At 52.0% G+C, this 55,000-nt stretch carries 51 protein-coding genes, 1 tRNA gene, 2 rRNA genes, 1 other RNA gene and 2 riboswitches (2 of these 57 running past the window's edge); of the genes, 15 read left to right on the top strand and 40 right to left on the bottom strand.

All coding sequences use genetic code 11. The annotated features are described in order from the left end of the window. From ACL02P_RS18730 to ffs, 6 genes are all read right to left on the bottom strand, one after another. On the bottom strand, positions 1-97 hold the start of the coding sequence (locus ACL02P_RS18730; protein WP_016314602.1) for a pro-sigmaK processing inhibitor BofA family protein. It extends 167 nt beyond the left edge of the window; only the first 97 of its 264 coding nucleotides appear in the window; the start codon lies at positions 95-97; its stop codon lies beyond the left edge, outside the window. A gap of 33 nt (positions 98-130) precedes the next feature. Continuing rightward, entirely contained in the window at positions 131-349 is a 219-nt protein-coding gene (locus ACL02P_RS18725; RefSeq protein ID WP_051135041.1) for a hypothetical protein, read from the bottom strand. A 212-nt stretch (positions 350-561) separates the two neighbouring features. Then, positions 562-1,161, bottom strand: a complete 600-nt coding sequence (gene recR, locus ACL02P_RS18720; RefSeq protein ID WP_016314604.1) for a recombination mediator RecR — start codon at positions 1,159-1,161, stop codon at positions 562-564. Positions 1,162-1,188: 27 nt separating this feature from the next. Further along, positions 1,189-1,500, bottom strand: coding sequence for a YbaB/EbfC family nucleoid-associated protein (locus ACL02P_RS18715; RefSeq protein ID WP_009226830.1), 312 nt, complete (start codon positions 1,498-1,500; stop codon positions 1,189-1,191). Positions 1,501-1,597: 97 nt separating this feature from the next. After that, the gene (gene dnaX / locus ACL02P_RS18710; protein ID WP_028539106.1) at positions 1,598-3,367 is read right to left on the bottom strand and encodes a DNA polymerase III subunit gamma/tau; all 1,770 of its coding nucleotides are present in this window, start codon (positions 3,365-3,367) and stop codon (positions 1,598-1,600) included. A 126-nt stretch (positions 3,368-3,493) separates the two neighbouring features. Further along, positions 3,494-3,760, bottom strand: an RNA gene (gene ffs, locus ACL02P_RS18705) — signal recognition particle sRNA large type. Positions 3,761-3,946: 186 nt separating this feature from the next. Between ffs and ACL02P_RS18700 the strand changes: the two genes are divergently transcribed. Further along, a complete protein-coding gene (locus tag ACL02P_RS18700) occupies positions 3,947-5,203 on the top strand; it encodes a stalk domain-containing protein (RefSeq protein WP_412837848.1) in 1,257 nt (418 codons plus the stop codon). Between the two features lie 370 nt (positions 5,204-5,573). On the opposite strand, the gene ACL02P_RS18695 is transcribed toward ACL02P_RS18700, so the two are convergent. The 12 genes from ACL02P_RS18695 to rpoE form a co-directional block, all read right to left on the bottom strand. Next, on the bottom strand, positions 5,574-6,494 hold the full coding sequence (locus ACL02P_RS18695; RefSeq protein WP_412838264.1) for an IS3 family transposase: 921 nt from the start codon (positions 6,492-6,494) through the stop codon (positions 5,574-5,576). A gap of 11 nt (positions 6,495-6,505) precedes the next feature. Then, complete coding sequence (locus ACL02P_RS18690; RefSeq protein ID WP_016310860.1) at positions 6,506-6,823, bottom strand: transposase; 318 nt, start codon at positions 6,821-6,823, stop codon at positions 6,506-6,508. Between the two features lie 248 nt (positions 6,824-7,071). Continuing rightward, positions 7,072-7,713: a hypothetical protein gene (locus tag ACL02P_RS18685; RefSeq protein WP_412837847.1), complete on the bottom strand. Its 642-nt coding sequence runs from the start codon at positions 7,711-7,713 to the stop codon at positions 7,072-7,074. A gap of 120 nt (positions 7,714-7,833) precedes the next feature. Then, positions 7,834-8,031, bottom strand: coding sequence for a 50S ribosomal protein L31 (rpmE, locus tag ACL02P_RS18680; RefSeq protein ID WP_009226826.1), 198 nt, complete (start codon positions 8,029-8,031; stop codon positions 7,834-7,836). A 102-nt stretch (positions 8,032-8,133) separates the two neighbouring features. Beyond that, positions 8,134-9,402, bottom strand: a complete 1,269-nt coding sequence (locus ACL02P_RS18675; RefSeq protein WP_036646527.1) for a radical SAM protein — start codon at positions 9,400-9,402, stop codon at positions 8,134-8,136. Positions 9,403-9,459: 57 nt separating this feature from the next. Then, entirely contained in the window at positions 9,460-10,824 is a 1,365-nt protein-coding gene (gene rho, locus ACL02P_RS18670) for a transcription termination factor Rho (protein ID WP_412837846.1), read from the bottom strand. 112 nt (positions 10,825-10,936) lie between these two features. Beyond that, a complete protein-coding gene (locus ACL02P_RS18665; protein ID WP_009226823.1) occupies positions 10,937-12,193 on the bottom strand; it encodes a UDP-N-acetylglucosamine 1-carboxyvinyltransferase in 1,257 nt (418 codons plus the stop codon). A 199-nt stretch (positions 12,194-12,392) separates the two neighbouring features. Further along, positions 12,393-13,247 (bottom strand): class II fructose-1,6-bisphosphate aldolase, encoded by an 855-nt coding sequence (gene fba, locus ACL02P_RS18660; RefSeq protein ID WP_009226822.1) that lies wholly within the window; start codon positions 13,245-13,247, stop codon positions 12,393-12,395. Positions 13,248-13,424: 177 nt separating this feature from the next. Then, entirely contained in the window at positions 13,425-14,087 is a 663-nt protein-coding gene (locus tag ACL02P_RS18655) for a hypothetical protein (protein ID WP_412837845.1), read from the bottom strand. A 164-nt stretch (positions 14,088-14,251) separates the two neighbouring features. Further along, positions 14,252-14,656: a response regulator gene (locus ACL02P_RS18650; protein ID WP_036626312.1), complete on the bottom strand. Its 405-nt coding sequence runs from the start codon at positions 14,654-14,656 to the stop codon at positions 14,252-14,254. Positions 14,657-14,786: 130 nt separating this feature from the next. After that, positions 14,787-16,388 carry a CTP synthase gene (locus ACL02P_RS18645; protein ID WP_009226819.1) on the bottom strand — a complete coding sequence of 534 codons (1,602 nt, stop codon included), beginning with the start codon at positions 16,386-16,388 and terminating at the stop codon, positions 14,787-14,789. A 332-nt stretch (positions 16,389-16,720) separates the two neighbouring features. Continuing rightward, entirely contained in the window at positions 16,721-17,290 is a 570-nt protein-coding gene (gene rpoE / locus ACL02P_RS18640; RefSeq protein ID WP_260071150.1) for a DNA-directed RNA polymerase subunit delta, read from the bottom strand. A 425-nt stretch (positions 17,291-17,715) separates the two neighbouring features. Here rpoE and ACL02P_RS18635 point away from each other — a divergent pair, with 425 nt between their 5' ends. Beyond that, positions 17,716-18,867 (top strand): S8 family peptidase, encoded by a 1,152-nt coding sequence (locus ACL02P_RS18635; RefSeq protein ID WP_412837844.1) that lies wholly within the window; start codon positions 17,716-17,718, stop codon positions 18,865-18,867. Positions 18,868-19,175: 308 nt separating this feature from the next. Here the strand turns inward: ACL02P_RS18635 and argS are convergent, their stop codons facing one another. From argS to speE, 4 genes are all read right to left on the bottom strand, one after another. Then, positions 19,176-20,855 (bottom strand): arginine--tRNA ligase, encoded by a 1,680-nt coding sequence (argS, locus tag ACL02P_RS18630; RefSeq protein ID WP_323078472.1) that lies wholly within the window; start codon positions 20,853-20,855, stop codon positions 19,176-19,178. Beyond that, entirely contained in the window at positions 20,856-21,275 is a 420-nt protein-coding gene (locus tag ACL02P_RS18625) for a DUF1934 domain-containing protein (RefSeq protein WP_009226815.1), read from the bottom strand. It abuts the gene before it with no gap. 154 nt (positions 21,276-21,429) lie between these two features. Further along, positions 21,430-22,371, bottom strand: coding sequence for a hypothetical protein (locus tag ACL02P_RS18620; RefSeq protein ID WP_412837843.1), 942 nt, complete (start codon positions 22,369-22,371; stop codon positions 21,430-21,432). 134 nt (positions 22,372-22,505) lie between these two features. Next, on the bottom strand, positions 22,506-23,333 hold the full coding sequence (speE, locus tag ACL02P_RS18615) for a polyamine aminopropyltransferase (RefSeq protein WP_412837842.1): 828 nt from the start codon (positions 23,331-23,333) through the stop codon (positions 22,506-22,508). 214 nt (positions 23,334-23,547) lie between these two features. Here speE and ACL02P_RS18610 point away from each other — a divergent pair, with 214 nt between their 5' ends. The 4 genes from ACL02P_RS18610 (at position 23,548) to ACL02P_RS18595 (ending at position 29,584) form a co-directional block, all read left to right on the top strand. Continuing rightward, entirely contained in the window at positions 23,548-25,623 is a 2,076-nt protein-coding gene (locus ACL02P_RS18610; protein ID WP_412837841.1) for a transglycosylase domain-containing protein, read from the top strand. A gap of 91 nt (positions 25,624-25,714) precedes the next feature. Continuing rightward, positions 25,715-26,413: a DNA-3-methyladenine glycosylase gene (locus ACL02P_RS18605; protein ID WP_009226811.1), complete on the top strand. Its 699-nt coding sequence runs from the start codon at positions 25,715-25,717 to the stop codon at positions 26,411-26,413. A 457-nt stretch (positions 26,414-26,870) separates the two neighbouring features. Next, entirely contained in the window at positions 26,871-27,245 is a 375-nt protein-coding gene (locus tag ACL02P_RS18600) for an ArsR/SmtB family transcription factor (RefSeq protein ID WP_260071157.1), read from the top strand. Further along, positions 27,242-29,584: a heavy metal translocating P-type ATPase gene (locus ACL02P_RS18595; protein WP_412838263.1), complete on the top strand. Its 2,343-nt coding sequence runs from the start codon at positions 27,242-27,244 to the stop codon at positions 29,582-29,584. The genes ACL02P_RS18600 and ACL02P_RS18595 overlap by 4 nt, the downstream gene beginning before the upstream one ends. 77 nt (positions 29,585-29,661) lie before the next feature. Here ACL02P_RS18595 and ACL02P_RS18590 read toward each other — a convergent pair whose 3' ends face one another. Further along, the gene (locus tag ACL02P_RS18590) at positions 29,662-30,174 is read right to left on the bottom strand and encodes a YwhD family protein (RefSeq protein ID WP_009226807.1); all 513 of its coding nucleotides are present in this window, start codon (positions 30,172-30,174) and stop codon (positions 29,662-29,664) included. Positions 30,175-30,365: 191 nt separating this feature from the next. Between ACL02P_RS18590 and ACL02P_RS18585 the strand changes: the two genes are divergently transcribed. From ACL02P_RS18585 to ACL02P_RS18560, 6 genes are all read left to right on the top strand, one after another. Then, a complete protein-coding gene (locus ACL02P_RS18585; RefSeq protein WP_260071159.1) occupies positions 30,366-32,366 on the top strand; it encodes a M1 family metallopeptidase in 2,001 nt (666 codons plus the stop codon). Positions 32,367-32,400: 34 nt separating this feature from the next. Beyond that, positions 32,401-33,231: a hypothetical protein gene (locus ACL02P_RS18580; protein WP_009226805.1), complete on the top strand. Its 831-nt coding sequence runs from the start codon at positions 32,401-32,403 to the stop codon at positions 33,229-33,231. A 221-nt stretch (positions 33,232-33,452) separates the two neighbouring features. After that, positions 33,453-33,589: riboswitch (cyclic di-AMP (ydaO/yuaA leader) on the top strand. Between the two features lie 4 nt (positions 33,590-33,593). Next, entirely contained in the window at positions 33,594-34,085 is a 492-nt protein-coding gene (locus ACL02P_RS18575) for a C40 family peptidase (RefSeq protein WP_009226804.1), read from the top strand. Positions 34,086-34,345: 260 nt separating this feature from the next. Next, positions 34,346-34,542, top strand: a riboswitch (cyclic di-AMP (ydaO/yuaA leader). Between the two features lie 4 nt (positions 34,543-34,546). Continuing rightward, positions 34,547-35,038: a C40 family peptidase gene (locus ACL02P_RS18570; RefSeq protein WP_009226803.1), complete on the top strand. Its 492-nt coding sequence runs from the start codon at positions 34,547-34,549 to the stop codon at positions 35,036-35,038. Between the two features lie 273 nt (positions 35,039-35,311). After that, positions 35,312-35,809, top strand: a complete 498-nt coding sequence (locus ACL02P_RS18565; RefSeq protein ID WP_412837840.1) for a GNAT family N-acetyltransferase — start codon at positions 35,312-35,314, stop codon at positions 35,807-35,809. 164 nt (positions 35,810-35,973) lie between these two features. Then, entirely contained in the window at positions 35,974-36,333 is a 360-nt protein-coding gene (locus tag ACL02P_RS18560) for a c-type cytochrome (RefSeq protein WP_412837839.1), read from the top strand. An 86-nt stretch (positions 36,334-36,419) separates the two neighbouring features. Here the strand turns inward: ACL02P_RS18560 and ACL02P_RS18555 are convergent, their stop codons facing one another. Both ACL02P_RS18555 and ACL02P_RS18550 read right to left on the bottom strand, forming a co-directional pair. Further along, entirely contained in the window at positions 36,420-36,719 is a 300-nt protein-coding gene (locus ACL02P_RS18555; RefSeq protein WP_009226800.1) for a 4a-hydroxytetrahydrobiopterin dehydratase, read from the bottom strand. Between the two features lie 170 nt (positions 36,720-36,889). Continuing rightward, complete coding sequence (locus ACL02P_RS18550; RefSeq protein WP_009226799.1) at positions 36,890-37,183, bottom strand: hypothetical protein; 294 nt, start codon at positions 37,181-37,183, stop codon at positions 36,890-36,892. A 191-nt stretch (positions 37,184-37,374) separates the two neighbouring features. Here ACL02P_RS18550 and motA point away from each other — a divergent pair, with 191 nt between their 5' ends. Beyond that, positions 37,375-38,178 (top strand): flagellar motor stator protein MotA, encoded by an 804-nt coding sequence (motA, locus tag ACL02P_RS18545; protein ID WP_009226798.1) that lies wholly within the window; start codon positions 37,375-37,377, stop codon positions 38,176-38,178. Next, entirely contained in the window at positions 38,159-38,971 is an 813-nt protein-coding gene (gene motB / locus ACL02P_RS18540) for a flagellar motor protein MotB (RefSeq protein WP_412837838.1), read from the top strand. Before motA ends, motB begins: the two co-directional genes overlap by 20 nt. 63 nt (positions 38,972-39,034) lie before the next feature. Here the strand turns inward: motB and rluF are convergent, their stop codons facing one another. Both rluF and ACL02P_RS18530 read right to left on the bottom strand, forming a co-directional pair. Beyond that, positions 39,035-39,739, bottom strand: coding sequence for a 23S rRNA pseudouridine(2604) synthase RluF (gene rluF / locus ACL02P_RS18535; RefSeq protein WP_009226796.1), 705 nt, complete (start codon positions 39,737-39,739; stop codon positions 39,035-39,037). A 41-nt stretch (positions 39,740-39,780) separates the two neighbouring features. Further along, a complete protein-coding gene (locus ACL02P_RS18530) occupies positions 39,781-41,679 on the bottom strand; it encodes an ATP-binding protein (protein ID WP_412837837.1) in 1,899 nt (632 codons plus the stop codon). A gap of 352 nt (positions 41,680-42,031) precedes the next feature. Here ACL02P_RS18530 and tadA point away from each other — a divergent pair, with 352 nt between their 5' ends. After that, the gene (gene tadA / locus ACL02P_RS18525; RefSeq protein ID WP_009226794.1) at positions 42,032-42,529 is read left to right on the top strand and encodes a tRNA adenosine(34) deaminase TadA; all 498 of its coding nucleotides are present in this window, start codon (positions 42,032-42,034) and stop codon (positions 42,527-42,529) included. 97 nt (positions 42,530-42,626) lie between these two features. On the opposite strand, the gene ACL02P_RS18520 is transcribed toward tadA, so the two are convergent. The 13 genes from ACL02P_RS18520 to ACL02P_RS18460 all read right to left on the bottom strand — a co-directional run. Continuing rightward, the gene (locus ACL02P_RS18520) at positions 42,627-43,706 is read right to left on the bottom strand and encodes a hypothetical protein (protein ID WP_412837836.1); all 1,080 of its coding nucleotides are present in this window, start codon (positions 43,704-43,706) and stop codon (positions 42,627-42,629) included. A gap of 106 nt (positions 43,707-43,812) precedes the next feature. Further along, positions 43,813-44,628, bottom strand: a complete 816-nt coding sequence (locus tag ACL02P_RS18515; protein ID WP_412838262.1) for a YitT family protein — start codon at positions 44,626-44,628, stop codon at positions 43,813-43,815. Between the two features lie 315 nt (positions 44,629-44,943). Further along, positions 44,944-45,099: a hypothetical protein gene (locus tag ACL02P_RS18510; RefSeq protein ID WP_009226791.1), complete on the bottom strand. Its 156-nt coding sequence runs from the start codon at positions 45,097-45,099 to the stop codon at positions 44,944-44,946. 109 nt (positions 45,100-45,208) lie between these two features. Next, positions 45,209-45,297, bottom strand: a tRNA-Ser gene (locus tag ACL02P_RS18505). 61 nt (positions 45,298-45,358) lie between these two features. Beyond that, complete coding sequence (gene serS / locus ACL02P_RS18500; protein ID WP_009226790.1) at positions 45,359-46,645, bottom strand: serine--tRNA ligase; 1,287 nt, start codon at positions 46,643-46,645, stop codon at positions 45,359-45,361. 142 nt (positions 46,646-46,787) lie between these two features. Then, the gene (gene pdxT / locus ACL02P_RS18495) at positions 46,788-47,366 is read right to left on the bottom strand and encodes a pyridoxal 5'-phosphate synthase glutaminase subunit PdxT (protein ID WP_009226789.1); all 579 of its coding nucleotides are present in this window, start codon (positions 47,364-47,366) and stop codon (positions 46,788-46,790) included. Between the two features lie 161 nt (positions 47,367-47,527). Beyond that, complete coding sequence (gene pdxS, locus ACL02P_RS18490; protein ID WP_009226788.1) at positions 47,528-48,409, bottom strand: pyridoxal 5'-phosphate synthase lyase subunit PdxS; 882 nt, start codon at positions 48,407-48,409, stop codon at positions 47,528-47,530. An 88-nt stretch (positions 48,410-48,497) separates the two neighbouring features. After that, entirely contained in the window at positions 48,498-49,928 is a 1,431-nt protein-coding gene (locus tag ACL02P_RS18485) for a D-alanyl-D-alanine carboxypeptidase family protein (protein ID WP_036646508.1), read from the bottom strand. 125 nt (positions 49,929-50,053) lie between these two features. Further along, on the bottom strand, positions 50,054-51,514 hold the full coding sequence (gene guaB, locus ACL02P_RS18480) for an IMP dehydrogenase (RefSeq protein ID WP_260071162.1): 1,461 nt from the start codon (positions 51,512-51,514) through the stop codon (positions 50,054-50,056). A 382-nt stretch (positions 51,515-51,896) separates the two neighbouring features. Then, entirely contained in the window at positions 51,897-52,487 is a 591-nt protein-coding gene (clpP, locus tag ACL02P_RS18475; RefSeq protein ID WP_009227142.1) for an ATP-dependent Clp endopeptidase proteolytic subunit ClpP, read from the bottom strand. An 18-nt stretch (positions 52,488-52,505) separates the two neighbouring features. Then, the gene (locus tag ACL02P_RS18470; protein WP_412837835.1) at positions 52,506-53,333 is read right to left on the bottom strand and encodes an RNA polymerase sigma factor; all 828 of its coding nucleotides are present in this window, start codon (positions 53,331-53,333) and stop codon (positions 52,506-52,508) included. A 617-nt stretch (positions 53,334-53,950) separates the two neighbouring features. Continuing rightward, positions 53,951-54,067: ribosomal RNA gene (rrf, locus tag ACL02P_RS18465) — 5S ribosomal RNA — on the bottom strand. A 139-nt stretch (positions 54,068-54,206) separates the two neighbouring features. Continuing rightward, positions 54,207-55,000: ribosomal RNA gene (locus ACL02P_RS18460) — 23S ribosomal RNA — on the bottom strand (it continues 2,266 nt past the right edge of the window).

The following is a 55,000-nucleotide window of genomic DNA, read 5'->3' as shown; positions in this document are numbered from 1 at the left end:
AACGGGAAAGCCATGCTAAACCGATCTTACGCGAAAATAAAATGTACAGTAACAATGCCGATGACACAACTAACGTACCGATCAGTACCAGCTTCATTTTCACTCACCTCATAATCAAATGGTCTTGAGCTTAGCCAAAATATGAACCATTCCGAAAGGCATCCCAATCGACCTTTGCCTGCTTCGCCGCCTTCAGTTGAATTTGATACCTGCGTTCAGCCGCCTCCAGGGTGTAGATCGCCACGTCCACTTCATCATGCCCTACCGCCTCCTGAAAAGCGATGCTGGCCCGCTCCCACTCTTTTAATGCGTTGATCACTTCTTCATACAGTTCTCGCTTATATGCCATCGCATCTTTCCTGTGAGCCAGGTTCGAGCGCCCTACTCCCCAGCGCTTCAAGATCTTCAAGCCAATCGCCTCCCCATCCGTTTTTTACTTCATGTGTATCGGGGAAAGGACAAACTTAGAACCTTCGCATCGTCGAAAAAAGCAAAAAGAACCTTAAGCCCCAACGGAATTCAGGGCTTAAAGTTCTTTCGTTTCAAGCGATAGAAAAAAGACTAATTAATTTCTCGGCGTCCTTCTAACGCCTTGGATAATGTCACTTCATCCGCATACTCCAAGTCGCCGCCGACCGGCAACCCGTGGGCAATCCGGGTGACGCGGATGTCAAAGGGCTTCACAAGACGGGAGATATACATCGCCGTCGCTTCCCCTTCAATGTTCGGGTTAGTTGCCAAGATAAGCTCCTTCACTCGTTCATCACTTAAGCGATTCAGCAGCTCCTTCAGCCGGATATCATCCGGACCCAGGCCTTCCATCGGCGAGATTGCCCCTTGCAGCACATGATAGTAGCCATCAAACTCCTTCGTCCGCTCCATGGCGACCAGGTCCTTAGATTCCTGCACAACGCAAATCACGGAAGCGTCCCGCGTCTTATCCTGACAAATCCGGCACGGATCCGTATCCGTGATGTTACAGCAGATAGAGCAGTAATGAAGGTTCCGCTTCACGCTGACCAGCGCTTTAGCGAAATCAATGACATCATCTTCCTTCATGTTCAGCACATGAAAGGCCAATCTGGCTGCCGTCTTCGGCCCAATACCAGGCAAATGAGTAAAAGCATCGATCAGCTTCGCGATCGGTTCGGGATAATACAATGGGGCCTTCTCCTTCAGTTCCTAGAATTAGAACAGGCCTGGAATTTTGATTCCGCCTGTAAATTTGCCCATATCTTGGTTTGCCAATTCTTCCGCCTTCGTCAAAGCGTCATTCACCGCAGTCAACACCAAGTCTTGCAGCATTTCCACGTCGTCCGGATCTACTGCTTCCGGTTTGATCGTCAGGTTCAGTACTTTTTTGTGACCGTTCACCTGCACGGTAACGACTCCGCCGCCCGCACTGCCTTCTACGGTTTTGTTGGCCAGTTCTTCCTGTGCTTTGAGCATTTGCTCCTGCATTTTTTTCACTTGTTTCATCATTTGATTCATATTGTTCATCTGCTTCACATCTCCTTAATTTGGTCTACATGCACATCATGCAATAATTGGAAAAATATAACCACAATCTGGTGCCTATCCCAAGCCATTCGTTGGGTTATTCCTTGATGACGACCAGATCATCCCCAAACATATTTAGCGCTTCGTCCACCCAAGGTTCCTTCCCGGATCCAGACGCGCCTTCCTCCAGCGGATGCTCCAGCTCGAACGGTTCACCGTCTGACCGTTCGCCCGCCCCTTGCAGCGCATCGTTCCAATCCTTCAGCATCATGGTGACCAAGTGATACGGTCTGCCCAGTTGACGCTCCAGGACCGCTTCAATGACTTGTTTATTGGCCGGCTTCTCGGTGGTCTCCCGGTGAATATCATTCTTAAACGCCACCAGCACATTATCCTCCAGAATGGATACAGGCTCTCCGTTCACGAACCACGCATGGACTGTAATTTTAGCATCCTTGACAGCCTGGAGTACTTGATTCCATTTTTGCTGGATGTCAAAGAACTCCGGACTATTGCGGTTGGCTAGATAATGATCCATCCCTGCGGGGATTTTGGCTTTCGAGGCGACGCGCGGCGCAGGGCTTCGCGATGGACGATGGCCTCCAGCCCCCGCTCCCGAGGCGGAACCACCGGCGGCAAGCCCGCCTTGCAACGCTCGCTCCAGCTTCGCCTCCAAGTCTGCAAGCTGGCGCCGCAGTTGTTGGACCTCAGCAGCATCAGCGGATGCTCCGCCTCCCGTTCCAGCACTGCGAGCCCCTGCTGGGTGCTCTTCGGCGCCGTCTTTGCCAAACGTACAGATCTTCAACAGAGCAACCTCAAACAAGGTTTGGGGCTGCACGGCATATTTCATTTCGGTCTGATAGTGGTTCAGCGTATCGATGATTCGGAACAACTGCGATTTGGAGAAGCCCTCGGCAATCTCCGCAAAATCCTGTGGATCCAGCACACGTTCCGTCAACTTGTCCGCTTGCGGCACCATTTTGACCATCAGCAAGTCACGGAAATAGTAAAGCAGGTTCTCCATGCACTTGTCTGCGCTTTTGCCTTCCTGCATGAAGCCGTCAATCATCTGCAGCATCCCGCCGATATCGCCGTCAAGCAGCGTTTTGGCCAGCTCTGCAAACTGCCGGGAGGCGATGCCGCCGGTCATGTCCAGCACCTGCTGATAAGAGACCTTACGCCCTGAGAAGGAAGCAATTTGATCCAAAATGCTTAACGCATCCCGCATCCCGCCGTCAGACAATCGGGCGATATACTCGATGGCTTCCTTCTCCGCTTCGATGCCTTCTTGCTCGCAGATCATCTGCAGCCGTTCGCTTTGCTCTTCCAACGATACCCGGCGGAAGTCAAAACGCTGACAACGCGATATCACCGTAGCCGGCAAACGATGCGGTTCAGTGGTTGCCAGAATAAACATGACGTGTGGAGGCGGCTCCTCTAAAGTCTTCAGCAACGCATTAAACGCTTCCGTCGTTAACATATGGACTTCATCGATAATATAAACTTTCTGCCGCACTTCCGTAGGGGCATATTTCACTTTCTCGCGCAAATCGCGGATTTCTTCAACCCCCCGGTTGGAAGCGGCGTCAATCTCAAGTACATCCATGACAGCACCGGCCGTGATTCTCCGGCATGCATCACACTCGTTGCAGGGTTCTGCTGCGGGTCCTTTTTCACAGTTGACCGCCTTAGCCAAAATTTTGGCCGCACTGGTCTTCCCAGTTCCACGCGGACCGCTGAACAAATAAGCGTGCGACAGCCGCTGTTCACGGATCGCATTCTGCAATGTGCGAATGATATGCTGCTGCCCCACCATGTCTTGAAACGACTGCGGCCGCCAAGCCCGGTACAGCGCAATATGCTCCATTCTGCGGCACCTCTTTCTTTCCTTAAACGACGGTTGTCGTCCCCTTATTATACTATAGCCTTTTGGTCTATGTACAAAAAAAACACCCCTGTCCGCAGACAAAGATGTATTCTGATCCAATATGTACCGTGCACCTGTTATCGATCATTGCGATCCGAGCGGCACCTTTACGGCAAGACTCGGGACAGGCTGCCCTCCGGCACAGGAGTAGGACTGCTTATGGCTGCTTCCTTCCGGACCTGACCAGGTTCACAGGTACTCCTTGCGGAGGACCCGTCCGTCAACGTCTGCCGTAAAGACCGGCCTCACATCGGCAAGACCTCTAACAGGACTTCAACCTCGCTATAGCGGATTGCGAGTTACAGGGCACCGCTACCTCCCCATCTAGCACGGTGAAACTAAGTATAGCTCATGCCTGTCTAAAATGCAACCGGAGGGAAGAAGTTGGCGGATTTGCCTTGCTTATGCCTCGACTATCACTGGGTTGTGCGCGCGCGCTCATGCAACTCTAGTTATATTTTGCTATATTAATAGAATAAGGAAATGGGAAAATTGAAGTGAGTGAGAGAGGGGAAACAAATGAAAATAATCGGGAAGCTCTTGCTGAGCATCGCCCTGCTAGCTGGCGGCTTGGTCGGCTTGCAATCATACCGGGTTGAAGCGGCGTCTCCGGTTCGAATTTTGCTAGACGGATACCCGCTGGATTTTGCAGGTGAACCCATGATTGTAAACGGCACGACACTGGTTCCGTTCCGCTCCATATCCGAAGCGCTCGGCATCAACGTCACTTGGAACCAAGCTTCCAAAACGATCACCGCGATCAAAGGCACAGGTGCTGAAGCCATTCATGTGCAGTTAACGCTGAACAGCAAAACGGCGAAAGTGAACAACACCTCCGTTCCATTGGCGGTTGCGCCCCGGTCCGTTGGAGGCAATACGCTGATTCCGCTCAGCTTCTTCAGTCAGCAGTTCGGAGCCCAGGTCGGGTGGGACCAAGCTTCGCGGACCGTATCCATCGCCTCCCCGCAGGAACGGATGTACACGCTGGGGTTCTACGCCATCTCCTCCTTCTCGGAAGTCGGGGTGATTCCGAGTCTGGACGCTGTCGCTTTCGGCTGGAGCCGGATCAACGAGAAAGGGGAGTTTACGCAAACGGGCGACGTGTTTAGGCTCCCGCAACCCGCAGGGAACGTGACTGCGGACAGCCTTGTGAGTGACGCTGCCTCCGCACGAACCTTGCCGTATCTGATGGTCTTCGCCAGCGATGGGAAAGGCGAACTGACCCGGATCTTGGAGGATCCAGCCCTGCAGCAGCAGGCGATTACCGATATGGTGAACGCTGCGACAGCGAAGGCGTTTCAAGGAATTATGCTTGATTTCGAAGGACTGGGCTTAACAACAGAAAAGACGGCGACACGCCAGGCTTTCAACAGCTTCGTGAAGGAATTGTCTAAGCAAACCCGAACAGCTGGGTTGAAGCTGTCCCTGGCTCTGCACCCGTTGAACTCGTCCTATAAAGGCTATGATTATAAGACACTGGGGGCTCTGGCAGACGAGATTGTCATCATGGCTTACGATTATCTCCAAGGAAACAATAGCGGCCGGCCGCAACCCGCAGACAAAGTGGACGAAGCGATCCGCCTGGCTCTGAAAGAGACAAGCGCCAGCAAGCTGCTCCTGGGGTTAAATATGGACAGCGAGGATCAAACCAGCGTCAAAACGCTAACCGGGCTGGCCAAGCGCTATGATTTGAAGGGCATCGCTTTATGGCGGCTGGGCCTCATCAAGAGTGAAGAATGGAATAGTCTGAAGGAAACTGTGGAGTTTAAGAAGTAGATATCATCCTAGGCAGGTTGGAGATTTGAGGGCGGACCGCGGTCGGCTATCGTCTTCGACCTGTTTTTTAGTTTGTACACTGCCTCCCGTCCCCGATCGCGACAGCCAACCGGCTGATTTGTACACCGCCTCCCGTCCCCCGACCCCTGATCGCAACAGCGACCCTCTGAAATGCAAAAGTGCAGTTCATTTCGCCAATTTAGTATCATTTTGCCGTTTTAACTGCAAAAGTGCAGTCCATTTCCGCCTATTGTGGCTGAATTCCGCCTTTTCCGCCCTTTCGAACTGCGCTTTCGGCTAGGCCCCCTAAATCCGGAGTCCTGACCTACAAGTTTTGTGTTATCGCAGTCCAGCTCATTTTCTTGTGTGTTTACATCGATTTATGGAACTTTGAGGTATCCTCTAGCATTTTGACCCATAACGAAAACTTCATGGGAGCCATATGCTTCAGGCTACCATGCATTCTTCGATAATTATAAAAGTCCATATATTGATCAAGTGCGATAAACGCTTCTTCAAACGTCATAAATTCTCGTCTGCTAAACAAGTCGCGTTCCAATATGCTATGAAATGATTCGATATAGGCATTCATATTGGGAGTCCTTGGGGGAATTCGCTCATGAGTCATCCCCAAGCTCTCACAGGTATCTCCAAACAACTTGCTGACAAATTGAGGCCCATTGTCCGTCCGGATCACGGGGAACGTTTCACCCGGCTGAATGCGGCGCTCTAGGGCACTTATAAGCGTTTGAACGGCATGCTTGGCTTCACAGGTTCGCCCGCGATATTGCCCAACCACCACGCGGTCAAATACATCAATGATGCTAAGAACAAAGAAGAAGCGCTTCTGTCCTACAACGTATCCATACTTGATGTCCATTTGCCACAATTGATTAGAACCGGTAATGAATCGGTTCTTGGGGAGAGTACGCGGGTGCGATGTGACAGGCTTGCGAGCTTTTTGCAGAATGCCGAGTTCTTTGCAAAGACGATACGTTTTCTTTTTGTTAATTATGACTTGGTGAATATCCCGAATGCATTGTCCCAACAGTTTATATCCGTAGACATGTTCTTCGCCTTCAAGCAGCTCAAGGAGCCACTCTTTAATCTGTTCATCGCTAATGGGGATCCCTGTAACAGTTAGAGAGTACCCAGGTGTAGGGCGACCGCGTTTGTCCGTTGGTAACGGCTCCGTCTTTGGGGTAGCAGCTCGCTTTTTTCGATCGTAGTATGTCGATTCAGCAATTTCCAAAATCCGCAGAACTACAGCTGTTGGTTCCCCCCGCTTAATGAACGGTTCTGCTACTTCAAGTTTTTCAGATAAGCGGGGTTTTTCTTTTTTACGAGTTCACGTAGGATCTCATTTTCGAGTTCTTTCTCACCAAGCACTTTCATCGCTTTCTCGTATTTTTCTTCAATCTCTTGAAGTCGTTTGAGTTCTTGAAGGTGTTGGTCTGGCAGTGATGTGTCCACATCTGTAATCTGATCTCGGTATGCTCGAATCCAGGTTCGAATGGTTTCTGGGTGCAGGTCATACGACCGGGCAAGCACCCCCACCTTAATCCCGGACAGTGCTTCTCTTACTACCTTTAAACGAAATTCATCTTTGGCTTTTCCCATAACTGAATCCTCTCCCTTATTTCCATTGTAAATCCTTGTAGGGGAGGACTCCAGTTTATTTAGGGGGCCTTAGGGCTTTTACATTCCACCAAGCAAATCACTCCATGTTCGCTCAAATCAACTGCACTTTTACACTTAGCGACGGGGTATCGAGGGGTGGCAGCATAAGCTTAATTTTGTGTTAGCCGTTAGGCGACCAAGCCCCATATTATCCACTCACCAATCAAACGCATCCCAATCCCGTCGTATCACCTCATACATCCGAACCCGGCCCGACTCACCGCTGGAACGCGCCTGTAGCCAGCCCATCTGGCACAATGCTGTAAATACCGCACCGCGGTCCGATGATTTACGCCAAGCTGCCTCTCTACATCCTTCGGGCGAATGGGTCTGCCTAACTGAACTGCTTGCAGCAACGCTGATTTCAAAGCCAGCCTGGGAAGCTTGTCCGTCTGCCGGGACGACTCAAATCTGCTTAATAGCATGCGAAGTAGCATGATGCAAACTTCCGGCTGCCGTTCCACATCGTCATAGGACAGGGAAACAACCCGATACCCCAACGCTTGCAGAAAAACCTCCCGGTTCAACTCCCGGCTATACATCGTACGATCCATATCGCGAACATGCGGTCCAAAGCCTTTCACCTCAATAATGAGCTTCACGGCCCCCGTTAGCCAAGCAAAATCTGCAAAATACGGCCGCCCCCGCCAATCGACGATTTCGTATTCCGGATTCAGGTTGTCCAAATTCCCCCGCAAAGGCCACCATACATTGCGCAAAAACAGCTGCTCTCCATGCCCATGTCCCCGTTCCAATCGGTCTTTCCGTTCACCCGAACGGCGTTTACGATGCGTGTCCAACCACAACCGATGCGCCTGATCGAAGTCCATATGTTCTGTACACCTCCCCTTAATAGGCCCAATCATTACCGCCGAAAAAGAAAAAAACGCCCCCGCCAATCATCAGATTGGCAGAGACGTTCTTCGTCATTTCGCTTGTGCAAGGGTATCTTAGATACCGTATTTCTTTTTGAATCTATCCACACGTCCACCAGCATCCAGGAATTTCTGCTTCCCGGTGAAGAATGGATGGCAGTTGGAGCAAATTTCAACGCGCAGGTCTTGTTTCACGGAACCCGTCTCAAACGTGTTACCGCAAGCGCAAGTTACAGTAGTCACGTAATATTTCGGTTGAATTGCTTCTTTCATCTTCTTTCACCTCTTTCCGCCCTGAGCCTCAGTCGTGCCCAGAGTTATAATGACACATAATCGCATTATAGCACGGGCCCCTCGTTCACGCAATTGCCTGTTTTATCCGCCCACTTTGACACGGGCCAATTCCGCCGGCGGCACATGCGTATACGATCCGATGACCACGTCCGGCAGCTCCTCCTGAAAAATCTCAATCGCCTGCTTCATCCCAAGAATCTCCCCTTTGGCCGTCGGAATCAATTCCAGGTAGCTTTCGGGGTCGATGTTCAGGTTGCGCAGCTGAATCAGTTTCAGATTGGTGCGGCGGGCGAAATCAATCATCGCTTCGATTTCTTCCTCCCGGTCCGTAACTCCAGGGAAAATCAAATAGTTGATCGAGGTATAGACCCCTTGATCCGCTGCATACTTCAACGATTTCTCCACATTCGCGAGCGTATAGCCGCGCGGTTTGTAGTAGGCGTTGTAGTGATCGTCCAACGCGCTGATCGTGCTGACCCGCATTAGATCCAAGCCGGCATCCACGATCCCGCGGATATGATCGGTAAGCCCCGCGTTGGTATTGATATTGATATACCCCATGTCCGTCTGGCGCCGCACCTCGCGAATCGCCTCGATGATCAGCTTAGCCTGCGTGGACGGTTCCCCTTCACAGCCCTGGCCGAAGCTGATAATCGACTCCGGAGTCTTCAGATGCTCTAGCATCACTTCCACCAGTTCTTCGACACGCGGGCGAAAGTTCATCCGCGTCTGCGGCGAAACAAATCCGCTGTCATCCGGTTGCTCGGAAATACAGCCGAAGCATCCCGCATTACAGGAATAGGAGACGGGGACGGCCCCTTCCCAGCGGTTCAAAAACGTATTGGAGGCGGTTAGGCATTCATAACCTAACGCGCAATTCGATAAATGTTCGTACAGCCGATTCTCCGGATAACGGGAGGTGTAGGCTTTCACTTGATTTTTGAGCTCAAGAGGATCACAATTCAGCGGATTCCACTTCTCGGGATCGTCCGACAGGCGCGCTGTCACGTAAAACTGACCGTCCTTCCAAACCACCGCAGAATACCCGAACAAAGGCAGTTTATAATTCTTGTCCGTCTTCACATACCCCGGCAAACAAAGACGGGTATAGCCTTGCGGAAGCAGAGCGCCGACCGCCTGGACATTCCCGGGGAGCGGCTTCATTTCGCCGGTTTCCGGGTCCATCCCGATCGGCCGGGTGGACGGCAAGCCTACCAATGTCGCCCCTTCAGGAAGCGGAATCAGCTCATCCTCCATAATCTCCACGATCATATCCGCACTGCGGGCTAAGCCGTACAGCGACGGATGATCATAGACCTGTCCTTGTTCATCTGCATACACTAAGTACATGTTGTTCTCCTCTTTGTATTCATCGCGGGAAGCCAAGCAAGCCCCCGAGAGATCTCTTTAAACCGTAGTATTTTGCGCGGTGCCAGCGCCCGTAGAAGCCGAACTCGACCGTGAGGAGGTAGAGCCCGACCGTAACGGACGACGCGCCCCGCCGTTGCCGCCACCCGAAGGGTTGTTCCCGGAAACATCAAAAGAAGCCAGGAATTCGGCGTTGGTCTTGCATTCGCGCAGCTTTTTGAGGAAGCCTTCCACAAAGTCGTAAGAGTCGGTCATATTCTTCCGGATCGACCAGATCGTATCCAGCTCTTCTTTGCTCAGGAGCACTTCCTCACGCCGCGTGCCGGAGCGGCGAATGTCGATAGCCGGGAAGATCCGGCGTTCCGCCAATTTCCGATCCAGGTGCAGCTCCATGTTCCCCGTACCCTTAAATTCCTCATAAATAATATCGTCCATCCGCGAACCGGTATCCACCAATGCCGTTGCCAAAATCGTCAAGCTGCCGCCCTCTTCCACATTCCGGGCCGAGCCGAAGAACCGCTTCGGACGATGGAACGCAGCCGGATCGATCCCCCCGCTGAGCGTACGTCCCGACGGCGGAACCACCAAGTTATAGGCACGGGCAAGACGCGTAATGCTATCGAGCAAAATCACAACGTCCTTCTTGTGCTCCACTAGCCGTAAAGCGCGCTGCAGCACAAGCTCCGCCACCTTGATATGGTTCTCCGGCAGCTCGTCAAACGTAGAAGCGATCACTTCGCCTTTGACCGAACGCTGCATATCGGTAACCTCTTCCGGACGTTCGTCGATCAACAATACGAATAACTCAATGTCGGGATTGTTGGTGGAGATGCTGTTGGCGATTTCCTTCAGAAGCAAAGTCTTCCCTGCTTTAGGCGGCGCCACGATCAAACCACGTTGGCCGAGTCCGACCGGGGCAAGCAAATCCATAATGCGGGTGGATAAATGATTTGGGGAAGTTTCGAGCACCAATTTGGTCTGCGGATAGAGTGGAGTCAGCGCTGGAAAATGCAGACGTTCCGCCGCAATGGCCGGGTTCTCGCCGTTGACGGCGTTGACTTGCAGGAGGCCGAAATACCTCTCATTTTCCTTCGGTGTACGGCACTTCCCGGAGACCAGATCCCCGGTGCGCAGATCAAATTTGCGGATTTGCGATGCGGAAATGTAAATATCCTCCGTGCTGGGCAGATAATTGATCGGTCTGAGGAAACCGTACCCTTCCGGCAAAATCTCGAGCACGCCTTCCATAAACATCAGACCGCTTTGTTCAGCCTGTGCCCTTAAAATAGCAAAAATCAATTCTTTCTTCTTTAATTGGCCGTAATAAGGGATCTGATATTGCTTCGCCAGCTTGTACAGCTCGGTAAGCTTCATCCCTTCCAGATCGGCGATTTGAAGATCCATATTAAAATAACCACCTATTCAATTTTATTGAAAACTATGAAGTATCGCGTAATGATAGACTTATTCGCCTATTATGCCCTATCCTTGGCAACTTATGCGCAAAAACGGAAAGTTATTCTTCCATCTCCCGCCAAACATCTGCACCCAATGCGCGTAAGTTCGGCACCAGATGGTCATACCCCCGGTCAATCAATTCTACGCCAAAGACCTCTGTCGTGCCCTCCGGCACCGTGAGTCCAGCTACGACTAGCGCTGCCCCGGCACGCAAATCAGCCGCTTTCACCTTCGCCGCATTCAGCGGTCCGCCTTCGATAATGGCAGAACGGCCTTCGACGCGGATTTTCGCGCCCATCCGAACCAGCTCCGGCACGTGCTTAAACCGATTGCTGTAGACAAAATCGCTCAGCACGCTGACCCCTTTTGCCTGCGTCAACAAACTGGTCATCGGCGACTGAATATCTGTCGGAAACCCAGGGTAGACTAATGCCTTGACATCAACATGATGGTATTCTGGTTGTCCGATCACCCGAATGCTTTCGTCCATCTCTTCCACATGAGCGCCCATTTCCAGCAGCTTGGCGGTCAACGCCTCTAAATGTTTAGGAATCACGCCGTCGATCAAGACATCGCCCCGGGTTGCCGCAGCAGCAATCATGTAAGTTCCAGCTTGAATCCGATCGGGAATGATAGAATGGCGGCAGCCTTTCAGTTCCGTAACGCCTTCAATTCGGATCGTCTCCGTACCGGCCCCTTTAATTACTGCTCCCATGGAGTTTAACAAAGTGGCCACATCTATAATTTCAGGCTCTTTCGCCGCATTTTCGATAATTGTAGCGCCTTTGGCTCTCGTGGCCGCCAGCATAATGTTAATTGTTGCTCCAACGCTGCTGACATCCAGGTATACCTTCGCCCCGCGCAGCTCCTTCGCATGCAAGTGAATCGCGCCGTGTTCATTCGTCACGGTCGCCCCTAAAGCTTCAAACCCTTTGATATGCTGATCAATTGGACGAGGTTCAAAGTTACATCCCCCCGGCAAGCCGATGGTCGCTTCTTTGAAACGTCCTAACAAGGCCCCCATCATATAATAGGAAGCCCGCAGCTTCTTTACCGGCCCGTTGGGCATCGGAATGGAACGAATATGGGTGGGATCGATACGCATTTGATTGCCTTCCCACAAGACGCGGGCACCCAGCTCCTCCAAAATCTCCGAGTATACCGCCACGTCACTTAAAATCGGCAAGTTATCCAGAACCACCTCGGATTCTGCCAAGATCGCAGCTGGAATCAACGCTATCGCGCTGTTTTTGGCGCCGCTGATCGAAACGCTTCCGCGCAGCGGACGTCCGCCACGAATCATTAATTTCTCCATAAGTCCAGGATCCCCCTACGTATTTGCGTCGGTACACAAGCCCATGATTTTTAGCGGCAGAAATGGAAAGACACCGTCTAGGCGGTGTGCTCTCCAAGTCACCTTATTCAGCTGAACGGTCCAATCCCTTGTCCGTCCTAAAGCTTGCGCCGCAACCCACCTAAGACGGGAGTACGGCGCAAACGCTTGATGTTGATCCTTAAGCTTTGTTGTTGGAGCCGAATTCACGGATTTTTCCAACAACCGTGGCTTTGATCGCGTCACGGCCAGGAACGATGTATTTACGAGGATCGTATACATCAGGTTTCGCAGCCAATACTTCGCGAACGGCCTTCGTGAACGCAATTTGGTTCTCCGTATTTACGTTAATTTTGGAAGTACCGAGCGAGATCGCTTTAGCAATATCATGCGTCGGAATGCCTGTCCCACCGTGAAGAACGAGCGGAATTTTAACAGCATCGCGGATTTCTTCCATTTCTTTAAAGCCAAGGTTTGGTTCACCTTTGTAAGGACCATGAACGGAACCCAACGCAGGAGCCAGCGTATCGATGCCAGTTTCGTTAACGATACGGACGCACTCGTCCAGTTTAGCGTATTGAATACCGCCAACAACGTCATCTTCTTGACCGCCGACAGTACCTACTTCAGCTTCAACGGAAACGCCTTTGGCATGTGCGTATTCAACAACTTTCTTCGTCATGGCAATGTTCTCATCAATTGGATGATGGGAGCCGTCGATCATAACGGAAGTAAAGCCAGCGTCAATCGCTTCTTTACATTTATCAAAGCTCGAACCATGGTCGAGGTGAATCGCAACAGGTACAGTGATTTTCATGTCATGCAGCAAGCCTTCCACCATTTTAACAACGGTGTAGAAACCGCCCATGTGACGGGCAGCGCCTTCGGAAACACCCAGAATCACCGGGGATTTCTCTTCTTCTGCTGCAGCCAGAATGGCTTGTGTCCATTCCAGGTTATTGATGTTGTACTGGCCTACGGCATATTTGCCGGCAAGGGCCTTGTTCAACATGTCAGTCATCGATACTAATGGCATGGGTTTCAATCCTCCTAAGGATGTGGGATATTATCTTTTTAGCCGACATTCACACACTTTTTTATTATACCACAACCTTGCAAAAATACTATTCATGCTTTCCTTTCATTTGTGAACGCCTTGTGTTGTACTTACGAAAATACCTTCACCGCAAAACCCGCAACTGTAAATTTGATACTAATTATAGGAATAGTCAGAAAAATGAACGCAAAAGAGTATTTCCGTTATCGTTTTAAGAAATATTCCAACATTCTCTATGCTTAAAAACTGAAACGGTAATGACTCAAAATACTTATATTCCTCTATTTTCTCGGTATCTTTCTTCCATTCCCCCTGAGCGTCCTTAAGATAAATTTCTCTTTTTACAGGCAATCCTGTTAGCCCATCGATATAAACAATCTCTTTTTGATCGGTCTGTTCCGATGTTACCTGTTGCAAAGATCTCCCAGCTTCCTTCAAAGTTTGTGTCATATTCCATTTTTTCAACTTCAGTTCTTCCTTTTGTTTTTCTAACAATGAAATTTTTAGAATCCGTTCATTTTCCGCAGCAATATTTTTGGGCAGTAACCATGTGGTTCCCACGAGTTTACCTGTTTCATGATCTCTCCCAATAGAAGTAACTCTTTTTCCACCTTCAGAAACAATAATTTTATTTTGAAGCTGTCCATTAAGATATGTTTCACTTACTTCCACCAATTTAATTTTATCACGAACATGAACCGTATAATCTTCTGCTGAAGTTGAAACTTTAATATATTCGACTTTTCCAGAAGTTGATTTGTCAGCCGCCTCAATTACTTGGCTCTGGGCGCTCACCGATCCATCTTTATTACTGAACAAAGCGGCTGCACCTAAGAATAATAACCCGAGTAATATGGTTGACCCCAATTTAATATATGGTTGTGTGCTTTTCCGTACCTGAAAATAAAAAAGAACCCCCCAAGATCCGATTGGAAAGCACACCGTAATCCTCAGGAGGTTTATTATCCAGAATATCTTTTGATTTAAAGTACATTTCCGCTTTTAAGCTGCAAGTTAACTGCTGCGCGCATTTCATCAATGTCAAAGGGTTTCGTAAAATGCATCAGAGCCCCAAGGTCCGTCGCTTCCTTGATCATGTCGAGCTCGCCGTAAGCGGTCATCATGATGACCTTGATCTCTGGATTGACCTCCTTGATATGCTTAAGGATTTCCAAACCGTCCATGCCCGGGATTTTCATGTCGAGAAGCACTAAATCCGGCGAGTCGCTGCGGACGATTTCCAATGCCATCTTACCGTTGGCTGCCTGAAACGTTTTATACCCTTCGCTGCTAAACACTTCCATCAATAAAATGCGGATACCGTTCTGATCATCGACAATTAATACTTTCTTCTCTTCCACCGAAAAGCCCTCCCACAAGTCCACCATGTAATCCTGGTCATAAGTAAATACTTCGCTCCCGATTTGCAAAACCCTTCTCCACTGGAAAAAAGAGCCTTAAAAAATCAGTGCCCCAAAATTACAGGTGCCTTGAGATTGGGACTTGCGGTCAATTTGCTTAGGACAAGTGTGCGATCGAAGCTTTCACGAACTCGCGGAACAACGGCTGCGGACGGTTCGGACGGGAGGTAAATTCCGGATGGAACTGCACCGCCAGGAACCAAGGATGATCCGGAAGCTCGACGATTTCCACCAGGCGTCCGTCCGGTGATGTCCCGGAAATGCGCAGGCCAACGCGCTCCAACGTCTCACGGTACGCATTGTTGAACTCATACCGGTGGCGATGGCGCTCGTAGATCAATTCGTCGTTATAACATTGCATCGCAAGCGATCCTGGTGCCAGCTTACAAGGGTACAACCCAAGTCTCATCGTACCGCCCAGATCCTCGATATCCTTCTGCTCCGGCAGCAGGTCGATCACCGGATACTCGGTGGCAGGGTTGATCTCCGAGCTGTTCGCGCCTTGAAGTCCGGCAAGCGAACGAGCGTATTCGATCACTGCGACCTGCATCCCCAAGCAGATACCGAAGAACGGAATCCGTTTCTCACGGGCATATTTGATCGTCGTAATTTTGCCTTCGATGCCGCGATCGCCGAAACCGCCCGGGACAAGAATCCCGCCGACGCCTTGCAGCAGCTCATCCACGTTCTCGTCCGTTACTTCTTCTGCATTTACCCAGCGAATCTTCACATCCGCATTCGCATCAAAACCAGCGTGAGACAACGACTCCACCACACTGAGATAGGCGTCATGCAGCGCTACATATTTCCCGACGATGGCGATTTCCACCGTCTTCTCCAGCTTGTTGATCCGGTCAACGAGGCCTTCCCACTCGCGCATATCCGGAGCCGGCGTCGTCAACTTCAGATGGTTAACGACGATTTCGTCCAGCCCTTCATCGCGCAGGTTCAGCGGTACTTCGTACAGCGTGTTGGCATCCCGGCACTCCACTACCGCGCTTGGATCTACATCGCAGAACTGTGCGATTTTCGCTTTGATATCGTCCGACAGCTCATGCTCCGTACGGCAGACGATCACGTTCGGCTGAATCCCGATGCTGCGCAGCTCCTTGACGCTGTGTTGCGTTGGCTTGGTTTTAACTTCGCCAGCCGCTTTGATATATGGAATGAGCGTCACGTGAATATACATCACGTTCTCGCGTCCGATGTCGCTTTTGATTTGACGAATCGCTTCCAGGAACGGCAAGCTCTCGATGTCACCGACGGTTCCCCCGATCTCGGTGATTACAACGTCAGATCCCGCTTCCCGCCCGGCGCGGAAGACACGCTCTTTAATTTCGTTCGTAATGTGCGGGATGACCTGAACCGTACCGCCCAGATACTCGCCCCGGCGTTCTTTGCCGATAACGGAGGAATAGATTTTCCCTGTCGTCACATTGCTGTTCTTAGAAAGATTGATATCGATAAAACGTTCATAATGGCCCAGATCCAAGTCAGTCTCGGCGCCATCGTCCGTGACGAACACTTCCCCGTGCTGATACGGGCTCATCGTGCCCGGATCGACGTTAATATAAGGATCGAATTTCTGGATCGTTACCTTTAATCCCCTGTTCTTCAACAGCCTTCCCAGCGAAGCCGCCGTAATGCCCTTCCCCAGTGAGGATACGACCCCGCCTGTCACGAAAATGTATTTTGCCACAGCCAAAAACCTCCTAAAGTAGTACGTGTTCACAAACCAATCGGATCCCAGAAATTCAGGTAACTTAGATCATTAGCGTAACCTATTATCCGGTAAAACATAGCCAAAAAGGCATAAAAAAATAAAAAGTGACACCCGAATTGGTCGGGGCACTTTTTAATAAATTCACATTTTATATAGGTTTGAATCATAAGCCCATGCAATAGTTTACCCGTTACCCTAGTCCGTGTCAAGTCAAGGCGGAGCGCATCTATGAACAAAATAAGGCATGAAAAAGGACGGCCTTTGCCGTCCTTTATAAGGAAATCGCGAGGCCCCTGCCCCGAGGCCGATTAATCCTCGTCGCTGTCGTCGAAATCCGCATCGGTGTCCAGATCTTCGTCCTCTTCGACAAGGTCGTCTTCGTCTTCAAGTTCCTCGTCAGGAAGCAACTCATCGTCATCAACATCTTCCACGTCGTCATCGTCATCATCCGGGAACAACTCGTCTTCGGAATCCCCGTCGAGCACATCGTAATCCTCTTCGTCGTCGGATACGTATGTATCGTCCTCTTCCACAAAATCGTCGTCTTCCAGATCGTCGTCATCATCGTTAATGATGCGCGGACGCTTGGAGTTGCCAACCGGATCCTCCGACCGCTCGATCGGATACCAGCGTTTCAGGCCCCACAGGTTGGTGCCAACGCAGGCAAACCGACCATCAATGTTGATCTCCGTATAAAGCTGCGCAATCGCCTCGTTAATTTGCTCCTCGGTCATGCCGCGAAGCTTGGCGACCTCATTCATCAAGTCACGGTAGTAATACGGCGTATTTGCCGCCTTCAAGATCATAAAGGCCAAGTCGACCATAGGAATTTCCTGGATTTTCTCCGGGTCGATTTTCAAATTCAGCGGGGTACTCACGTTACGGACACTTCCTCTCACGCAAAAGTTCACTATAAAGCAATGATGAAACCTTATCGTTAGAGCCGGTTTCTTTCACTAACATATCCATATCACACAATAGTAAAACCTATTTGGCACCAAATTGCAAGTTTTAAAAACACACCAAAGCCCCGCCGGAAAAAGGGAAGGAGCGGAGAACCCCTAGTCCCCCGCTCCTTGACTGTATCCTTCCCCAAAAGAAGGCCTTGCCCTCTCTTGGGTTGGCGAAAGCCGCAAGGCCTTCCCTTCATCCTATGTCCAGATTTGCACTTTGACACGCCGGATTCGCGCGAAAAGCAGCAATCCGGGCCCATTTCCATCAAAACAGGGCCGCTTCCCCATTCAATGAAAAAAGGAACGTCATACTATACTGCAACACGCTTCGTAGGAGGGGCTACTCATACATGGACTACTCCGGATTCCTCAGGTTTTTGAACGATCATGTCGACGCCTCCGGAAAAAGCGGTCGCATCATTATCCGCTTTGCGCACCCGGCCGAATTCGCCGAATGCGTCCGCCAATTGCTTAAGCACAAGCGCCAGCATCCCGCGTTGCGGCACATCCGCACATCCTCGCTGCTGCAGGCGCTGACCTGTCCCCTCGGTTTACGCGGGGAAGTGGCCCGCTCCCGCTTCGGCCTGTGGGTCGAAGAAGACAGCCTCGTCAGCGTCCATAGCCCAGCCCCGGCCAACAAGGGGCAAACTCCATCCATCCCTTGGGGGGTACGGCGAATCGGCGCCCCGGAAACCTGGTCCGTATCCACAGGCTACAGGGTCCGTATCGGCGTGATTGATACGGGAGCCGATTTCAACCATCCGGATCTTCGCCATTCTTTGGCCCGGGGGATTAATCTCTTGAATCGGATCAGCTTACCATACGACGATAACGGACACGGCACGCATATCGCCGGAACCATCGCGGCCTCCGGCGGATCTCAAGGGATGATGGGCGTGGCCCCGCGTTCTTTGATTTTTCCGGTGAAGGCGTTTGATCATAATGGCTCCGCCTTCGTTTCTGACATCATTTTGGGCATCGACTGGTGCGTACGCAACCGGATGCACATCGTAAATATGAGCTTTGGCATGAAGAGCAACAGTGCCTCACTGCAAAATATTATCCGCAAAGCCTATAACGCAGGCATCGTCGTTGTCGCGTCCTCGGGGAACGACAAAAAGGGCCGCGGCTGCGATTACCCGGCCCGCTACCCGCAAACGATCTCTGTAGGTGCAACCGGCAAGGACGGCAAAATCGCCTCCTTCAGCAACTACGGTCCGAATATCGATATTTATGCCCCCGGTGAAAAAATCAGCTCCGCCTGGCTGGGCGGAGGTTACCGCGAAATGAGCGGCACCTCCATGGCAACTTCCCATGTGAGCGGTACCGTGGCCTTGCTGCTGGCCATGAAGCCGGACATGAAGCCAAGCGAGGTCAAGCGCCGGCTGCGCCGTACCGCTAAGCCGCTAGCCAGCACAGCGGCCAGAGCCAAAGGCGGAGGCGCCGGCGAACTGAGCGCGGTACGCCTGCTGCGCACCAAATCGGGGCGCAGCAGAAGCTAACGCCCGCCGCCTGCTGCCTTTGCGGACTTATCTAATCGCAATGTGCCTGCTCCGTGCTGTGCTGGGATACAGCAGTTCAACACGAAGCAGGCACACTGAATCTTTTTATAAGCGGTATAGGTCTCTTTGGAGCACCTTTTGCACGATTATCCCTTTTGGTCAGTCGTCTACGGTTGATATCCGCATCAAGCCTTCATCTGATCCATCGGAATCATGGAGGATTCAAAGAGCATTAGCGTCTGATTAGGCGGGATAATCATGCAAAGAGCCTCCCAACTAGATATAACTCGCGCAACAGCTTCCGTTAATTACATCTTTTCTGGCGCGGACACGCCGATCAAACGAAGCACGTTGGCAAGTACCGTGCGCACCCCTCCGAGCAGCACCAGCCGTGCCGCCGCTTGTTCTGCGTCTTCTGTAATTACGCGCTCCGCCCGGTAATAGCTGTGGAACAGCGCCGCCAGTTCATAGACATAGCGGACCAGTCGGTGCGGCGCATAGTTCTCAGCGGCCACGTTAATTTCTTCTGGCAGCTCGCCGAGCTTCCGCAGCAGATCGTATTCATGCTCAGCCGTCAGCTTGCTGAGATTTACGTTCTCTGCCGCCGGAATCTGGATGCCTTGCTCCTCCGCCTGGCGGAAGATGCTGCAAATCCGGGCATGTGCATATTGCACGTAGTAAACCGGGTTTTCGTTCGAGGTGGAAATCGCCAGGTCCATATCGAAATCCAGATGCGAATCCATGCTGCGCATCGTGAAGAAGTAACGAATCGGGTCTACCCCAACCTCATCCATCAAATCCACCATAGTGACCGCTTTACCGGTCCGTTTGGACATTTTCACCTTCTCGCCGTCTTGGAACAGGCTGACCATTTGTGCAATCAATACGGTCAGCTTCTCCGGATCTTTACCGATCGCCTGCATTGCTGCCTTCACCCGAGGAATATAGCCGTGGTGGTCAGCTCCCCAGATATTGATGATCCGGTCAAAGCCGCGGTCATATTTATTGCGGTGGTAAGCGATGTCCGGCGTCAAATAAGTATAGGTCCCGTCATTTTTCACCAATACGCGGTCCTTGTCATCTCCGTAAGCCGTCGTCTTCAACCAGGTTGCTCCGTCTTGCTCATACGTCTGCCCCTTTTCGCGCAGCTCGGACAGCGATGCTTCTACTTGGCCATCCTGATACAGGGACGTTTCGCTAAACCAAACGTCGAAGCGAACCCGGAAGCGTTCCAGGTCGCGCTGAATTTTGGACAGCTCCTTCTCCAGTCCGAATTTGCGCAGGAACGCCGTCCGTTCTTCTTCCGGCATCCCCAGCAGCTTGTCCCCCTGTTCGGCGACGAGCTCTTTGGCGAACCCTTTGATGTCTTCGCCATGGTATCCGTCTTCCGGCATCTCTACGTCTTGTCCAAGCTCCTGGCGGTAGCGGGCCTCAATGGATTTGATCAGATTGACGATCTGGTTCCCAGCGTCATTGATATAGTATTCGCGCGTTACGTCATAACCGGCGAAATCCAGCACGTTGCACAACGCATCGCCTACCGCCGCGCCGCGGGCATGTCCGAGGTGCAAACTGCCAGTCGGGTTGGCGCTGACGAATTCGACCTGCACTTTTTTTCCATTCCCTAATGTCGTGCGGCCGTAGTTCTCACCCTCGCGGTATACCTGCAGCAGAATCGGATACAAATAACTCTTGCTTAACGTAAAATTGATAAACCCGGGACCAGCAACCTCCGCCTTCTCAATCCCAGCCTTCCCATAGTCCAGCTGCCCGAGAATCTCTTCCGCGATTTGGCGCGGATTCTTCTTCGCGATCCGCGACAGCTGCATCGCCGCATTGGTCGCGAAATCACCGTGCGCCTTATCCTTCGGCACTTCTAAGACGATCGCCGGAATTTCCTCCCGCTGCGCCAGACCAGCGGATACGATCGCATCCAGGATCGCTTCCTTCAGTGCCTGGTTCATTTGTTCCAACGGATTGTGTGGCATTTAAACGTCCTCCTGTATATATAGACTGAGTTCAAAACGTCCTGATAGTTCCTCAAACACGTATAAATCGTATTCCCAGATCACCTGACCAACCGCCCCGTCCCATCGGGATTCCAGCTTTACGGTGTCGGTAGACAGGTTAAACCGGGTAAAGGGCGAGCGGTAAAACCCTGGTATCCGGCTGCCGCTGCGGAAGGTTTGCTCGGCCTCTACGCCTCCGTGGCGTATGATTTTCAGCTCGTTGCCAGATAGTTTAATCATCGTGCGCGTCTTGGCACCATCCGGCCCCGGATCTGGTTCTTCATAGCGGATGTATAAGGTGTCGCTCCGGCGGATAATATCTCCCCGCAGGTGCTGCACCGTTTCTTCCGTTCCCTGTCGGCTCGTCAGCACAAGGCTTACCGGCTTGGTCTCCGGCATAGGTCAAAACTCCTTCCGACATCGATCCTTACTGTACTACTATAGCCAGTTCGCCCCGGCAATTCAATACATATGCGGTACAACGCCCCCTTTAGGCAAAAAAAGGAGCCGTTGCTGCAGCGGCTCCTTCTCTCCCGTCAAGGCCTGATGTGGCCTACAAAGGTTGACTTAATGCGAGGTATTTAACTTTGCCATCCATAAAATATACATGAAACCGGAAATAATCCCCGACTTTATAGCTCCAGCGGCTCTCCAGCTTCAGCGCCTTCGTCCCTAGCTTCTTCGTAACGTCATCCGTGCTGATCCCCGTCTTCACGCCGGCCGCGCACTGGTGATCCGGCCGGGTAAAAACGATCATCCGATTCAACTCCAACACCCCGTCCTTAAATAAACGGGCTTCTTTCACCTGGCCAGTGCCGTCGTCATAGAAAGGCTTGGCCCAAACGATCTCCTCAGGCGGAGACTCGGCCAATCGCTGCTCCCAGCCGTCGAAGTCGAGCCCATCGACCTGCGCGGCCTCCCCGTCCAGCGGAGCGGCAGGAGCCGCATCCGGATCAACCGAGGTTTCCTTCTCTTGCTCAACCCTTGCTTGCTCCAGCAGTGCGTCCAACGAAGCCAACTCCTCCCGCTCGCGGAACAGCCCTTGCATCAACAGCAGCACCCGGTCGTCAGCGTAGTAATATTTCCCTTGATACTCAAAAGCATTGCTGGTTAAATCATAGGTCAGCTCATAGTGCGTGTCCGCCAGCTTAAACTGCAGAACAATCGGCTTCCGGGAAGCCGCCGGCATCGGATCCGCAAGCGCACTCTTCATATCTGTATAACGCAGCGATTCCAACAAGACGAATTGCCGTTCCGCAGGAATACGGGCGTTCTTGCCGTTTCCCCCGGCAGTAATCGCGAGGACCTCCTCTTCCTTAAAGGGAAGATGGTCCAACAAATACGGCGAATCAGCGGCAATGTCGTTGTTCGCAACGTCTGAAGCTTCTCCTGTAACCGCCGTCGGAGCTTGCACCGGCGTTTCCGTTGAACCGCCGGAAGGTGCATCAGGGCGACCGTAAAAGAGCCAGCCCGCCACCATAACCACAATAATCATCGTCAGGCCCGCAAGCATGCTTCGGGCCGGGTTATTCCTTCTGATAAGAATCCCGCCTTGTCCCATGTGAAAGTAGTGATATAAATCATACTATCACACTTTAAACAGGCCATTTATAGTCCGAACGACGTATTTTACTTTACAAGGTCTTCAACGAATTTAGGAAGCACAAATGCGGCCTTGTGGAGGCGCGGCGTATAATATTTGGTGTCCAGCTCGGGGATCTTCGTCTCGTCCACCTGCAATGGATCATAAACCTTGCTGCCCATCGTGAACGTCCACAGCCCGCTTGGGTATGTCGGAATGTTGGCGCCGTATACGCGAACGATCGGGAAGATCTCTTTGACGTCTTTGTTCACCTTTTGGATCAAATCCGCTTTGAACCAAGGGTTATCGGTCTGGGCTACGAAGATGCCATCGTCTTTTAACGCTTCATAGATGCCTTGATAAAATCCACGCTCGAACAAAGGCGCCGCCGGCCCCACCGGTTCGGTAGAATCGACCATGATGACGTCGTATTGATTTTTGCTTTCAATAATATGCATGTAGCCGTCAGCGACCTGTACGTCCACCCGCGGATTGTCCAGCCCCCCGGCAATTTCCGGCAAATATTTCTTGGAATATTCAATGACCTTGCCGTCAATCTCGACCAACACGGCCTGCTCCACTTCAGGATGCTTGATCACCTCGCGAATGACCCCGCCGTCCCCGCCGCCAACGACGAGCACCCGCTTCGGATTCGGATGGGTGAACAACGCCGGATGCGCCATCATTTCGTGATATACGAATTCATCCTTGATGGTTGTCATAACCATGCCGTCCAAGACGAGCATCCGGCCAAATTCCTCCGTATCTAACATCGCCAAGTCCTGATACTCCGTTTTTTCCGTAACCAGCGTTTCGCGTATTTTTGCCGTGATCCCAAAAACCGGGGTTTGCTTCTCCGTAAACCATAATTCCATGCTATCAACCTTCTTTCCTATGATCATGATTCGCGATTGTCAGCTCAAACATCATTTCCTATATTGTACCAAACGAAAAAATAATAACACATCTCTCGAAATAACAGCGCAGGCACGGCTTCTGGCGTGAATGATCTCTCCCAAACTTTCCCATACTAAACTTTAGACGTTCGCAGCACGGATTTGCTATAGGATCGGAAAGGAGAGTCCCCTCGTGCAGAAACTCGTTCGCAGTGATCGACATCATCATAAACGTAAACCTCGCCGTCCGTGGCTTCTGCTGTTCAAGCTGATGGTCGGCACGGGTTTACTTGGCCTATGCGCTGTCGGCATCCTGCTCCTCTACTTGTCCCAAGCCGAGCTGCCCCTCGCCGGATCGGACCGGAACTCGCAGCTAATCAACAGCCGGGGAGAGACGATCGCGGTGTTTTCCGATGGCGGGAAGAACCGGGAAAGCGTGGATCTGCAAGACATCTCACCTTGGCTGATCAAAGCGACGCTAGCGACCGAAGACCGGCAGTTTTACAACCATTTTGGCTTTGATTTGAAAGGGATGGCCCGGGCAGCCCTGGTGAATCTCAAGGAAATGGGCACTGTCCAAGGAGCGAGCACCTTAACCCAGCAACTGGCGCGGAATTTGTATCTATCGCATGAACGGACCTGGTCACGGAAAATCAAGGAAGCGATGTACACCGCTCAGTTGGAGATGAAATACTCCAAAGACGACATTTTGCGCATGTACCTCAACGAAATTTATTACGGACACGGCGCGTATGGAATTGAAGCCGCGGCCCAGATGTATTTCGGAAAACCAGCTAAGGATCTGAGCCTGGCCGAAAGCGCGATGTTAGCCGGGGTCCCGAAAGGCCCCACCTATTATTCGCCGTTTAATCATATGAAGAACGCCAAGGATCGCCAGCGTACCGTGCTGTCGGCGATGGTCGCCACGGGTGGGATCACACAGCAGGAAGCCGATGAGGCTTATGAAGCCATCCTGAACTTCCAATCGCCGAAGCAGCCAAGTCCCACCGATAAAGCTCCTTATTTCCGCGATTATATTCGCAATGTGGTGGTCGGCGAGCTTGGCTTCGACGAGACGCTGCTTGAGCATGGCGGGCTGAACATCTACACGACGCTGGATCCGGATGCCCAGCAGGCAGCGGAAGCGGCGGTGGCTTCGGAGCTGGCAAACTCGCCGGATCTGGAGGCCGCTCTCATCTCCATCGATCCACGCAACGGCTACATCAAAGCGATGGTTGGCGGCGTCAATTACAAGAAAAGTCAATACAACCATGTCTTCGCCACAACGCGGCAGCCCGGCTCCAGCTTTAAGCCCATTATGTATCTCACAGCACTCTCTTCGAGAAAAATGACCAGTGCCAGCAAATTTAGCAGTCAACCGACACTGTTCCATTATGACGACAACCGCAAAACGTACAGTCCGAAAAACTTCGGCGACAAATATCTGGGCGAAATCGATATGCGGCAAGCGATTGCAGCTTCAGACAATATCTATGCGGTCAATACGATTTTGACGGTGGGGGCCGAGCAGGTCATCGAAATGGGGCGGAAAATGGGCATCACCAGCCCGCTGCAAGCCGTCCCTTCTCTTGCACTGGGCACGTCGCCGGTCAGCCCGTTCGAAATGGCCACGGCGTTTGCGGTGATCAGCAACCAGGGCCGCAGCGTCAAACCGGTGGCGGTGCTGAAGATTACCGATGCCAGCGGGCGCGTGTTATACGAGGCCAAACCGGCCAAAAGCGAGCAGGTCGTGGAGGCTTCCGCCGCCTACGTGCTGACGCGTTTGATGGAGAGCGTGTTTGAAACCGGAGGTACGGGCAACCGCGTCTCCAACGAAATCAAACGGCCGGTCGCCGGCAAAACCGGGACGACCAGCACGGACGCCTGGCTCGTCGGCTTTACGCCGGAGCTGTCGACGGCCGTTTGGGTCGGCTATGACAAGGGCAAGACGCTTGGCACCACGGAGTCGCGCAAAGCCGCGCCGATCTTCGCCAAATACACGGAGAAAGCGTTGGAAAAAGTACCTCCGAAGATCTTCCCAATCCCTGACGGGGTGGTCAGCGTATACATCGATCCGGAAACGGGTCTGCTCGCCACGAAGGATTGCCCGGACAAGAAGCTGGAAGTGTTCATTGAGGGAACGGAGCCAACGGAGTACTGCACTGCGCACGGGGAAGGCGAAGCCGAGCCGGTGCCGCCTCCAGCCGAGGAGCAGAAGAAAGAAAGTCACTCCTGGTGGGAAGATCTGAAGCGCTGGTGGATGGATTAGCGCGGCAGGAGTTGGACAACGCATGAAAAAGTTTTTACGATATAAGGAAGCAATCCATAGTTAAAAAATGTTCAAGGAGACTTCCTTATCGATGGACCCTATCTTGAAACTAATCAAACCGGGGGCGCCGTTGCCCCCGGCTTTTTATCGATTGACGGCCCTTGAGGCCGCCCCCCGTCTGCTCGGACAGACGCTTGTCCGCCGTACGGAAGAAGGCGACATTCGCTGCCGCATTGTGGAGACGGAAAGCTACGGCGGCATTCATGACAAAGGCAGTCATGCCTACGGAGGACGACGTACAGCGCGGACGGACATCATGTTTGGCCCCGGCGGAACGGCCTACGTCTATCTGATTTACGGCATGTATAACTGCCTGAACGTCGTAACTGGCACGGAGGGTGACCCGCAAGCCGTGCTGATCCGTGCCGTCGAGCCCTTGTCCCCGGCAGATGAAGCGGCGATGCGCCGCTATCGCGGTACGGCCGCCCGCAAGCCGGCGGACCTATCGGGCGGTCCCGGCAAGCTGTGCCGCGCGCTGGACATCAGCAAAGCGCTGAACGGCTTGCCGCTCGATCAGCCCGGCGGACCGCTTTGGCTCGAAGGCGGGTCGATGTCGGAGGGATCGGGAGCCGGTGAGGCGATCGTCCAGGCGCCACGCATCGGCATCGCGTATGCGGAGGAGTATGCGGCGAAGCCGTGGCGGTTTTATTTTCACGGCAACCCCTATGTGTCGGTCATCGACAAGCAGGCCGAGGTTTGGTCAGGAGACGCTATCGCTACCGACACCTAGGTCGTCCGTCCGATCCTTTTTGACCATTATCCCGTTGCATCAGGAAGAGACGAAGCTGTTTGGCTGCTTGTTTGCGATGCCCGGATGTTCGCTTCGATGAAGTCAGCGATCGCCTTAATATAGTCCGCCTCACTCACGATGCAGCCCTCCTCACTTTGGGATCGATTGATATAGGTCCGCACTCGTTCCTATTTTAAAGTCCGCTCACTCCGCTCAATTACAAGGTCTCTTTAGAAGGTCCCCTCAGAAGGTTACCTTCTGAGCTCTCCTTCCCCGATCCCCTTCTGAACAAAAGGGATAATCCCGTAAAGAGGCGCGAAAAGAACCATATAGGGGCAGAAAAGCCCCTTAACTCGTTGCCGTAACATTCAAAAGAATCTTTGAATATTCTATAAGATCGCTTATACTTAAACTATATCATTCAAACGTTGATTTGAATAAAGGAGGTCGACGATCCATGGCCGATTCGGTAGAGAGCGCAGATGTGTGCGAGCAGACCTGCACCGAAACCACCCGCATGAACGGGCTCCGGGATAGTCTGGAGGAGCGGGACGTGAACGGAATGGTCCAGATTTTTAAGGCATTATCCGATCCGAACCGGGTGAAGATCGCTTATTATTTGCAGCACCAGGAGCTATGCGTCTGCGATATCGCCGATTTACTCGACGTCTCCGTGGCGACGGCTTCCCATCACCTGCGCCAGCTGAAGGCACTCCATATCGCCAAATCGCGCAAAGAAGGCAAGAACGTCTACTATTCGTTAAGCGACCATCATATTCAGACGCTGGTGGCCATGACGCTGGAGCATCAGAAGGAGCGGATGAACGAATGAATCCGACTGTGGAAAAAAATCAAACGCCCGGTGAGAACCGTCGCATAGAGTATCGTGTTCAAGGGTTGTCCTGCGCGAATTGTGCCAGGGAGATGCAGGAGGAAATCCAGCGCCTGGATCACGGGAAGGATGCCTCTCTTCTATATAATAGCGGGCGCCTGCTCATCGATCCCGCTGTGGATTTGAAGCAGGTGGAGCGGATTTTGAAAAGGGACGGAGCAACCTTAGTCTTACCGGGTCCCAGCTCCGCTGACGGAACGGCGGCTGCGGCTGCCTCGGAAGCAGTCTCCCAGAAGGCCACAGAACCTGGAAACAACAGTGAACCGCAAGAACATGAAAGCCGCCTGGGACTATGGCTGCTGGTGATTTCCGCCGTGATCTACGGGGGGACGTTTGTGCTCGACATGCCAAATGCCGTACAGATTGCATGTTACCTGGCTGCCATTGTTCTCAGCGGGTACACCACGTTCCTGCGCGGTTTGCGTAACCTGCTCCGATTGAAATTCAACATGGATACGCTCATGACCGTAGCCTTAACCGGTGCGGTGATCATCGGGGAATGGAAAGAGGCGACGCTGGTCGCGATATTGTTTGGTCTGAACGAGCTGCTGGAGGGCTATGGCATGAGCCGCGCCCGCCGCTCGCTGTCAGCGCTGCTGGATGCCGCTCCAAAGGAAGCGATCGTGGTTCAGGATGGACGGGAATCGATCGTCCCGATCGCGCGGCTGAAAGCAAACGATATCGTTCTCGTCCGAGCCGGGGAAAAGATCCCTTCGGACGGTACGGTCCTGGAAGGGACGAGCGCCGTCAACGAAGCAGCCATTACCGGCGAATCGATTCCGGTCACGAAACAGCCCGGAATGCCGGTATTCGGCGGCAGCATCAATTCCGAAGGTCTGCTTCAAGTCCGGATCGATAAACCATACGAAGACTCATCCCTGGCCAAAATCATGCATCTTGTGCAGGAGGCGCAGGATAAGAAGACGCCAACCGAACTGTTTATTGATCGGTTCGCCAAGTGGTATACGCCGGCCATCATGATTCTGGCGGCGCTTGTGGTGCTGGCTCCGCCGCTGCTGTTCGGGCAGCCGTGGATGAAATGGATCTATGAAGGCTTAGCCATCCTGATCGTTGGCTGCCCTTGCGCCCTTGTGCTATCCTCGCCGATCGCGTTGGTCAGCGGGATGACCCGATGTGCGCGGCTCGGCGTGCTCGTCAAGGGCGGCGTGCATCTGGAGCAGCTCGGGAAGTTGGACGCGATCGCGTTCGATAAGACCGGCACCCTGACGAAGGGGCAACCGGAGGTGCAGCGCGAGATCACGTATGTGCCGCAGCGGTTTTACTCGGTAGCCGCCGCTCTGGAGCGCGGCTCCCTGCACCCGCTGGCCGCTGCGGTGGTGCGCTACGTTGCCGCCCGCGCCGGCGGCAACAGTGACGATCGCGGCGACGTGGCCTGCCGCTGCGAAACATCGAGCAGCGGGCAATGCAGCAACGCTCACGGAGCTCGCGCCGATGGCGCCCAGCGCGGCAACGGCTGGGCGCAGCCCGCCGGGCTCGTGACCTTGCCCGGCGTTGGCGTGAGCGCCGAGGTCGATGGCGTTCGCTGCTTCGTCGGCAGCGAAGCGCTGCTCGCGCAGCTCTCCCTCGGCGGCGAGGAGCGGGCGCGCGTTACCGAAGACCTCGCGCGCCTGAAGGCGGAGGGCCTCACCGTGGTGCTCGCCGCGGAATCCACGCGCGTGTTGGGCCTGTTCGGCCTCGCTGATGAACTCCGTCCGGAAGCCCCGGACGTCGTCCGCGCCTTGCACCGCGCCGGAGTCGCCCGCACCGTCATGCTGACGGGCGACCACGCCGCAGCAGCCCAAGCGATCGCTGACCGCAGCGGTGTCAGCGAATGGCATGCCGGCCTGCTGCCGGAGCAGAAGGTCGCGCACATCCAGGCGCTGGCCGGCCGCGGGACGGTAGCGATGGTCGGCGACGGGATCAACGACGCTCCGGCCTTGGCCGCAGCCGACCTCGGGATCGCCATGGGCCAAGGCACGGACAGCGCCGTAGAGACCGCCGACATCGTGCTGATGCAGGATCATCTTGGCCATCTCCCCCGCGCCATCCGCATCGCCCGGCGGGCCGGCCGGATCGTCACCTGGAATATCGGCCTCTCCCTTGCGCTTAAGCTGATGGCCCTGCTGCTGACGATCCCCGGCTGGCTCACGCTGTGGGTGGCCGTCATGTCCGATATGGGGGCGACCATCCTCGTGACGCTGTTTGGACTGACGATTTTACTGGGCAAGGACCCGCAAACAGCGGATTCGCCGAAGGTTCAGGTCATCCCCTATCGCTAGCATCCATTTGCAAATCAAAGCGCCCCTCCGGGATCCAACCGGATAGGGGCGCTTCTCTTTTGCCTCGTCTATTCAGTTTACGCGTCCAATGCCGCCTTCAGCTCTTCCGGCGAGCGGTCCCACCATTCCGCGTTGGTCTCGATCAGCAGCTGCTTCAACCCGGCCTTCTGCTCTTTGCTCAACCCGTCCAAAATCACTCTGCGTTTTAACGCATAATCCATTTTGTTGACATGGTCAGCAAGAATTTTCCAGCCTCGGCGCGCTTCAGTATCAATCAACATCTCGCAAGCCGTCATTCCACCGTAGAACTGGCCTTCCGGCCCGCGGTCTACCGCAACCCAAACGATCCAGACCTGGCGGCCATTCGGAACGTCCTCACGGTTGGTCGAAAATTTGATGCCTTTCTCCACCTTGCTTTTGGCGTGCATGGCTCCGATGTCAATGTACACCTCATCGCCGTCGATGATGACCGGGGACATGCTGTTCAAATCGATGGAACCCGCGCCAAAGCCTTTATGTTTGCTCTTCTCATCATTACTGATAATGTTGAGGGCAAAAATCTTTTTACCCGATTTCGGTGTCTGATCCATAATTCCCTCCATATTCCTGCGTGCCTGCCGCCTCCGTTCCCATTAAACAAAAGCGGCTTATATAGTTATCCTTACATTTCAATCCAAGTTCAAAAAATGGCTTTTTAACTACCTCTCAATTTTAACTAATAATCTTCCAAATGCAAACATATACATGCTGTAGATGCTTGTCAACGGGAGGTATCCATTGTATGACCCGACGTACTATTGTCTACGGCATTTCCATCCTTGCCTTGTGCCTCACCCTCGGAGCCGCCTGGGTGACCCTGCGGGGAGGGGGGGATTCGCTGGCTTCGTTCGTACCGGCCAAGGCGGGGCCTAAAGCGGTCCAAAAAACCGGACAAACCCCTGCACCGCCGCAAACTGAAACCATTCAGCAACCGACCGCCGAAGTGCTCAGCAATCGGGTCGCCGAATACCACATCGACGTCACGCTGAACGAGCAGGAAGGTACGTTAACCGGCTCGGAGACGCTGACCTGGACCCATCCCGGCAAGAAAACGATCAACGAGGTGTACTTGCACTTATATCCTAACGCGTTTGCTTCCGAGGATACGACTTTTATGAAGGAATCGGGCGGAAAACTGCGGAACGACGTCATGCCCAAAGACGGCTGGGGATCCATGGAGATCACCGAGCTGAAAACGACCGACGGCATCTCCTTGCTGCATCGGATTCAGTACGTTCAGCCTGACGACGGCAATACGAAGGATAAAACTTTAGCCAAGGTGCGGCTGCCCGTGCCGGTCCAGGGCGGCGAAAGCCTGACGCTGCGGATGAAATTTACCGTCAAGCTGCCGAAGATTTTTGCCCGCATGGGCGTGGCCGACGATTTCGTCATGGCAGGGCAATGGTTTCCTAAGATTAGCGTGTACGAGCCGGTGGGTACCCGGGGGCGGACGTCCGAAGGCTGGAACCTCCATCAGTATCACGGGAACTCGGAATTTTACTCCGACTTTGGGATTTATAGCGTAAAGATCAACGTGCCCGAAACGTACACCGTGGCAGCCACCGGTTTTCAGACCAAAAAGGCGGTCTTGAAGGACGGACGGAAAACCTTGCAATTCTACGCCGACGACGTCCACGATTTCGCTTGGGCGGCTTCGCCGAACTTCATCTATGTAGAAGAGCCGTTCTCCTCTGCCGAAGTTCCCGGCGTGCGGATCAAGCTGTATCTCGATCCTGCACATAAGGATCTGAAGGAACGTTACTTCTATGCCGCCAAGGTAGCTCTGGCGAACTACAGTAAGTGGTATGGACGATACCCGTATTCCACGCTGTCCGTTGTGGTTCCACCGGCGAACGCAAACGGTGCGGGAGGTATGGAATATCCAACCTTGGTCACCGCGTTTGGAGCCGTCAGCGATTCCCCCGGATACGACGATCTGGAGCGCACGGTCATCCATGAAATCGCCCATCAGTTCTTCTACGGGATGATCGCCAACAATGAATTCGAGGAAGCTTGGCTGGATGAAGCTTTTGCCTCTTATGCAGAGGATAAGCTCATGGAGCAGGAGTTCGGAATCACCCCGAATTTGCCGATCCAGTCCGCCATGATTACCTCGCCGGCTTCCTTGACCCAGAACGCCTGGAAATACGGCTCCGGGGACGGTTATGCCAAGAATGCGTACTACCGAGGCAAGTTAATCCTGTTTGATATCGAGCGGCAGGTCGGCAGCAAGACGATGAAGCGGATTCTGAGCACGTACAGCCAGCAGTACCGGTTTAAGCACCCAACGACCGCCGACTTCCAACGGGTGGTTGAGCAAGTGACCAGCCGCAGCTGGAAAGAGTATTTTCAGCAATACGTCTATGACGGGAAAATGGCGGATTTTGCAGTGGAAAAAATTCAGATCACTCCGATCAGCCAAGAAGGCGGCCGGATTTACGAGTCGAACGTAGTCTTTACCCGCAAAGGGGCAACCCACCCGAAGGTTCCGCTGCTGTTTACCTTCACCGATGGTCACACCGTACGCAAGCAATGGAACGGGGAAGATACTCGCCTCGAGATCAAGATGCAATATAAAGCACCGCTGGCATGGGTTCAGATCGATCCGGATTACACCTTAACGGTGGAGAACCTTCACATCAACAACTATCTGAAAGCGGAAGTCCCTGAAACCACGCTGTCCCGCTCCAATATGAGCGTCACCAAGCTGCTTGAAGCGATCCTTGGGGGACTTCTGTGGTAAACCTAGGTCCATACTTCTATAAGGAGGGAAAGAAATGAGTTTCGTTCGTTTGGGGTGGACTGCCCTGAAAAGCCAATTTCCCTCGGTCATCATCTTGTTCCTGTACCAGCTGCTGTGGGGATTGTTCTTGTACAGGTTGGTCGATACCGCGGTAATGGCGCTGCTGCAACGATATCCTGACCCGCCGCCCACTGCGCTGTCGAAACTACTGTTCTTGCTTGAGGGACAAATGAATTTATGGAGCAATCCCGAGGTTCGGCTGTATTGCTGGCTGCTGGCAGGGATGGTCGTCCTGCGCATGATCTTGACTCCGTTGATCCAAGCCGGAATCTTCTACGGCTTCACACCGGCCGATCACCGCAGCCCGGGGTTCCCCCTGTTCCGAGGGATGAAGGAATTTGGCAAACCGGTGATTCTGTTTTACGCGATGGAGCTCGTGCTTACCTTGCTGCCCGCCTTCTGGATTGTACCGAGGCTGCTGTCGCTCTGGCCTGGACTCACCGGTATGGAAATCCCGATGGCAACCTGGCTCACCGGGCTTGGGCTGATTCTTGGCTGGTTCATCTACGGCTGGTTCATCCGGCAGTGCCTGTTATTTGTCCAGTTCGGCTACCTGTTTAAGGCCGGGGTTTGGAATTCCCTGCTGGTTTGCTTCCGAACCCTCTTGCAGGGCATCTCCATCTCGTTGATTCTCGGGGCTTTTGGCCTGATCCTCTTCCTTCTGTTCGGAACCGCATCTTGGGTTTGGACGGGGATGCTGGCCCTGATCCTGCAGCAGGCTTATCCCCTCTTCCGCTGCACGTTTAAGGTCTGGAAGATCGCCTCTCAATTTCATCTTTGGCAGTCAAAGGCACAAAAAAGTTAAAATTTTTTAACTCCTCAAAAACCCCGTAACAACAAGGCCTTCGCCGTTTGGCGAAGGCCTTCAGTCCTATTTCCCCTCTTAATCTTGTGAATTAGGCATTGCCAAAAGATACCTGACTTTGTTACAATAACAGCAACGCAATTTCAGTAACAGTTTTGTAATTATTTTTGTCATCTTTGGCAGGAGATTGGTGCCGGATGTCAAATAAGAAATGTCAGGTGTGAAAAACAAAGCCGAATTCCCTTCACCAGGGAAACGGGGGAACCACTTTGGGTGAATTGATCTCGCTTTAGAGGGATCATAGGGAACCTTCAACCGAATCCTTAAGCTAACCTCGTAGGCATTGGAAGGAGCATAACTTCTTGAAGAAGCGTTTGACGGTAGCAGCAGTAAGTTTTGCCATGCTTTTCACCATTGGAACTGGCAGCGTTTTCGCCGATTCCAAACTGGACAGCGTCATCGGCGGCGCGCTCGGAAGCAGCTATGTTGCGGGCGGAACCACAACCGACGGGTTCGACTGTTCTGGATTTACGATGTACGTCTTCTCGAAGATCGGCATCAAGCTGCCTCACCAATCCGCATCCCAATACAAAATGGGAACTGCGGTTGACAAGAGCGAATTGATCGAGGGCGATTTGGTCTTCTTTAATACTTCCGGTAAAGGCGTTTCTCATGTCGGCATCTACGTCGGCGACGGCAAATTTGCTCATGCCTCCTCCTCCAAAGGTGTAGTCATCAGCAAATTAAGCGAGAAGTATTACGTCGAGCGTTACGTTGGAGCGAAACGGATCATGAGCAACGACAAGTATGAAGATGTGACCGGTGAAATTGCTGAACACGATGATGTTCAATAAGAACTCGCTACGAAGCCCGTGGGGATGTTGATAACAACGTCTCTGCGGGTTTTTTCCTTGTCTTCCCTTCTCCTTCTCCCTAGCCCCAGTCCCTTAGGAACCATTACCCACGAATCGCCTCGCGAAAACAGGCCAATAGAAGCGTTTTTTTCGACAAACTTGTCAACTCTGGACGGCTTTGGTAAAATGAACAACGTAAATGGTAACAACTTTGTAATTATTGTTGTAACTGTTTCTGTGCAAGATCTTGGGTGCAATCTACAATGAAACTGCCGAATTCCCACGCACCCGGGAAGCGGGGGACCCACCATAGGGTGAATTGATTTTCGCTATAAAGGTAACAACTCCCAAACTAATAACTACCATTTCAATCAAGGTTACTTACCTCTATAGCAAATCATAGGGAACCTTCAACCGAATCCATAAGCTAACCTCGTAGGCCTTGGAAGGAGTAAGACATCTTGAGAAAGACTTTGACAGCAGCGGTAACGAGTTTAGCCCTCCTATTTACCTTGGGGGCAGGTAGCGCCTTTGCCGACTCCGCAAAAGCCGAGACAACGACGCTATCCAGTATCGTCGATTCCGTGTACGGGACGCCTTATAAATTCGGAGGCACCACGACAGCGGGATTTGATTGCTCCGGATTTACCCGGTACGTCTTCAGCAAGATGGGCATCAAGCTGGCGCGTGTGTCCGCCGCCCAGTATAAGCAAGGCACACCGGTACCCAAGAGCGAGCTTCAAGCTGGGGATCTCGTCTTCTTCAAGACGACGGGGACGGGCAAAGTATCCCATGTCGGTGTTTACATCGGCAACGGTGAATTCGCTCACGCGTCCTCATCCAAGGGCATCCGGATCGACAAGTTAAGCAATAGTTATTACCAGAACCGCTACGTTGGCGCGAAGCGAGTTCTCAGTAAATACGGTTATTCCGTCTACGCTGCGGAATCGTAATCCATTGATCTATCGGTTTCATCCTGTTCATCATCACTAATTCACCGCTGGGCCGGGTTCTCATTGGAACCGCCTTGCGGTCTTTTTTTATCTGTACTCTTATCTATATAACGAAACAACTGGGAAAAAGGTTGCCGCAAAGCCAAAAATCCCGCGCAAATCTCACAAATTCCCGAAGGGGGGGCAAAAACCTTTACAAGCTGCGTATTTCCGGCTATTGTGAGGATAATGGAACAATTACGACGGACTTTCCTTTAACAAAGGAGGGGCAATATGGACCAATCGATGTCTCCGTTTCGTATCGTGCCGATGGAAGAAGCCCATGGCGCGGAAATTTGCACCTGGCGTTACGATTCTCCTTACGACATCTACAGCTGGCTGCCTTGGGAGCAAATGAAAGCGCTTGACGTGGAGTTTGGGAACCCGGCGATCCGCGCCGAACAGTATGTCTCCGTGTTGAATGAAAAGGGCGAGCTTGCCGGCTTCGCACAGTACTTCCCGATGGAAGGAGTCACCCGGCTTGGCATCGGCATGAAGCCCGAGCTATGCGGCCATGGGCTGGGCAAGCAGTTTGTGAGGACCATCGTGGAGGAAGCCCGGCGCCGTAAGCCGGAAAACCAGATTGACCTTGAAGTGCTGACCTGGAACACCCGGGCGATCCGGGCCTACCAGAAGGCTGGGTTTGTCATCACGGATCTGTACGAGAAGATGACGCCTGGCGGGGTGTCCAAACCGTTTTATTGCATGGTTCATAAGGGGCTGCCTGAATAAAGGCACGCCCCTTTTTATGTCCTGTTTTGATTAAGACTATGACTTATGGTACACAATTTAATGAAAACGGATCATTTTTGTTCCTAATTTGGACACAAAGACTATGATCAACCCGCGTGTTCCGTTATAATGGATAGGTAGCATACATAGGAGGGGCGATTGAAATGCAAAAGTGGATCATGAGCGGTTTGTTCGTCATCGCAGGCGCTTTAGCCCTTGTATTGATGTTCACCTTGCCAAGCCGGGAAGAGGCTGCGCAAGAAGCCAAGCCGCAAATGCCTGAAATCACCATGAACGCAGAACAAGCCGAAGCCATCGTCAAAGCAAATTGCATCTCCTGCCACGGTGATACATTGCAAGGCGGAGCGGGCCCAAATCTGCAGAAGATCGGCTCGGAATTGACGGCAGAACAACTGTATTCCATCATCACTAAAGGGAAGGGCGGCATGATGCCTTCTTTTAAGGATCGCTTAAAGGAAGAGGAAATTGCGAACGTCGCCATGTGGCTTGCGGAGAAAAAATAAAAGCACGAAAAAGCACGACCGCCGGGAATTTACGTTCCCGGCGGTCGTTTTGTTACCCCTATAGTTTCGATCATGCTCTGATTTGGTTAATCCCCTGACCGCATCTTTTCGTAGACCTCGTTATATTGTTGCGCCTCCTTGATGTCAACGGCTGTAATGCCGCCTTCCTCCCAAGAGGTCAAACGGAGCGTTACCGTTTTATAGTCGATTGTGATAAAGGGATGGTGGTTAAATGCTTCCGAGATCGCTGCTACCTCATCAACAAATGCGATTCCCTTCATAAAGTTGGAAAACGTATATTTACGAAAAATCCATCGTCCTTCCTCTAGTTCCCATCCTTCCAGTTTTTCCAAATGCGCTTCTACTTCTTGCGGTGTAAACGGCATTATTCTTCCTCCCGTTCTCTTCAAGAACTCCTGTATATGTAAGTTTCCTCGTCACGCACCAGGATCTGAAGTTTGATTTGTCCTAGCTTCGTCTCCAACTATTGTATTCTCAAACCCCTGCCTTCATGCTTATCGCCATTGGATGGTACAGCGGCAGCAACAGTATCCGGTCATATCAAGGATACGGAGGTCAATTCGGAATCCCCAATCAGGATATTGATGCGATGTCCTTCGGGATCATAGATCACGATCGCACTGCCCACCTCGATCATCGGCTCCGAACCCAACCCAAAGAATAAATCCTCCGCCAGAGCTTCAAGCACCTCGCCGCGATCGGTATCCGATAACACTTCCCATTCGGAAGACTCCATTTCGAAGAAAAGATAACTATCTTGAATCCGGCCAACCGCGTTCGTCAAATCAGCCAAAATAAATTCATAATCTCTGCCGTGCTTCACGCCCACTGCGATATCCTCCCTTTCGACCTTCTGCATTTCAGGCCGCATTCTTATTATACCGGAAAAAACACCTTAAAAAAAAAGGGAAATCTGTCGATAAAATAGATAATCGTTTCAAACGGTGCAGGCGTGCCCCTTTCCGCAAGGATGCGGGAAGGGTAGGTAAGGTTCAATTTCTCTCAAGGACGAGGTGTACAATGGAATTTTCAACAATTATTGGTTTGATTCTCGGATTGATTGCCCTGATTTTAGGTATGTTCCTGAAAGGCGCACCCGTAGAAAGCTTGGTCCAGAACCCTGCGGCCTTTGTCATCATCTTTGTCGGAACGGCGGCAACGTTGTTTATGGGCTTCCCGCTGTCGGAGTTGAAGAAGTTTCCGACTTTGATTAAATTGACGATCGTCAAACCTAAAATGATCAGCAAAGCGGAATTGATCACCCTGTTTACGGAATGGGCGACAATTACCCGCCGCGAGGGCTTGCTGGCGCTGGAGGCGAAGGTTGAAGAGATCAATGATGATTTCCTGCGCGGCGGCATGCGGATGATCATCGACGGTAACGATCAAGAGTTCGTGCAGGACGTCCTGACAGAGGATATCGCAGCCACCGAAGAGCGTCACAAAGCCGGTGCATTGATGTTCTCGCAGGCAGGGATGTATGCCCCGACGCTCGGGGTACTTGGCGCCGTTGTAGGTCTGATTGCCGCCCTGTCCGACATGAGCGATATGGAAATTCTGGCTCATGCGATTTCGGGCGCATTTATCGCGACGGTATTCGGTATTTTCACCGGTTATGTGCTGTGGCACCCGATCGCCAATAAACTGAAACGTCTCTCGAAGAAAGAGATGGAGATCCGATTGATGATGGTGGAAGGCCTGCTGTCCATTCAATCGGGTGTGTCTACGATTGCGATTCAACAGAAGCTTGCCGTGTTCTTAACCCCTGCGGAACGTGCGGAAATCTTTGAAAAGGGGGCCGTTGATGGTGAGCAAAAAGAATAAAAAACACCAAGATCACGAAGAACATGCCGACGAGAGCTGGCTGCTCCCTTATTCTGACCTGATGACGCTGATGCTGGCGCTGTTTATCGTCCTCTATGGGATGAGCACAGTGGATGCGATGAAGTTCCAAGAGATGAGCGAAGCCTTTAAGAGCGTACTGACCGGCGGCACCAGTGTCCTGGATCAGAACGCCATGATCAGCAATAACAAGACTTCGCTAAGCGAAATCGAGACGCCAAAATCCACCCAGGATAGTCTGATGACCAAGAAGAACGAGCTGAAGCGTCAAGAACAGCAGAACCTGGAGGCGCTGAAGAAGCAGCTGGACACCTATATCAAGGAAAATGGATTAACGGATGACCTGGAAACGAAACTCAATCAATCCCAGCTGATGATCACGATTAGCGACAAGGCGCTTTTCGCTTCAGGAGAAGCCGTGGTGAAACCGGAAGCTCGTCAGTTAGCTAAGGCGATCTCCAACATGCTTCAGCAATTTCCGGATTATGAGGTTATCGTATCCGGCCATACCGACAACGTACCGATCTCAACCTATGAATTCCCGTCCAACTGGGATTTAAGCTCGGTGCGGGCGTTGAATTTTATGAAGATACTCCTGCTTAACACGAACTTGGATCCGAAGAAGTTTAGTGCCATCGGATATGGGGAATATCACCCTGTTGCCAGCAACGATACGGCTGCGGGCCGCGCACAGAACCGCCGGGTCGAAGTCTCGATCATCCGCAAGTACGTGGATAGCACCGAGCAGCTTGGCGTAACGGCTGCCCACGAATAAAGAAATAAGGACAGGCGCCTTTCGAGGCAAGCCTGTCCTTTATTTTTCGTAGACCGTGTCACGTTAGGAAAGCTCGTAATTCAGGGCCAAGCCCAACTCCCGCTTCTCTTGTTCGGTTAAGTCGCGCCAGGTGCCCACTTTCTGTTGGCCGAGATGGATGTTCATAATCCGAATGCGCTGCAGCCTGCGCACCTCATACCCGAGAGCGCTGCACATTCGGCGAATTTGCCGATTCTTCCCCTCGGTCAGAATAATTCGGAACACCCGATCCGAAACCCGCGTCACCTTGCACGGCAACGTCATTTCCCCGAGAATTTTAACGCCTTCGCTCATCGCCTTCACAAAGCTAGGTGTAATCGGCCGATCCACGGTCACGATATATTCCTTCTCATGCTTGCCTTCCGCCCGCAGAATTTTGTTGACGATATCACCATCGCTGGTGAGCAGGATTAATCCCTCCGAGTCCTTATCCAGTCGTCCAATCGGAAAAATCCGCTCCGGATGCCCAACGAAATCCACAATATTGCCTTTCACATGCGTTTCCGTTGTACAGGTGATCCCCACCGGCTTATTTAAAGCGATATACACGTGCTTAGAGCGCTTCGCCGCAATCGGTCTCCCATTGACCCGGACATCGTCTCCAGGCTCCGCCTGGCTGCCTAGAACCGCCTTGACGCCGTTAATGGTCACTTGGCCTGACTCGACCAGCTTGTCCGCCTCCCGCCGGGAGCAGAATCCCGTTTCACTGATGAATTTATTAATCCTCATGATGCTGTCTTTGGTCCCTCCGCATGGCCTAGCAGTTCGCTTTAATTCGCGAGATCCGCTTGCCCTTCGTGATGTTCTTCCTCCTCCTGTACAAGCGGGAGGGTAATGGTTACAGCCGTTCCTTTTCCAAGCTCGCTTTCGATCTTCAGCGTCCCGCGGTGTCCTTCAATGATCCGCTGGCTGATCATCAGACCGAGACCGGTCCCTTTCTCCTTGTTCGTGTAAAAAGGCTCTCCCAGCTTCTGAAGCCGGTCCTTGGAAATCCCCTCGCCTTCATCGATGACGCGGAGCACGGCAAAGCCACTGTCGTCCTCCTCCACTTGAAGCAGGATCTTCCCTCCTTTGGGCATGGCCTCCATTGCATTTTTCAATAAGTTGATGAATACCTGCTTCAGTTGGTTCTCTTCACAGTGTACCAGAACCGGGCTCGGCGAGAAATGCACTTCAAATTCAATATTATGTAAATGGGCTTCGCTATCCAACAAAGAGACGACGTCCCCCATCGTGAAGCGGACGTCCTTGATCTGAAACTGCACTGCCTGAGGCTTGGCTAAAATCAGAAATTCGCTGACGATGAGATTAATCCGGTCCAGCTCCGCCAGCATGACATCGGTATGCATCACGTTCACCACCCGGGTGCGCTGCTGCATTTGCAGAAACCCGCGGAGCGTCGTCAACGGATTGCGAATTTCATGCGCAACCCCGGCGGCGAGCTGACCCACGGTGGTCAGCTTCTCTGACCGACGCAGCAAGTCTTCCATTTTATTGTGCTCCGTCATATCGCGGGAAATGCTGATCAATGCGGTAATTTTGCCCGCTTGGTCAAAGATAGGCGATACGCTGATGCTCACCTCGACTTGGCTGCCGTCCTTGCGTAATCGGACGGTCTCCGCCAATACCGATTCGGCGGTTTCAATCACTTCATTCTCCGGACGCCAAATGGTCCTCCCATCTAACTCGGACTCCGGGAGAAAATCGAGATACTTCCCGACAATTTCTTCGCTGCTCCAGCCGTACAGCCTTTCGAAGGCGGCATTGACTTGCAGCACCCGCCCTTTGACATCCGTGATATGGATCGCATCAGCCGTCTGGCTTATAATCGATTCAAGATACTCCTTCATGGACCGGTTCTCTTCGCTCTTTTGCCTCAGCTCGGTCGTATAACGGCCCAAGTTGTCTGCCATGATGTTGATTTTGTGGGCGAGGAGTCCAAGCTCGTCAAAGCTGCTGACTTTTAAGCGAGTATCAAGCCGGCCTGAAGACAGCACATTCACCTGGTCTAAAATATGGCGAATTGGTCGGATGAGCCCGCCAGCCATCCAATAGCTCCCCGCCACCATCAATGCCAACAGACTGAGGGAAACGATGAGCTGACTGATCATCTGCTTGTTGATCGCATCGGCAATCGGGGAATAACTAGACACGACACGAATGACGTAAGGCTTCTCCCCGCTATTCGTAACGGGAACATAGCACTCCAGAACGCGTTCGCCGTTAATCCGAGTATCCACCAGCAGGCTGCGATTTTGCGAAATGGCCTCCGCAACGGAGCGTCTCAGCCCTTCATCATTTTTATAGTTATAGGTCCCGAACAGCCGATGGTTGGCATCAAAATGATTCGGGTCAATCCCTGTAATCTCCAGCAAGCTGCGATTCGTACTCATCGATTTTTGCGAAATACGATCCGGGCTGGTCATGATCAGGATCGCATCGGTCATGTCGCTGCTCATTCTTCCGCCCAACGTAAGCTTGACATAAGTGTACAACGAACGACTTTGTTCGACAGCAATAGCAATTTGATTCGCAGTCAGCATCATGTTCGCTTCGCTGTCCCTGCGCAGATTGTCCCGTACCGTAAAATAACTTAAAACGATATTCAGAGAGAGGATAATCAGCGCAAAACAAGATATAATCAAAGCGAGCTTGGTTTTTATAGTCAAGTGTTTATCCCACCTCTGGAACTAATTTATGGATATTTATGGGATTCACAATTTCTACATACATCATACCTTTTACGACATGTTTTGCAAAGACGTTGAATTTCCCAGATCGTATCCTTACAATATGTAGAAATGCCTACAAAGCCAGTTCTTGAGTCTTATCTATGAGACGTGATGTTCTGTTGAGTTATCCACAAATTATCAACATACTCACAATATTCTGGATAATATGTGTATAAAAATGGGGATATTCTTGCAGTTATACACAATGTTATTCACAACATGTTAACAACGAATGCCTGTTCGTTGGACAAAACGAATGGTTACGTTCATTAAGGAGTTGATTTGATCTATGCCTTCTTCATCCCCTTTGATCCCCGAACCTCCTGCCTCAACTTATCCCCATGAATATTGGATGGCCGAGGCAATTCGGGAAGCTCGAAAAGCAGAAGCCATCGGCGAAGTCCCCATCGGTGCGGTGATCGTCCGAGGCGACGAAATCGTTGGACGCGGCCACAACCTGCGGGAAAGCTCGCTCGATGGAACCGCCCATGCCGAGATGATTGCCATCCGCGAAGCCAGCGAGCGGCTTGGCGCCTGGCGGCTCCTTCACTGTCGTCTCTATGTCACTCTGGAGCCTTGCCCAATGTGCGCCGGGGCGATCGTGCAGTGCCGTGTCCCCCATGTGATCTACGGGGCGCCGGATCCAAAGGCGGGGTGTGCCGGCACCCTGATGAACCTGCTGCAGGAACCGCGGTTTAACCACCGCACCGATATTACCTCTGGCATACTTCAAGAGGAATGCGCCTCGCTGTTAACCGAGTTCTTCCGCCGGCTTCGCAAGAAATAACTTCTCATAAAACATTAAAACCTCCAGCCCCTTAAGAAACATGGGACTGGAGGTTTTTTTCGAGTGTAAGTATAAACTGTTGGATAAGTCCTAACGCCTAATAGCCAAACTGTCTCATTTCCTCTTGCAGCTGTTCCAAAGTCAACGTGTCTGTCGGGATGCCAATTTCAAAGGCTGGCTTCTCGTTGATTTGGGTAAAGTGGCTGGTCATTTGCACCGCTGCCTTAACGTTCGTCTGCGTATCCGGATCGTTCACGGCGACGTCCACCTGAACATTGTAGTACGCTGGGTAATTGTTCTCGTCGATTGCGGTATCCACGGTGAACTTGTTGATTTGCAGATGGTTCTTCATCTCGTCCAACGCCTTGCCCAGTTCATCCTGGCTGCCTTCTTGCAGATCCTTCTTCGCTTGCTCAATTTCCTCCGGCGTCAGCTGCAGCATCGAACGGTATTCTTCTTTCGCCAAGATATCCAGCATCTTCGGCAACGCCTGATTAACCAGAATCGTCACCGCTTCTTTTACCTTCTCATTCGTAATGGCAAACTGCACGACTTGCTTGGCCTTGAAGCCTTCCGGCAGCGAAGCCTCCTTAGGATCGATGTTGCTGAAGTAAGCCGCCGATTCATATTCGGCGAATAAGGCCCCCATCAATTCCGTACTCAGCTTCTGACTCTTCTCCGGGTTAAATAGATCCGGATTGAACTCCTCGCCCGCTTGCTCTGCTAACTCTTTCAAGTCCAGTTCCAGGAACTTCCCGGTCACTGACTCCGGCATCGGCAAGAACGGGATGCTTGGGATTTTGACATACAGCTTCTCGGTCGTCATCACCAATGGGATGGTAATGGTTGTCGTCATATCCCCTGTCAGTTTGACTTCCAGCGTTGCTTCGGTTTGCATCGGTTCCTTCTGGTAAATTTGCTTGATGTTGATCTCAGCGTTCTTGAGCATGGACAACACCGTGCCGACTTGCGCTGACTCCGCGTCTCCCTCTGCCTCTTCTACAGAGAAATCCAAAATCTTAATTTGATTCTCCACCACGTAGGAGTCCATCTCCAGCGCCTTTATGGCTGCGCTGCTTAAAGCCTCCTTCGGCTCCTTCTTGCTGCTGCAGCCGGACAACACCAGTACAGCGGACAATACCACCAGCATCATCGACGTGAACCATTTCCTAGACATTACAATCTCCTCTCTCCTGCCCTAACCTCATCATAAAGCAATACTTTTTCTTAAATCTCAAATGTCATAAACCATTCGCCAAAATGACGGAACACGTTTCTCCAAATTAATGGATTGCCTTTTTCTTGAAACGTCCGCCCTTGACGTCATGAATATTTCCGACGGCCAAAAATGCATTTTCATCGTAATGATTGACGATTTCCTTCAGTTTGGCTTCTTCCAAGCGGGTGATCACACAGAAGATCACTTTCTTCGGATCCCCGGAAAAGCCGCCTTCCCCAGTTAAGTACGTAACGCCACGACCCAAACGGCTTAGAATGGCGTCTCCGATCTCATCGATTTGATCGCTGATGATCCATACCGATTTTGACTCGTTTAAACCTTCCACCACGATATCAATCGATTTGTAGGCAATATAATAAGCTAACACCGAAAATAATGCGCGCTCCCAGCCAAACACGAAGCCTGCGCAAAGCAAAATAAAGAAGTTAAAAAACATAATGACTTCGCCAACCGAAAATGGGGTTCTGCGCGAAATCAGAATAGCAACGATTTCGGTACCGTCTAAGGAGCCACCAAAGCGGATGACTAAACCGGTACCTATACCCAGCAATATCCCGCCAAACACAAAGGCCAGCAAAGTATCCGTCACAAACGGTTCAACATGGTGCAACAGTGTTGTGCCGGCCGACATGACGGAAATACCCAACAGGGTGGATATCGCAAAAGTTTTGCCAATTTGCTTATAACCGACAATAAGAAAAGGGAGGTTGAAAAGGAAGAGGAATACCCCAAGCGGGAGACCCGACAAATAAGAGGACATTACGGAAATACCGGTTATACCGCCGTCCGTAATTTTGTTAGGCACCAAAAACAGTTCCAGTGCAACAGAGACGATCACCGCTCCAATGACAATAAACATCGATCTGAACAAGGTGCTTTTCAGCGTCCGCTGTTTATGTTGGCGTACTTGGGTTGCATTCGGTGGAATCAGATGGTTTGGATTAACTGCGTTCAAATGGCATCACGATCCTTTCAAGTTGGTTTGCATAATTCTTCCTCTCACCATTCTTTCTGAAGTATTCATGCTCCCGTGTAAAGACACACCCTATCTTTATTATGACATTTTCTTGGCTTGTTGTCTTGTTCTAATTCATAAGTCCCCTGGCAGTTTCAATACAAAAGCCCCAGCAGAGCTGGGGCCGAGGGACAGCGAATCGTTTCCAATGAAGAAGGCTTACCCTTCCGGATTGTAATGGCCATCTTGTTTACGCATTTTTACCTTTTTGGACCCGGATAACGGTTCTGGGCCTCTTTTCCCCTTGTCTCGCCGATGATCCTGGTCTTGCACGTTGTCGGAGCCTGAGGTTTGATAGGTCTGCGGTTTCGTCATAACAAATAAAGCCTCCCTTGGTTTAATCCACAAGGTTAATTTGCGAAGAAACGGCAGCCCTTATACACGAAAAAAAGAGCATCTCTGCTCTCTGAGTATACGATATGTATGGCGGAGAGGGTGGGATTCGAACCCACGTGGGCTTGCACCCTAACGGTTTTCAAGACCGCCCCGTTATGACCGCTTCGGTACCTCTCCAAGGAAAAATCCGATTCGCGTAACAAATCAGATTCTACCATATCGTCCGCAAGCGCGCAAGTTAATTACGCTTGGTAATCTTCTGCAAATTCCCCATATAAGGACGCAGAACTTCAGGAATAACAACACTGCCGTCCTCTTGTTGGTAATTCTCAAGAATGGCCGCTACGGTACGACCGACAGCCAGCCCTGAACCATTCAGCGTATGCACAAACTCCGGCTTCGCTTTCGGCTCCGGACGGAACCGGATGTTCGCCCGGCGAGCTTGGAAGTCCTCCACGTTAGAGCAAGAGGAGATTTCGCGGTAGACGCCGCTTTCCGGGAGCCATACCTCTAGGTCATACGTTTTAGCTGCCGTAAAGCCCATATCGCCCGTACACAAGGCAAGCACACGGTAAGGCAGGCCCAATAGCTGCAGCACGCGTTCCGCGTTCTCCGTCATTTTCTCCAGTTCGTCATAGGAGGTGTCTGGATGGACAATCTTGATCATTTCCACCTTATTGAACTGGTGCTGACGAATCAAACCCCGCGTATCGCGGCCCGCCGCGCCAGCCTCGGAACGGAAACAGGAGCTGTAAGCCACATAATAACGCGGCAAGTCTTCCGCATTCAAGATTTCGTCACGATGATAGTTGGTTACCGGCACCTCAGCCGTTGGGATCAGATAGTAGTCGTTGCTGCCGGTGAGCTTGAACAAGTCCTCTTCGAACTTCGGAAGCTGGCCTGTCCCGTACAAGCTGTCTTGATTCACGATGTACGGCGGAAGCATTTCCTCATACCCGTGCTCGTTGCTGTGCAGATCCATCATAAAGTTGATGAGTGCACGCTCAAGACGGGCCCCCAGCCCTTTGTAGAACGTAAACCGCGAGCCGGTTACCTTAGCTGCAGCCTCAAAGTCAAGGATGCCGAGGTCAGCGGCAATATCCCAATGCGCCTTCGGAGTAAAATCGAATTTCCGCGGTTCGCTCCAACGGCGCACCTCAACGTTATCTTCTTCAGAAGCCCCCACCGGTACACTCTCATGAGGAATGTTCGGAATCGAGAGCATCAGCTGATCAATTTGGGCCTCCAGCGTTCGTACCTCTTCGTCCAGCTCCTTGATGCGATCCCCGACTTCGCGCATCTCCACGATCAGCTCGTCGGCGTCCTCTTTGTTTTTCTTACGCTTGGCCACTTCTGCAGATACCGTGTTGCGACGGTTTTTGAGCGCTTCGCTCTCTTGAAGCAGCTCCCGGCGTTTCTCATCCAGCGGGGCAAAACCGGAGATCAGCTCCAACGATTTCCCCCGATTTTTCAGCGCTTCCTCAACGCGCGCATATTCATTTCGTAAGATTTTCACATCTAACATGAGTAGTCCCTCCTAGAATGATCCCGCACAGACCTGCCGACCTTCATCTGGGGAGACCCGCGGACGGAAAGGCTGCTTAACGGAAGTTCAAAACGCCGGTAAAACAGACAAAACCTCAACCCGCAAAGGAGTCAAGGCCTGCTTACGGCTGCTTGGCTTGCCTGATCATCTCCACAAAATACGTATGTAGCGAGAAGTCGTCGGTCAGTTCCGGGTGAAACGACGATACGAGCAAATGCCCTTGTCGTGCGGTCACGATCTCGTCCTTATAGGTCGACAACACCTCGACTCCGTCTCCAACCGCCGTGATCAGCGGAGCACGAATAAATACGGCCCGCAGCGGCGCCTCAAGTCCCTTCACGTCAAGGTCGGTCTCGAAGCTTTCACGCTGACGTCCAAACGCATTGCGCGATACTTTAATATCCATCAGACCGAGATGAGGTTCCTCGCCGCCCTCGATCTCCTTCGCCATGACGATCAATCCTGCACAAGTCCCAAAGATCGGTTTCCCTTGTCCAGAAAAATCCCGAATGGCTTCAATAAAGCCGTATTTCCGCATCAGCTTGCCGATCGTCGTGCTTTCGCCGCCAGGAATAATCAATCCATCCAAGTCAGCAAGCTGCTCGACTTGCTTCACGGTTACGCCTTCAACTCCGGTCTTCTCCAAGCTGCGGATATGCTCCGCAACTGCGCCTTGCAGCGCCAACACCCCTACTCTCATGATAAACCTTCTTTCTCTAGAGGTAGTTCAAATCGTCGTTACCATTCCTCTTTGAACATTCATTAAAACGGCAGTTTACTAAGATGTACCCCGACCATCCCTAGGGACAGCCGGGGTGAAAGACTTGCCTTTGATTCCAGCGGTTACTTCCGCTCTCAGGATTACCAGCCGCGATCCGACATCCGCTCTGCTGCGGCCAATTTGGAAATTTCAATGCCTTTCATCGGCGTACCCAAGTTCTTGGATACTTCAGCGATCAGTTTGTAATCCGTGTAATGCGTCGTCGCTTCAACGATCGCCCGGGCAAATTTCTCTGGATTATCCGATTTGAAAATACCGGATCCCACGAACACCCCGTCTGCACCCAAGTGCATCATCAAGGCCGCATCCGCCGGAGTAGCTACCCCGCCTGCAGCGAAGTTAACGACTGGCAGCTTGCCTTTCTCATGAACTTCGAGCAGCAGATCGTAAGAAACGCCGAGGTTTTTCGCTTCCGCATACAGTTCGTCCTTCGACATGTTTTGTACTTTGCGAATTTGGCTGTTGATCAGACGCATATGGCGTACCGCTTCAACGATGTTGCCCGTTCCTGGTTCGCCTTTCGTCCGGATCATCGATGCGCCTTCGCTGATCCGGCGCAGCGCTTCACCCAAGTCCTTAGCGCCGCACACGAACGGCACCGTGAAATCCCGTTTATCGATATGGAACACTTCATCCGCCGGGGTCAGTACTTCACTCTCGTCCAAATAGTCTACCCCAAGCGATTCCAGAACTTTCGCTTCCACGTAATGACCAATACGTGCTTTGGCCATAACCGGGATGGAGACAACCTTCATGACTTCCTCAATAATCGTTGGATCCGCCATGCGGGCAACGCCGCCAGCCGCCCGGATATCGGAAGGCACACGCTCCAGCGCCATAACGGCGGTAGCCCCGGCCGCTTCGGCAATTTTGGCTTGTTCCGCATTCATGACGTCCATAATGACGCCACCTTTTTGCATCTCAGCCATACCTCTTTTAACACGCGATGTTCCTGTTTCCATGTCCAATCCTCCCGATAATAATCTAACTAAATATTTTACAAGATACGCCTTAAATACACAACCCGTTTACTCGGATTTGAATGGACCGTTAGAAAAGATTTTTGATCCCGTTAAACAGATCGCTGAAGAAATCACCAATCGCCCGCATCACCAGGGTGAACCAGCCGGCTTTCTCCGCATCCTCGGCCGTGATCAGATTGACCGTCTTCTCAAGCGTTTGGTCCATGCCCGGCGCTTTAAACGTATAAGTCACCGTCCCAACCTTGGTTCCTTGCTTCAAAGGAGCTGTCAGGTTGCTTTCGTCGGCCAGCGTTACTTTGGCTTCAACCGCACTCGTATCTGCGCCTTTCGGCACAACGAAGCTAACCGCTTGATCGGTTACCACCGGAACTTCCGTATTTTTGGCTTTCTTCACCGTAACGGTTTCGGTTCCAGTAACTGTCGTCTTCGGCGGCACGATTTGTTTCGTTTCAAAGTTATTGAACCCGTAGTCCAGGACTTTCCGCGTTTCCACAAAGCGGGCTTTGTCCGAAGCGGTACCCATGACCACGCTAATTAGCCGCATTCCGTTACGCACCGCTGTACCTGTGAAGCAGTTACCGGCATTGGAGGTGTGTCCCGTCTTCAGACCGTCCAAACCCTCGTAAGCAAATTGTTTAAAGTTCGTGACGTTCTTATTGGCTTCCAGCATCCAGTTCAAGTTCACCATCGGCGCGGTATCGCGGTCGCGGAACTTCTTGCTTTGAATCGTTGTAAAGCGGGTAAAGTCCGGATGGTCCGTTACGATATATTTGGCCAAAATAGCAGCATCCAGCGCGGACATTACGGTTTCTTTCCCATCGGTCGGACGGAATTCCGCCGGCATATCTGCGATATCCAAACCGGTCGAGTTCGCAAAGTGGGCGGTCTTCATTCCCATCCGCTTGGCTTCATCGTTCATCATTTTCACAAAAGCCTGCTCGGAACCGGCCACATATTCTGCCAGAGCAACCGTCGCATCATTGGCGGAGGCAATCGCCATCGCCGTATATAGTTCTTCTACAGTATGTTGATCCCCTTCGGCCAGAAAAATCCGTGAACCGATCGTTTGGGCAGCATTTCTCCCTACGGTCACTACGTCATCCCAGCTGAACTTTCCTTGTTTCACAAGTTCCGCCACGATATATTCGGTCATCATCTTGGTCATGCTGGCCGGAGGCAGCGGTTGTTCCCCATTAACATTCAATAAGATTTGTCCAGAGACAGGCTCGAGCAAGATCGCAGCGCTGACTTCCAAACCTAAAGACTCCACGGAAGGAATTGAGGTAGCCGTTTGCACTGTCGTCGTTTCGGTTGTCGTTGTTTCGGCAGTAGTAGATTCTGTCTGTTCCCCTTCGGCCAGCGCCATCGCCGGCGCGAGAGAGAATACTAGCGCATTCAGCAGCAGCACAGAAGCAACGCCTTTGCGCAGGAAACGCCGTTTAGTTGTCGATTTGCGTTGTGGTTGTTTGAGTTTCAATGCCCTTAAAGCTCCCCTCATATTCTTTCATTTTGCTTTATCTATTCTATCACAGGGGTACCTGTAAAAAAAGACAAGCAGGGCGGAAAACGCCCTGCCAGTGTTGGAATATTATGGTCAGCTCATTTCTATCGAAATTTACGAGTTTATTGAATCGAGTAGTTAGGCGCTTCTTTGGTGATTTGTACGTCATGCGGATGGCTTTCGCGCAGGCCGGCACCCGTGATGCGCACAAACTGCGTATCGTTCCGCAGCTCTTCGAGCGTCTTCGTGCCGCAATACCCCATCCCGGAACGCAGACCGCCAATGAGTTGGTGGATCGTATCCGAGAGCGGTCCCTTATACGCTACGCGTCCTTCAATCCCTTCCGGAACGAGCTTCTTGTCATCGTCTTGGAAGTAGCGGTCCTTACTGCCTTGCTTCATGGCGCCCAGCGAGCCCATGCCTCTGTATACCTTATACCGACGCCCTTGATAGATTTCCGAGTCGCCAGGGCTTTCCTCGGTCCCGGCAAACAAGCTGCCCAGCATGACCGCATGCGCACCGGCCGCGATCGCTTTGGTAATTTCGCCGGAGTATTTGATGCCGCCGTCCGCGATAATCGGAATTCCGTATTCACGGGCAACTGTCGCGCAATCGTATACTGCCGTGATTTGCGGCACGCCGATCCCAGCGACGACGCGGGTGGTACAGATCGAACCCGGTCCGATCCCCACCTTCACAACGGAAGCTCCGGCTTCGATCAAAGCTCTCGTTCCCTCGCCTGTCGCTACGTTCCCTGCGATGATCGTCAAGTCCGGATACCGTCTGCGAAGCTCGGCCACAGCATCAATAATGTTAATGTGATGGCCATGCGCCGAATCGACTGTAATGACGTCAACGCCGGCTTTTACCAACGCCTCAGTCCGTTCAAAGGTATCCTTGGAGATGCCAACCGCTGCGCCAACAAGCAAGCGCCCTTGGGCATCCTTAGCCGCATTCGGGAATTGGATCGCTTTTTCAATATCTTTGATTGTGATAAGGCCTTTCAGAATATTCTGCTCGTCAACGAGCGGAAGCTTCTCGATTTTATGCTTTTGCAAAATAATTTCTGCTTCGTGCAACGATGTTCCCACCGGAGCGGTAATCAGGTTGTCTCTCGTCATGACGTCGCTGATTTTGATATTATAATCATGAACAAAGCGCAGGTCACGGTTGGTCAAAATCCCCACCAGTTTCTGCTCTTCATTCACAATCGGCACGCCGGAAATGCGGAACTTGGCCATAACCTGCTCTGCATCGGATACGAGATGATCTGGAGTCAGCGAGAAAGGATTGGTGATAACGCCGCTCTCGGAGCGCTTCACCCGATCGACCTCTTCAGCTTGTTGTTCGACCGGCATATTTTTATGGATGATCCCAATGCCGCCTTCCCGTGCGATGGCGATTGCCAGCGCCGCTTCGGTGACCGTGTCCATGCCTGCACTGATCAACGGAATATTCAGCTTCACCTTGTCGCTAAGCCGAGTGGACACGTCCACCTCTTTAGGCAATACCTCCGATTTACGGGGAATCAGAAGCACATCGTCAAACGTTAAGCCTTCCTTGTCAAATTTACTTTCCCACACCGTGATGAATCCTCCTTCGAATTTTGATGATTTGCTGGGCTTTATTCCTGAAATTCGGGTATAAAAAAAACGACTACCGTGTAATCCCTATGAAGACACAACCCTTATATATCAAGACCGTATAGCCGCTTACGAAAATATATTGTTCCCATCTTAGCAAAGCCCCTCTGGGCTGTCAAGGACAAGCGCAAGCAAAGTAACAGGCGGCCTCCCAGCGAATACGAGTGTCTATTTGTCGCGTACATTGACCTAAAATTTGCAGGTATTCTGATGCTAATCCTGCCCCATTCCCCTTCGTTTGATTCTGCAAAAAGAAATAGGACGGAGAAGCCTTGGGCGCCTTCTTCCGTCCTTGTATTTTCCTTGTATACACTTCGCTCAGCTAACGCTTATTGGGCGTAATCACCTGGTCGATGATCCCATACTCGCGCGCTTCGTCTGCGCTCATGAAATAATCTCGGTCCATGTCTTTTTCAATCCGCTCTAGGGGTTGACCGGTGCATTCCGCGGCAATGGTGTTCAGCACGGCTCGGGTTCGCAATATCCGGTTAGCACTGATCGCAATGTCGCTGGCCTGCCCTTGGGCACCTCCATGCGGTTGGTGAATCATGATCTCGCTGTTGGGAAGAGCAAATCGTTTGCCCTTTGCCCCGGCCATTAACAGGATCGCGGCAAAAGACGCCGCCATTCCAGAGCAGATCGTCTGCACGTCGGGTTTCACATACTGCATCGTATCGTAGATCGCAAAGCCAGCTGACGTCGAGCCGCCCGGACTGTTGATATAAAAGTAAATATCCTTCTCCGGATCCTCCGCCGCCAAAAATAGCATTTGCGCCATAATGCTATTCGCAACCTGATCATCAATCGCGGAACCGAGAAACACGATCCGATCCTTCAGCAAACGTGAATAAATGTCATACGACCGCTCTCCCCGGCCGGTTTGCTCAATGACGTAAGGAATGACTGAACTCATGGCTTACCCTCCTTCAAATCAGGCGGCAAGACCGTAGGACATCAACATCAGATGGTTCTGCACCGGATCGGCAACAAGAGTGTCTACCTTGCTTCGTAAAGAGCTGCGACGGTACGACTGGAGAGTTACCACCGGAACCACATCCTGAGGCCGGGCGTCGTTATACAGCATCGCCAGCGCAGCCGCGTCTTCTCGGCGAATCGCATCCATGTAGGCAAGAACGAGTACATCGTCGGTGAAAGCCTCGGGTAAGGTGTCCTCCTTCATGGATTGAACCTCACCCTCCGGTGGCGCTGCAACTCCTCGTCTGGAACCCTTCACTGTATTCCGCAGTCTGACCCGAGCTCTGTGCAAGGCGGCTTTCACCGCCCCTTCCGTCGACCCAATCAACTGCGCTGCTTCGCCAGCTGTATATTTTAAAGTATCAATCAGCAGCAGCGCGGTGCGTTGTAGAGGCGAAAGCTCGTCAACCAGCGTCTCCATTGCGGCCCACACTGCAGCAGGATCGGTCGGTTCCGGCGCTTGCAGATGTTCGTCCAGGGGGAGCGATTCAACCGGAAGCTTCCGTTTGCGATTACGGTCGATCCAAGCATGCTGGGCGGCACGGTAAAGATAGGCTCGTGTGAGTTGAACGTCATCACCTTTCCCTTGCGTCGCCGACCATATCTTAAGCCATGTATCCTGCGCCAAATCGTCGCCTTCCCAAACGGATCCGGTGATAGATCGGCAGTAATTGCGCAGTGCGGTACCGTACAATTGGACCCATGTTTGAAAGTTGCCCCTTTCTGAACGGGACCGTGCAGACACGGATCTCTGCAGATCACGCTCCTTAGCTGCTATAGGCACCGGAACACACCTCCATCTGTAGTGTAAGATCTCGCGATCTCCAATGATCCATCTTGTGTCATGCCCTCACACCAGTCTTCGACCAACCAGGAGTAAGCTGAAGACTTACTCACCGGTATAAACGTGTTTTTCGGAAGGAACGATACGCGGGATCATCAAATTTTTTATATCATAACACCTTTCATTCACACTACACACTAGCAGCTTTAGCCGCATTTGCAGCTCCCCACAGTGATCCCGGATTGGCTCGATTGGGGTAAAGTTTAAGTATGGCATAGTATAACTCATGAGCAGTATCTCAAGAGCGGTATCTCAAGAGCGGTATCTCAGCTGCAGTATTGTACCGTCTGCCCCTCCACGCGATTCCTGCAAAAATGCAGTTTTTGTGAGGAGAAATTGCCATTTTGCCCAAAATCCCTGCAAAAGTGCAGGCTTTTGGGGCCGATTTGCTCCATTGCCCCAAATCACGAAAAAATAACTGCACTTTTGCAGGCTTCGGCTCAAAAATCGGGATTTCTCCGAAAAAAACTGTACTTTTGCAGGTTTCCAGCTCGGGCAAGCACAAGTCAAACACAAAAAGAGCACCACCGGATCATCGGTAGTGCTCTTTCTTCTTTGCTTGGCAGCGTCCTACTCTCCCAGGACCCTTCGGTCCAAGTACCATCGGCGCTGGAGGGCTTAACGGTCGTGTTCGGGATGGGAACGAGTGGAACCCCTCCGCCATTGCCACCAAACATGATTTTTGCGCTGCTTTTACTTCCGCGCTTTCCGCTTCAGCAAAAGATCAAACCTTATAAAAGGCGTGCAGCTAAAAATCGGTTCAAGGTTGAATCCTTGAAAACTGGATACGAAACTAGATTTGCATTTTATTTTTTGGATAAGCCCTCGACCGATTAGTACCTGTCAGCTCCATGCCTTACGGCACTTCCACCTCAGGCCTATCAACCTTGTCGTCTTCAAGGGGTCTTACATACTGGGAAATCTCATCTTGAGGGGGGCTTCACGCTTAGATGCTTTCAGCGCTTATCCCGTCCGCACTTAGCTACCCAGCTGTGCTCCTGGCGGAACAACTGGTGCACCAGCGGTGCGTCCATCCCGGTCCTCTCGTACTAAGGACAGCTCCTCTCAAATTTCCTACGCCCACGACAGATAGGGACCGAACTGTCTCACGACGTTCTGAACCCAGCTCGCGTACCGCTTTAATGGGCGAACAGCCCAACCCTTGGGACCTACTTCAGCCCCAGGATGCGATGAGCCGACATCGAGGTGCCAAACCTCCCCGTCGATGTGGACTCTTGGGGGAGATAAGCCTGTTATCCCCAGGGTAGCTTTTATCCGTTGAGCGATGGCCCTTCCATGCGGTACCACCGGATCACTAAGCCCGACTTTCGTCCCTGCTCGACTTGTCAGTCTCGCAGTCAAGCTCCCTTCTGCCTTTGCACTCTTCGAATGATTTCCAACCATTCTGAGGGAACCTTGGGGCGCCTCCGTTACTCTTTAGGAGGCGACCGCCCCAGTCAAACTGCCCACCTGACACTGTCCCCGTACCGGATTACGGTACCAGGTTAGAACCTAGATACGATCAGGGTGGTATCCCAACGGCGCCTCCACCGAAGCTGGCGCTCCGGCTTCCTAGGCTCCCACCTATCCTGTACAAATCGTATCCA

It is taken from the genome of Paenibacillus sp. MB22_1, assembly GCF_047200555.1.
Classification (GTDB): Bacteria; Bacillota; Bacilli; order Paenibacillales; family Paenibacillaceae; genus Fontibacillus; species Fontibacillus phoenicis.
The sequence above is the reverse complement of the archived record's forward strand: the minus strand, read 5'-3'. Positions and strand labels throughout refer to the sequence as shown.

Bases quoted from the DNA above. Each gene is read 5' to 3' on its own strand.
- ACL02P_RS18725 (WP_051135041.1), bottom strand. From the start codon at position 349: ATGGCATATAAGCGAGAACTGTATGAAGAAGTGATCAACGCATTAAAA.
- ACL02P_RS18715 (WP_009226830.1), bottom strand. From the start codon at position 1,500: ATGAACAATATGAATCAAATGATGAAACAAGTGAAAAAAATGCAGGAG.
- dnaX (WP_028539106.1), bottom strand. From the start codon at position 3,367: ATGGAGCATATTGCGCTGTACCGGGCTTGGCGGCCGCAGTCGTTTCAA.
- ACL02P_RS18700 (WP_412837848.1), top strand. From the start codon at position 3,947: ATGAAAATAATCGGGAAGCTCTTGCTGAGCATCGCCCTGCTAGCTGGC.
- ACL02P_RS18690 (WP_016310860.1), bottom strand. From the start codon at position 6,823: ATGGGAAAAGCCAAAGATGAATTTCGTTTAAAGGTAGTAAGAGAAGCA.
- ACL02P_RS18685 (WP_412837847.1), bottom strand. From the start codon at position 7,713: ATGGACTTCGATCAGGCGCATCGGTTGTGGTTGGACACGCATCGTAAA.
- rpmE (WP_009226826.1), bottom strand. From the start codon at position 8,031: ATGAAAGAAGCAATTCAACCGAAATATTACGTGACTACTGTAACTTGC.
- ACL02P_RS18675 (WP_036646527.1), bottom strand. From the start codon at position 9,402: ATGTACTTAGTGTATGCAGATGAACAAGGACAGGTCTATGATCATCCG.
- rho (WP_412837846.1), bottom strand. From the start codon at position 10,824: ATGGATCTTCAAATCGCCGATCTGGAAGGGATGAAGCTTACCGAGCTG.
- ACL02P_RS18665 (WP_009226823.1), bottom strand. From the start codon at position 12,193: ATGGAGAAATTAATGATTCGTGGCGGACGTCCGCTGCGCGGAAGCGTT.
- fba (WP_009226822.1), bottom strand. From the start codon at position 13,247: ATGCCATTAGTATCGATGACTGACATGTTGAACAAGGCCCTTGCCGGC.
- ACL02P_RS18650 (WP_036626312.1), bottom strand. From the start codon at position 14,656: ATGGTGGACTTGTGGGAGGGCTTTTCGGTGGAAGAGAAGAAAGTATTA.
- ACL02P_RS18635 (WP_412837844.1), top strand. From the start codon at position 17,716: ATGGACTACTCCGGATTCCTCAGGTTTTTGAACGATCATGTCGACGCC.
- argS (WP_323078472.1), bottom strand. From the start codon at position 20,855: ATGCCACACAATCCGTTGGAACAAATGAACCAGGCACTGAAGGAAGCG.
- ACL02P_RS18625 (WP_009226815.1), bottom strand. From the start codon at position 21,275: ATGCCGGAGACCAAGCCGGTAAGCCTTGTGCTGACGAGCCGACAGGGA.
- ACL02P_RS18620 (WP_412837843.1), bottom strand. From the start codon at position 22,371: ATGATTATTGTGGTTATGGTGGCGGGCTGGCTCTTTTACGGTCGCCCT.
- speE (WP_412837842.1), bottom strand. From the start codon at position 23,333: ATGGAATTATGGTTTACGGAGAAGCAAACCCCGGTTTTTGGGATCACG.
- ACL02P_RS18605 (WP_009226811.1), top strand. From the start codon at position 25,715: ATGGACCCTATCTTGAAACTAATCAAACCGGGGGCGCCGTTGCCCCCG.
- ACL02P_RS18600 (WP_260071157.1), top strand. From the start codon at position 26,871: ATGGCCGATTCGGTAGAGAGCGCAGATGTGTGCGAGCAGACCTGCACC.
- ACL02P_RS18595 (WP_412838263.1), top strand. From the start codon at position 27,242: ATGAATCCGACTGTGGAAAAAAATCAAACGCCCGGTGAGAACCGTCGC.
- ACL02P_RS18590 (WP_009226807.1), bottom strand. From the start codon at position 30,174: ATGGATCAGACACCGAAATCGGGTAAAAAGATTTTTGCCCTCAACATT.
- ACL02P_RS18585 (WP_260071159.1), top strand. From the start codon at position 30,366: ATGACCCGACGTACTATTGTCTACGGCATTTCCATCCTTGCCTTGTGC.
- ACL02P_RS18580 (WP_009226805.1), top strand. From the start codon at position 32,401: ATGAGTTTCGTTCGTTTGGGGTGGACTGCCCTGAAAAGCCAATTTCCC.
- ACL02P_RS18565 (WP_412837840.1), top strand. From the start codon at position 35,312: ATGGACCAATCGATGTCTCCGTTTCGTATCGTGCCGATGGAAGAAGCC.
- ACL02P_RS18560 (WP_412837839.1), top strand. From the start codon at position 35,974: ATGCAAAAGTGGATCATGAGCGGTTTGTTCGTCATCGCAGGCGCTTTA.
- ACL02P_RS18555 (WP_009226800.1), bottom strand. From the start codon at position 36,719: ATGCCGTTTACACCGCAAGAAGTAGAAGCGCATTTGGAAAAACTGGAA.
- motA (WP_009226798.1), top strand. From the start codon at position 37,375: ATGGAATTTTCAACAATTATTGGTTTGATTCTCGGATTGATTGCCCTG.
- motB (WP_412837838.1), top strand. From the start codon at position 38,159: ATGGTGAGCAAAAAGAATAAAAAACACCAAGATCACGAAGAACATGCC.
- rluF (WP_009226796.1), bottom strand. From the start codon at position 39,739: ATGAGGATTAATAAATTCATCAGTGAAACGGGATTCTGCTCCCGGCGG.
- tadA (WP_009226794.1), top strand. From the start codon at position 42,032: ATGCCTTCTTCATCCCCTTTGATCCCCGAACCTCCTGCCTCAACTTAT.
- ACL02P_RS18520 (WP_412837836.1), bottom strand. From the start codon at position 43,706: ATGTCTAGGAAATGGTTCACGTCGATGATGCTGGTGGTATTGTCCGCT.
- ACL02P_RS18515 (WP_412838262.1), bottom strand. From the start codon at position 44,628: ATGTTTATTGTCATTGGAGCGGTGATCGTCTCTGTTGCACTGGAACTG.
- ACL02P_RS18510 (WP_009226791.1), bottom strand. From the start codon at position 45,099: ATGACGAAACCGCAGACCTATCAAACCTCAGGCTCCGACAACGTGCAA.
- serS (WP_009226790.1), bottom strand. From the start codon at position 46,645: ATGTTAGATGTGAAAATCTTACGAAATGAATATGCGCGCGTTGAGGAA.
- pdxT (WP_009226789.1), bottom strand. From the start codon at position 47,366: ATGAGAGTAGGGGTGTTGGCGCTGCAAGGCGCAGTTGCGGAGCATATC.
- pdxS (WP_009226788.1), bottom strand. From the start codon at position 48,409: ATGGAAACAGGAACATCGCGTGTTAAAAGAGGTATGGCTGAGATGCAA.
- ACL02P_RS18485 (WP_036646508.1), bottom strand. From the start codon at position 49,928: ATGAGGGGAGCTTTAAGGGCATTGAAACTCAAACAACCACAACGCAAA.
- clpP (WP_009227142.1), bottom strand. From the start codon at position 52,487: ATGAGTTCAGTCATTCCTTACGTCATTGAGCAAACCGGCCGGGGAGAG.